This window comes from Actinomycetospora termitidis (genome assembly GCF_030286555.1).
GTDB classification, from domain to species: Bacteria; Actinomycetota; Actinomycetes; order Mycobacteriales; family Pseudonocardiaceae; genus Actinomycetospora; species Actinomycetospora termitidis.
In genome coordinates, this window is record NZ_JASVWF010000002.1 from 172,136 (window position 1) to 228,161 (window position 56,026).

Consider the following 56,026-nt stretch of genomic DNA (forward strand, 5'->3'; position numbering starts at 1 on the left):
GCCCGGTGCGGGACCACCCCGGTCTGGTCCCAGGTGACCAGGGACTGCTCGAGGATGCGGGCCAGCGGGTCGAGCAGGTTGACGTCGATGAGCCGACCACCCGCGCCGTGCAGATCGCGGTCGTAGAGGGCGGTCATCACCGCGAACGCCGCGTGCAGCGAGGCGACACTGTCGGCGAGCATGAACGCGGGCAGGGTCGGCGGCCCGTCGGCCTCGCCGGTCATGTGCGCGAACCCGCTCATCGCCTCGCCGAGGGTGCCGAAGCCGGGCCGCTCGCTCTTCGGCCCGGACAGGCCGAACCCGGTCACGTGCAGCATCACGATCTGCGGGTTCACCGCGTGCAGGCGCTCGTGGTCCAGGCCCCACCGTCGCAGGGTCTGCGGTCGGGTGTTCGCGATGACGACGTCGGACCGGGCGGCCAGCCGCCGGGTCAGTTCCTGCCCGTCGGGGGTGCGCAGGTCGACCGTGACCGAGCGCTTGTTGCGGCCGATGCTCTTCCACATCAGCCCGACGCCGTCCTTCTGGGCGCCCCAGCCGCGGATCGCGTCACCGACGCCGGGCGGCTCGATCTTGACGACGTCGGCGCCGAACTCGCCGAGGTAGGTCGCCGCCAGGGGCGCGGCCGCGAGGGAGGCCATGTCGAGGACGCGGATGCCCGCGAGCGGGAGGTCAGGCATCGACGCGCTCCGGCCGGGGCAGGCCGAGGGTCTCGCGCAGCGTCGTGCCGGGGTACTCGCGGCGGAACACGCCGCGCCGTCGCAGGTGTGGCACCGCCATGCGCACGACGTCCTCGAACGACCCGGGGAAGTGGGTCGCGGCCAGCACGAAGCCGTCGCAGGCCTCGTCGTCGAACCAGGTGTGCATCTGCTCGGCGACCTGCTCACCGGTGCCGACGAAGCGCGGGCCCTGCAGCAGCGTCGCGCGGTGCGCGGCCAGGGTGCGCAGAGTCAGGTCGTTCCCGCTCGTGTGCTTGCGGACGCCCTCGACCAGGCCCCGGATCCCGGTGATCGAGCCGACCATCTCGTCGGTGACGACGTCGTCGAGCGAGTGGGTCGAGAAGTCGTGGTTGGTCACCTCGGAGAGCAGCGCGAGCGACGCCATCGGGTGCACGAGCTGCTCGAGGAGGATCTCCTCCTTCTCCTTCGCGATCGCCTCGTTCTCCCCGATCACGGTGTAGGCCATGGGGAGAACGCGGACCGTGTCGGGGTCACGGCCGAAGGCAGCGATCCGCTCCTTCTGGTCGCGGTAGTGCTCGAGGGCGACCTCCTTGCTCGGGTCGCCGGTGAAGATCAGTTCGGCGTTCCGGGCGGCGAAGTCGCGGCCCCGTCCCGAGGAGCCGGCCTGCAGCATCACGGGGCGGCCCTGGGGTGAGCGGGGCACGGTCAGCGGCCCCCGGACGTCGAAGTACTGCCCGTGGTGGTGCAGCTCGTGGACCTTCGTCGGGTCGGCGAAGACGCCGGACTCCTGGTCGCCGACGATCGCGTCGTCCTCCCAGGAGTCCCAGAGCTTCGCCACGACCTCGACGAACTCCTCGGCCCGGTCGTAGCGCTCGTCGTGGCCCAGGTGGATCTCCTGGCCGAAGTTGCGGGCCTCGGCGTCGTTCACGCTGGTCACGACGTTCCACGCGCTGCGCCCGCGGGTGAGCTGGTCGAGCGTGGCGAAGGTCCGCGCGACGTGGAACGGCGGGTAGTACGTCGTGGAGTACGTCGCACCCAGACCGAGCCGCTCCGTCGCCGCCGCGCACACCCCGAGCACCGCGGTGAGGTCGAGCTTGACCGGGCGGGCGCCGTAGCGGACCGCGTCGTCGGTCGAGTCCCCGTAGATCGCCGGCATCGCCAGGCGGTCGTCGAAGAACATCAGGTCGAACGTGCCCTCCTCGAGGACCCGGGCGATCCGCTGGTAGTAGCGCAGGTCCCCGAAGTCCTGCGTCGCCGACGGGTAGCGCCAGGACCCGGAGTACACGGACACGTTGGACGCCTGCAGGAACGCGACGAGCGACATCTGGTCGGGCCGGGCCACGGCGCCTCCCTCGGCTGATCTGATATATCAGGTACTGACCGTACGACACGTCGTCGAGAAGGGTCAACCGGCAGACAGGCCGGGATCGGGGTGGGGGAGTTAGGACATGGTCGCTGATTCTCGATCCTGATATATCACTTAGGCTCGGGCACGTGGACGACGCGGACGAAGGCCCGTGGGCGCTGGCCGGGGCCCCGGTCGGGCGGTTCGGCGACACCGTGCGCGATCGGGTGGCCCGCGAGCTGCGCGACCGCATCCTGACCGGACGCCACCAGCGCGACGAGCGGCTCGACCTCGATGCCGTGGCCGCCGAGCTGGGCGTGAGCCGCACACCGGTCCGCGAGGCGTGCCTGGCGCTGCAGACCGAGGGGTTGCTGCGCATGGCCCCGCGCAGCGGGGTGACGGTGATCGGGCTGGAGCCGGGCGAGGTCGTCGACAACTTCCGTCTCATGGCCCGACTCTCCGGCTTCGCCGCGGAACTCGCGGCGGAGCGGATGACGTCCGAGGAGCTCGCGGACGTCGAGACGTCGCAGGAGGCGATGCGCTCAGGCGACCGGCTCGCCGAGCACAACTGGCGCTTCCACCGCGACATCAACCGGGCGTCCCGCTCGCGCCGCCTGATCAGTCTGATCGCGCAGACCGGCCGGACGATCCCGCGGACCTTCCTCGAGGTCTTCCCGCAGCACGTGCCCTGCGCCCTCGACGAGCACGACGAGCTCGTCGCCGCCCTGCGCCGGGGCGACGGCGTCGCGGCACGGGAGGTCACGGAGCGGCACTACGCCGTGCCGGCGGAGCTGCTCAGCGGTCACCACGGGTCATGACCCTCGACCTTCGCCGTCGTCACCTCGTCGTGCTCGATGGCGTTCCCTTCCGGGTGCCCGTGACTGCTCAGGCGGCGGGCGTCGGGTCGGGGTCGGGGAGCCGAGCCGGGGCGCGTCGAGTCCGGGGGCCGAAGACGGCCAGGACGATGGCTCCGAGGAACCAGGTGCCGGCGATGAAGACGAAGACGCTCTGGTAGCCGGACCCGTTGTAGAGGGCGGCGATGATCAGCGGTCCGGCGGCGTTGGAGAGGCGGCCGACGCCGTAGGAGATGCCGGTGCCCAGCGAGCGGGTGCGGGTGTCGAAGAGCTCGGGGGAGTAGGCGTAGGCGAGGGCGGTGTAGCCGCGCTCGACGAGATTGACCAGGAACCCGAACACGACGATGAGCACCGGGTCGAAGGTCAGGCCGTAGAGCAGCCCGCAGACGCCGATCACCGCGCCGAAGGCGGCGAGGGCCCACTTGCGCTCGACCCGGTCGGTGACGGCGGCGGCGAGCAGGCAGCCGAGAGGGGCGCCGATGGTGGTCAGGGCGACGTAGAAGATGGAGTTCTCGACGCTGAAGCCCTGCTTGGCGAGCAGGGTCGGGGCCCAGCTGGAGTAGCCGAAGAAGCCGATGGTCTGGGTGACCCACAGGACGCAGAGCAGCAGCAGCGGCAGCAGGTAGCGCCGCCGCAGCAGCAGCCGCCACGTCGGGACCCCGTCGGTGGCGGCGGGAGGCCCGGCCACCGCCGGGGCGGGCTCGGGCAGTGGGCCCTTCTCGGCGGCGATCCGGTCCTCGATGTCACGGAGGACGGCGTCGGCGCGGTCGTGCTCGCCGCGGCTCTCCAGCCAGCGCGGGGACTCCTTGAGGTGGGCCAGGAAGAACACGAAGAACAGGCCGAGGGCGCCCCAGAGGTAGACCAGCCGCCACGACCAGTCCGACCACGGCACGACGAGGCTGGCGATCAGGTTGGTGGCCGGCGTGCCGCAGATGCCGATCGCGATCGCGTACGCCTGGTACTTGCCGCGCTTGGCCGCGGGGAACAGCTCGCTGACGTAGATGACGGCGACCACGGTCATCGCCGAGAGCCCGGCAGAGGTGAGGAAGCGGAACACCCCGAGCGAGACGACGTCCCAGGAGAAGACCGAGACGAGCGAGAACAGGCCGAAGAACACCGTCGTGATCGTCAGCGCGCGCTTGCGCCCGAGCCGGTCGGCCAGCGCGCCGGCGACGATCGAGCCGAGGAACATCCCGACGAACGACGTCGAGGTCACGTAGGCGACCTGGTTGACCGTGACCCCCCACAGTCGGATCAGTCGGGGTGCGGTGACGGCGAAGGTGTTGATGTCGGCGAACTCGAAGAAGTACGCGAACGAGACGGCGACCAGGGTGATCTTGTGGAAGCGCCCGATGGGCAGCCGGTCGAGGCGCTGCTGGGCGGTCGGGGGCGTGATCGGCGGGGTGGTCACGAGGAGGCCTCCTCCGGCCAGTACAGCCGCATCGGGTTGTCGACGAGCAGCCGGTGCTGCGCGTCCGCGGTCGGGGCGACGTGGGGGACGTGGTCGACCAGCAACCCGTCGTCGGGCATGTGGTCGGTGAGGTTGGGGTGGGGCCAGTCGGTGCCCCACAGGACGCGGTCGCCGAACTCGGAGACGACGCGCCGCGCGAACGGCACGACGTCGGTGTAGGCGTGGCGCTCCCCGTCGAGCGCGCGCGGCCCGGTGACGCTCAGGCGCTCCGGGCAGCTGACCTTGACCCACACGTCGTGGCGGTCGACGAAGCGCAGGAAGCGGGAGAACTCCGTGCCCTCGACGTCGCGGGTGACGTCGGGCCGCCCCATGTGGTCGACGACCAGCGGGACCGGCAGCCCGCCGAGGACACCCTCGATCTCGTCGAGGGTGTCGGCCTCGAAGTAGACGACGGCGTGCCATCCCAGTCCGGCGATGCGCCGGGCGATCTCGCGGGTGTCGTCGAGGGGAGCGGCGTCGACGAGCCGCTTGAGGAAGTTGAACCGCACGCCGCGGACGCCGGCGTCGTGGAGGGCGGCGAGCTCGGCGTCGGTGACGTCGCGGCGCACCGTTGCGATCCCGCGGGCCCGGTGACCGGCGGCGCGCACCGCGTCGACCATGGCGCGGTTGTCCGCCCCGTGGCAGGTGGCCTGCACGACGACCTGCCGGCTGACGCCCAGGTGGTCGCGCAGCGCGAACAGCTCGTCCCGGCCGGCGTCGGTCGGCGTGTACTTGCGCTCGGGGGCGTACGGGAAGACGTCGCCCGGGCCGAAGACGTGGCTGTGCGCGTCGACGGTGCCCGGTGGCAGCGCGAAGGCCGGTCGGGACGGTGCCCGGTGGTGGTCGAGCCACCCCGGTGTCGGCGTGAACAGCACGGCGGACCCCTTCGACGATGACGGGTGCGGGCCGGGTCGGTGCGCTCACACTTCTCCGCCGTCGCACAGATTGTCAACAATTTCGTCACCGCTTTCGTGGGCGAGAACGTGGCCGAGGCCCTCGGTCGCTCGCTAGGCTGCTCCGTGTCAGCAGCCACGGGAGGTGGGAGCGCGATGAGCGTGGTGACCGACGCCGACGGCGGGTCCCCGGAGGTCGCCGACCACATCCGCGAGGCGATCCACCAGGGTGAGTTCGTCCCGAACCAGCGGCTGGTCGAGGCGGACCTGTCGGTGCAGTTCGGGGCCTCTCGCGCGGCGGTGCGGACGGCGCTGGTGCAGTTGGCCGTCGAGGGTCTGGTCGAGCGGGTCGCGAACCGCGGCGCACGCGTCCGGGCGATCTCGCTCGAGGAGGCCGTCGAGATCTCCGAGGTCCGCATGGTGGTCGAGGGCCTCTGCGCGGCCAAGGCGGCCCGTCGGGCCACCGACGAGGACCTGGCCGGCCTTCGCCGGATCGGCGACGAGATGCGGGCGGCCGTCGCGGGTGGGGACGTGTTCGGCTACTCCGAGCTCAATCGCCGGCTGCACGCGACGCTCCGGGCCGTCGGTGGGCAGAAGGTCGCCGACGGCGTGCTGGAGCGGCTGCGCGGCCAGAACGTGCGGCACCAGTTCCGGCTCGCACTCCTCCCGGGGCGGGCCTCGGTCTCCCTGCCGCAACACCTCGAGATCATCGACGCCGTCTGTGCACGGGACCCGGAACGCGCCGAGACGGCGATGCGCACCCACCTCGCGAGCGTCATCGAGACGTTGCCGCAGGTCGGCTCCGGCCCGTCCGGCTCCTGATCCGGGGTCGGTCATCGACGAGCGTCGTCTGTACCACGATTGTTGACAATTTCGTTCTCAAGTTCGACGCTCGGGCCCGATCGCATCGACGAGGAGGCGCCATGAGGACCGTGGTCGTGACGGACCCGCCGCGGGCCGACGCAGGTCGGGCCGCGACGCTCGGGGAGTACGGGGTCGCGACGGTGCACGAGGCGCTCGGGCGGACCGGGTACCTGGGTCCGGAGTTCCGGCCGGCGTGGCCGGGCGCCCGGATCGGCGGGACCGCGGTGACGGCCCTGTGCTGGCCCGGCGACAACCTGATGATCCACGTCGCGGTGGAGCAGTGCGGGCCCGGCGACGTCCTCGTCGTCGCCACCACCTCGCCGTCGACCGACGGCCTGTTCGGCGAGCTGTTCGCCACCGGACTCGCCCGTCGCGGGGTCAAGGGGGTCGTGCTCGCGAGCGGGGTCCGCGACGTCGCGGAGCTCCGGGCGATGGGGTTCCCGGCCTGGTCGCGGGCGGTGTCGGCGCAGGGGTCGGTCAAGGCGACGGCGGGCGCGGTGAACGTCCCGGTGACGCTCGGCGGCCAGGTCGTGAACCCCGGCGACGTGGTCCTCGCCGACGACGACGGCGTCATGGTCGTCCCGCGGGAGGACGTCGACCGGGCCGTGGACGCCGCGCAGGCCCGCGTCGACAAGGAGGCCGCCACCCGCGCGGCCTTCGAGGCCGGCGAGCTGGGCCTCGACCGCTACGGCCTGCGCGACCGGCTGGCCGGACTCGGTCTGGAGTACGTGGCGTGGGAGGACCGGTGACCAGCGACGAGGCGGTCGAGGCGGGCGTCCGCACGACGATCATGCGGGGCGGGACGTCGCGCGGGCTCTACCTCGAGGCCGCCGACCTCCCGCCCGACCCCGCCGCCCGCGACGACCTGCTGCTGCGGCTGATGGGCACCCCGGACCCCCGCCAGATCGACGGGCTCGGCGGCGCGACCTCGCTGACCAGCAAAGTCGCCGTGGTCTCGCCCTCGACACACCCGGACGCCGACGTCGACTACCTGTTCCTGCAGCTCGGAGTGGGTGAGGCGACCGTCTCCGACGCCCAGAACTGCGGCAACATCCTCGCCGGCGTCGGTCCGTTCGCGCTCGAACGCGGCCTCGTCCCGCCGCGGGACGGCACCACCGACGTCCGGATCCGGATGGTCAACTCCGACAGCGTCGCGGTCGCGACCGTGCCCACGCCCGGTGGGCGGGTGACCTATTGCGGCGACACCGCGATCGCCGGGGTGCCGGGCACCGCCGCCGGCATCACGATCGCCTTCGCCGACACCGAGGGCTCCGCGACCGGCGCGCTGCTGCCGACCGGCCGGGAGCGCGACGTCGTCGACGGCGTCGAGGTGACCTGCGTGGACAACGGCATGCCCGTCGTGCTCGCGCTCGCGTCGGCGTTCGGGCTCTCCGGCCACGAGCCGCACGAGGAGCTCGCCGCCGAGACGACGCTCGCGGAACGGGTCGACGCGTTCCGCACGAAGGCGGGCGCGCTGATGGGCCTCGGCGACGTGACGTCGTCGTCGGTGCCCAAGACGGTGCTGCTCGCGCCGCCGCGTGACGGCGGCCAGGTGTGCACCAGGTCGTTCATCCCCGTCGTCCCGCACACCGCGATCGGCGTGCTCGCCGCCGTCAGCGTCGTCACCGGGATGCGCCTGCCGGGTGCGGTCGGCCACGACCTCACGGCCAGCTGGCCCGACTCTGGTCGCGTCGACGTCGAGCACCCCACCGGCCACTTCCTCGTCGACGTCGAGGTCGACACGACCGTCTCGCCGCCGCGGGCCGTGCGCTCGGGTGTGGTGCGCACCGCGCGCAAGCTCGCCGACGGTCTCGCGTTCCCACGGGCCGCGTCGTGAGCGGGCTGCGGATCGCCGTGCTCGGGCTCGGGGAGGCGGGCGGCGAGATCGCCCGGGACCTCGTCGCGGCCGGGGCGGACGTCCGCGGGTTCGACCCCCGGGTCCCGGCCGGTCCGGGGATCGAGGGCCGCACGGACGAGGCCGATGCGGTGCGCGACGCCGAGGTCGTCCTGTCCGTCAACAGCTCCCACGACGCGATCCCGGCGCTGACGAACGCGCTCCCGGCACTGGGCGCGGGCACGATCTGGGCGGACCTGAACACCGCGTCGCCGGGGACCAAGGCGGCGCTGGCCGTCGCGACCGACGCGCCGGTGGTCGACGTGGCGCTGATGTCGCCGGTCCCCGGTAAGGGCCTGCGCACCCCGATGCTGGTGTCCGGGGAGGGGGCCGAGCGCTACGCGGACCTGCTGCGCCCGCTCGGGGCCGACGTCGTCGTGCAGCCGGGATCGGCCGGCACCGCCATCTCGCGGAAGCTGCTGCGCAGCGTCTTCTACAAGGGCCTCGCGGCCGCCGTCGTCGAGGCGCTCGCGGGCGCGGAGGCGGCCGGGTGCGCCGACTGGCTCGCCGCGAACGTCTCCGCCGAGCTCGCCGGGTTCGACGAGCACGCCCTCACCCGGCTCGTCGAGGGCACCCACCGCCACGCCCGTCGTCGGGCCGACGAGATGGCCGCGGCCGCCGAGCAGCTGCGCGAGCTCGGGGTCGAACCCCGCGCGGCCACCGCCGCCCACGACCTGCTCGCCGCGCTGCGCGACGCCCCCGGAGGCACCGCATGATCATCGACTGCCACGGCCACTACACGACCGCCCCGGCTGCGCACACCGCGTGGCGCGAGGAGCAGACCGCGGCGTTCGACGCGGGCGGGCCCGCCCCGCTGTACCCCGGGATCGGCGACGACGAGATCCGGGAGAGCGTCGAGGGCAGCCAGCTCGCACTCATGGCCGAGCGCGGCATCGACCTGACGATCTTCTCCCCGCGCGCCTCGGCGATGGGTCACCACCGCGGCGACGAGACCGTCAGCCTGGCGTGGACCCGGGCCTGCAACGACCTCGTCGCCCGGGTCACCGACCTCTTCCCGGAGCACTTCGCCGGGGTCTGCCAACTCCCGCAGTCGCCCAACGTCCCGATCGAGAGGTCGGTGGCCGAGCTCCGACGCTGCGTCGAGGAGCTGGGCTTCGTGGGGTGCAACCTGAACCCCGACCCCTCGGGCGGGCACTGGACCGCGCCCCCGCTCACCGACCGCGCCTGGTACCCGTTCTACGAGGCGATGATCGAGCTCGACGTGCCGGCGATGGTGCACGTCTCCGCGGTCACCAACGCGAACTTCCACGCTACCGGCTCGCACTACCTCAACGCCGACACCACCGCGTTCATGCAGTTCCTCCAGGCGGACCTCTTCCGCGACCTGCCCGACCTGCGCCTGGTCATCCCGCACGGGGGCGGAGCGGTGCCGTATCACTGGGGCCGCTTCCGCGGATTGGCCGACATGCTCGGCCGGCCGCCGGTGGAGGAGGCCGTGATGGGCAACGTCTTCTTCGACACCTGCGTCTACCACCAGCCGGGCATCGACCTGCTCTTCGAGGTGATCGACGTCGACAACATCCTGTTCGGCTCGGAGATGGTCGGCGCCGTGCGCGGCATCGACCCGCGCACGGGCCACCACTTCGACGACACCCGCCGCTACGTCGACGCCCTGAAGCTTCCCGACGACGAGACAGAGCGCGTCTTCGAGCGCAACGCCCGGCGCGTCTACCCACGCCTCGACGTTCTCCTCCGGCGGCAGGGGCGGTAGCCCGTCGACAACAGTGGACAACCGCCGTATCTGCCCGTGTGATGCGGCGCGCCTCGCCGGGAGCGGTTGTGTCGTCCTTCTCGACGACGGCTCGGTGCGGGTTGGAGAGCCGCGTGACGAGCTGATCGCGCGGGCGGAGTCTCACGCCCGCGGGGCCCGAGCGGCGAACACCTGGTCGGCCTACGAGCGGCAGTGGCGCCGCTTCGAATCGTGGTGTCAGGCGGCGGGGGAGCGGGCGCTGCCGGCGGAGCCGCTGACCGTCGCCCGGTTCCTGGCCGACCTCGCCTCTGTCTGGCGGCCAGCGACTCCTGCTGATCCGTCGAGCTCGGTGGTGGCCGGGCAGGTCTGCGAGCGTGAGGGCCTCCGACCCGGCACTCTGTCTGGCTACCTGGCGGCGATCTCGGTGGTGCACCAGACCGCGCAGCTCGACAACCCCGTCTAGGCCGAAGCGGTCCGGTGCACCATCACCGGCATCCGCCGCCGAGCTGCCGCCCGTCGGGAACCCCTCGTCGAGGTCCTCCGACTCCTGCGGCCCGACGAGATCCTCGCCGACGCCCGCGACCACGGGCTGTTGCTGGTCGAGTGGAAGGCGGCGCTGCGCACCGACGACCTCGCCCGCCCGCGGATGTCCGACCGCCACCCCTCCGAGCAGAGCCTTTCGGTCCACCTGTCCCACTCAAAGGCCGACCAGCACGGCATCGGCAGCACCATCGGCATCGCCGCCTTCTCTCCCGAGGCGGCGGTGGGGGAGGGGAGTGCTGAGTCGACGCTGCTCGACGCCGGTGCCGCCTGGACCCGCTGGCGCGACCTGCTCGGCTCCCACGGCATCCTCGAGGGCCCCGCCTGGCGCGGCATCGACCGCTACGGCCGCCGCCCCCGCACCAGCGGGCTGCACCGCAACTCGATCGCGGAGATCATCAAACGCCGCGCGGCCACCGCCGGGCTCGAGGACGCCGAGTTGTGGGGCGGGCACAGCCTGCGCCGCGGGTTCGCCACCGAAGCCATCGCCGCCGGCGTCCCCGAACGCGACGTCCAACGCCACGGCCGCTGGTGCTCCCGCGCCTCCATGGACCCCTACATCGACGCCGCCCACACCTTCGACCCCACCAACCCCACCCACTGGCTCACCTGAGCACGATCCAGTAGACAAGGATCGGATGCTCGCGCGCTGACCCGCCGACTGCATCAGAGTTGCTCGGCGGCCGACCGAGCCACCCGCGATCGAGCGCAGTCGTCGGTCGCGATACCGCGACTTCGACGACACGTACTCTGCCGAGGTGGCACCCGAGCGCCTGCTAAGCGATGAACCTCTCGATGGCGTCCGGACCGTGAGACGGATGCTTTTTCCTCCCCCTGTCGGCCTCCTGCTCGAGCCCGACGATCTCACCCGCGCCAGGACGACGCTTCTTCAATCGTGTGACCGCTGGGGCGGGGCGCTCAGTCCGCTTGCGCCGTCGCCAGCCGGTCGCGTGCCATCCGAGCCATGGGCCTCGATATTTAAGCAGACATTCTTAGAGCGCGTCGCGCCTAGAAGTTACGACGCTGAAGAATTCCTTGAGCAGCTAGGCGTGAGAGGTAGCGAGGGCACTCACCGCGACACGGTACTTAACACCCTCGTGCGTTCTTCCCAAGGTTCAAGCGGTAGCCAAGTCTGGGCGCCCGTCTCAACCGCAAGGTCGATCCCATTCGATGATCCTTGGGCATTTAGCTACTACTCGACATTAGGTGCTTTACCTGAGGAGCCGGGCCAGGAGAGCCTGCGGCATGGTCACCTGAAAGACGGGATCAAATATTCTGACGTCCTTGAATTTCAGGACGTCAATTCGGAGAACTTGACCGCCACGGACCTGCTCGAGCGACTAACTGATCCACAGCGCACAACCTGTCTGGACGTTAGTAGCTACCTATTGACCCGCACGCCCGCCGCGCGAGGCAGCGGCAAGTCCCGCCTTCCAGCGTTATTTGATCCAATAAAGCTACGCTATGGTCCGAACATCATAGTTGTCTACACGCCAGGACGTATTGAGGACCTCTGCTTAATATGGAACCTGCGCGCTGCACACGGCCTCCCGCAAGGTCTGCCGCTGGCGGTCCCCTACGAGTCAGACACCGATGAGGCAATCTCGCAACTGCTAGATCCCTACTTCCATGCCTTTTCGGTGTGGGGCTTCCAGGACCTCCGAATTGCGGTGACGAGCGCGACGCTCACCGTAGACGAGCTCGACGCCTTTACTGGCGATCAGGGCATACCCATCGACAGAGTTCCTTTCGAAAGGCTGCTGCAGCCGATCAACAAACCGGGCATCGTGTCTAGCGCCGTCGAGAATCTACTCGATGGTACCTGTTCTCTCCCGATTCGCAGCCCCGTAGAAGCTCGACTCCTCGAGGCTGACTTCTTCGACACGACCTTCGATTTGCGACTAGAAGCTGCTCCGAATGGAGCGAAGCTCCCTCGGAGTCCTACTATGCAGTCGACAGCGGGGCTCGGCGCTTCCTTCGACAGAGGATGCGTGGTCTCGGTCGGTCGTCGGACCGAGTTCGCCGACTTCATCTTCCCAACAGGCTTCGACGTCATGAATGCCCTTGCGAAAGATCGCGGGATACGCTGGAGACCCAGCAGGCCTGGACGAGTTGCCGCCTCGCTGGCGAACCGGGTAGGAAGTCAACGCGATCTTGCGATGCTGCAATCAGGCGCAGCCCTAGACCTCATAGCCCGACTCTGTGCTCGTCGAGGCCAGACGTACATCAAGCGAAGGCTCAATGACTATCTCCGCCCCTTCGGGTCCGAAGCCTCGTTATCGGGCGTCAAGGAAGAGTTGATCGCTGCGATCGATGCGAGTCTAGGGCTACCTGTTGAGGAGGAGCGGCATGAGATGACACTTGGCCAAGTGAACAACGAGTTCCGAGACAAGAGGATGGCTACGGCTTGGATAGAGTGGCTGGAGCAGAAGCAGCTGGTAATTCGAGGCTTTCGCCTGCACTGCGACCGCTGTGGTTACAGTGATTGGAGATCACTCGGCGAGTTGTCGCCGAACTTCTTGTGTCGGGGGTGCAACCAAAGGATTGCTAAGCCTTTCGACGCGACTTCGCTGAGCTTCCAGTATCGGGCCAGCGAACTATTGGGCCAGGCAAGTAGTCTCGACGTCCTCGGTCATCTACTGACATGGAAGTACGTGGACGACGTCTTTGCGCCGAGGTTCACGGAGAAGGATGGGCCCATCTTCGGTAGTTTTCCCGGGGTCGAGTTTCTGGACAACTTCGGTCAGGTGATCGGTGAAGCAGACGTGGTCTTCGTGTTAGAAGCTGGATCGTTTGGCATCGCGGAGTGCAAGAACAGTGCAAGCGGTATGACTGAGGGAGAGTTGGAGAAGCTTTGGCGTCTCGGAGAACTTCTTGACTGCTCGTTCACCGTGGCCTCGACGCTCTCGCCTTCGCGCGACTGCGACCTGGAGCAATGGCAACGAGAGAACCCAAGTGGTCGCACCCATTTCGCGCTTACGCGCGAGCATCTCCTCGATCCGCATCCGATCGATACAGATTCTCGTAGTGCTTTCGACTGGAGAGCGACCTTTGTGGGCGGTCTAAACGAGGAAGTGGATCAGTCCGAGCACGAGAGGAACTTCAAGACTTTGGTAAGAAGTATGACGTCCTGGGAGCGGAGTCCACGGAAGTTCAAGTGGGACGACTGGCCTGTTGACTAGGCTCGCGGCGTAACGTCGCGAGCGACGATCGCTCGCCGCAACGGCTTGAAGGTCCTGCACGCAGCGTCCTCCGCCCAGAAAGAGCCAGCTTGGCATGACATAACGTGCGTACTTGGACGGGGACGGAGAGCGGCGCTTTGCCGACGTCCAAATTTCGAAGGTTTGAATGACACCGGCATTGCCGCGCGCTTATTCAGGATCTGTGACGGCTAGCCGCGACCGGGAGAACGGGCGCCGGTGCCCACCGCCGTGCACCTGCGGGGTCGGCCTGAGGTGGTCGACACCGATCACTACGTGGCGGCGTTCCGACAGCCGGGCGGGTTGCGAGCGGGCTTCGACCTCTACCGCGCCTTCGAGCAGGACGCGCGGTCGATGTCCGGTCCGCGCTCGCGGGCGGAAAACTCGCCATGCCGATGCTCGGCACCTCCGGGGCGATCGGCCCGTTTGTCGAGCGTATCGAGCGGATGACCGACGAGATCGCGGAACACCCGCAGGCGGCGATCATCGCCGAGCCCGCCCATTGGATCGCCGAGGAGAACCCGCAGGGCCTCGTCGAAGCCGTCGTGCGCTTCGAGACCTGAGCGGTGCGCCGATCGCATGGAGCGATCGCGCCCTGGTGCCCTCCTCGGTGTTCACGAACCCCCAGATCGGCGCCGTCGGGCGCACCGAGCAGCAGTGTCGTGGCGAGTGTCGGGACAGCGCCAGCGGTCAGGTCGACGGCCGACGTCGACCGTGATCAGCGGTCGAGGGTCGGTGGTCTACCGGGTGTGCTCCTTGGTGAGGCGGCGTCTGAAGGCCCGGTCGATTGCTTGGGGGAGCGATGACGACGGAAGCGATGACGATGGCAGTGCGGGTGCCGAGGCTGGGTCAGGGCCTCCATCGAGGTCTTTGTCGAGGTTCGCGTGAAGGTCCTCGGGGGCGGGCTCGGCGCTGACTTCGAACCAAGCCGGCACGGTCGTCACCTGTGGTGGTTCTCCGATCGTCGCGTACTGCAGCGCTCGCACGGGGGACCTCCGAGGGCGTGGTTGCGGTCAGCCGGCCAGCGCGCCGGGCGCGGCGTCGACGACCTCGACGCCTGCCGCGTGCAGCGATGCCGCGAGGGTGGCCGCCCCGTGCAGGAGCCGGACGCGTGCCACGTCGAGGTCCTTCAGGACGGCGGCCGTGATCGCGGCCAGGTCGCTATCGTCGGGATCGTCGAGGAGTCCGCAGCCGCGCACCGTACCGGACGGCCGGAGGTAGACCACGAGCCCGCGTCCCTCTTCCTTGACCGTGGTCATCGCGTCAGTGAGGGCGGTGCCGCAGGCGCAGGCGGTGGAGCCCAGCATGTCGCCGGTGAGGCACTCGTGGTGGACGTGCACCGGGACCGGGAACAGGCCCGCGAGATCGCCGCTGCGCATGACGACGTGTGTCGCACTGTCGTCGACGGCCCTGTAGGCGACGACCTCGAAGGGGCCCAGTGCAGTAGGCAGGCCGACCGTGGCTTCGCGCACTACCAGGGGACGTCCGGCGAGTCGGTGGGCGTGGAGTTCGCCGATGCTGACCACGGCCAGGTCGTGCTCGGCGGCGAAGGTCCGTGCGGCGCCGTGGTCGGCCATCTCCCAGGGCTGCTCCGGTGAGACGAGCGCCGCGAGGCCTGCTCCGCTCGGAAGTCCTGCCATGTCCACGAGGTCTGCGGCGGCCTCGGCACGTCCGCGGCTTAGGAGCAGGCCGCCGGGCTCGGCCCGAAGGGGCACGACGTGGCCTGGTCGGGTGAAGTCGCCGTGGGTCCGTTCCGGGTCGGCGAGCGCGGCCATGGTCGCGGCCCGGTCGGCGGCGGAGATACCGGTGCCCGGACGGCGCAGGTCGACCGAGACGCGCTGGGCGCTGCCGCCGCCGGCCGCTGCGGTGAGCCGGAGGCGTCGGCAGTCGGCGTCGTCGAGTGCGACCTCGAGGAAGCCGCCGGAGTGCCGCACGGTGAAGGCGGTGACTGCGGTGCCGGCCGTCGCGGCGGCGAAGACCAGGTCGGCCGAGTCGTGCTGTTCGTCGACGAGTACGACGGCTCGTCCGGCTGCGATCGCGTCGATGGCACTCAAGACGCTGCTGGGCGTCCGGCGACGGGTGGTGATGTCGATGCTCATGGGGGATCCTCCTCGGTCCGGCGGTCAGGAGACGACGTGAAGTCGCCGGAAGGTGCTGGCGTGGAAGATCAGCGGGGCGGCGGCGGGATCCGCGCTCATGCGGTGGATCTCCAGAAGGGCGATGAGGTGATCACCCGCGGGTACCTCGGCGTGCAGGGAGCAGTCGAGCCACGCGGTGGAGCCGTGCACGTGCACAGCGCCCTGGGAGGTCGCTTCCCACGCCACACCGGCGAAGCGGTCGCCGTGCTTGCTCGCGAGCTGCCGGCCCAGGCTCTCGTGGTCCTGGGCGAGCACGCTGATGCCGATGCGGGGATGGCCCCTGAGGACTGGCCACGTCGTCGAGGTGTTCTGGATGCACACCGACACGAGCGGCGGATCTATCGATACCGTCGTGAACGAGCTCGCGGCCAGACCGGCCGGCCCGTCGTCGGTCAGGGTGCAGACGGCCGCGATCCCGCTGGGAAAGCAGCTGAAGACCCGCCGCAGTTCGGCGACGTCGCCAGTCACGGGTTTGAGTTCCGACATGTCCCCTCGTCTCTCCCTGCCTCGCCCTATGAGCGGTGCCGATGGTCAGTGGGTGGAAGCGTCACACCGCCGGAGGGGGTCGCCGGCAGTGATCTCGACCGAGCAGTCGAACCAGGCGCAGGCGCTGTCGTTCAGGACGGCCCCGGAGGCCGCCCGGGGTAATCGTGGTCCCGATGAACCGGTCCTGGCCGGGACCGGCGAGGCGGCGTGCGAGCTGTGCGTGGTCCTCGGCGAGCACGCTGACCGCGAGACCCGCCGCGGTGCGCAGTCGCGGCCAGGTCGTCGAGGTGTGTGCCACGCAGACCGAGACCAGGGCGGGGTTCCAGGCTCACCGGGTGAACGTGCTGACCGCGAGCCCTCGAGGGCACCGTCCACCACGGCGGCGAGGGCGACGACCCCTTCGGGGTGACCACCGAGCACCAGGAGCAGTCCCTACGCGTCCAGCGGTACCGAGCAGGCGCCCGCGGGCGGGGCGCCGTCCGTTCCCGGGGGTGAGCCGCCACGGTGGGTGGGCTCAGGAGACCGCGGACAGCGCCGTGACCGGCTCGCGCACGCCGGCGTTCTCGAGCAGCGGGATCACCTCGGCGACGAAACGCTCGAGGCCGGAGACGAAGTCGACGAAGGAGAGCGACACGCCGGTGACTCCCGCCTGGCTGAGCCCGATCAGGCTCTCGGCGATCTGCTCGGCGGTGCCCACCAGGGGGTACCCGCCGTAGCCGGCGCGCAGGTGCAGCTTGAACTCCTCCCACTGGTCGGGCGCCATGGCTGAGGAGTTCAGACCGAGATAGTGCGCGGCGGCCTGGCCGGCGCTCTCGTCGACCTCGTCGACGAAGACCCGCTGCCGGTAGGCCTCGGCCTCTTCGGGGGTGTCGCGCTGGATCACGTAGGCGGTCGTCCAGGTGTCCACGTCTCGCCCGTAGGCGGCGGCCTCGGCCCGGCGCTCCTCGACCAGTGCCCGGGTCGAGGCGAGGTCGTAGCCGGCGAGCAGGGCGTAGCCGGAGTCGGCGTAGCGGGCGACGAAGTCGCGGCCGGTCTTCGAGCCTCCGGCGTTCATGATCGCCGGCCGGGGGAGCTGGATCGGCTTGGGCTGGGAGTATCCGCCCTCGACGGTGAAGAACTCGCCGCGGAAGTCGAATTCGTCCTGCTCGAGCCAGAACCGCTCGAGTAGTTCGAACCACTCGCTGGTGTACCGGTAGCGCTGGTCGTGGGGCAGGAACGATGCGCCGAGCATCTTGAACTCCGGTTCGAACCAGCCGTTGACGATGTTCAGGCAGGTCCGGCCGCCGCTGATGTGGTCGATCGTGGCGACCTGCTTGGCGGCGACCGCCGGGTGGGACGCCTGGACGTGGGCGGTGGTGACCAGCGTGATCCGTTCGGTCACCGCGGCCAGACCTGCGGCCCAGGTGTAGGTGTCGAAGTTGCGGCCGTTGAAGCCGTTGTCCCCGATCTGCTTCCAGCGCGCGACCGGGACCAGGGCCTCGAACCCGGCCTCGTCGGCGAGCTGGGCGATCTTCTTGGTGTACTCCCAGGTCAGCAGCGGTACGTCGTCGGAGAGAGTCATCGCGCAGCCGCGGTCGCAGTTGGGCCCGAAGAGCCCGAGCTTGAGGGGGTTCGCGGAGAACAGGGCGTTGGTGTCGCGCCGGTCCCGGCGCTCGTCGGCAGGGGCGAGGTTGGACATGGGTGTTCCCTCTCGAAGGTCGTCTGGTGCCGGCCACGGGTCGGCGTGGTGGCGGTGCAGTGGTTCTCGCCGCGGTGGGCGAGGCGCAGGGGCCCGGGGATGGGCCTCGGCCGGAGAAGGGGGGGCGGGAGCCGTTACGGGGTCGCCGTGGCGCGGTCGTCGACCAGGCGGCGGACGAACGCCTCGGCGTAGCGCGGCGCGTCGAGGGGGTAGCGGGCGCTGAGGAAGTGGCCGTCCTCGACCACCATCGGCTCGTCGTGGGTCAGGGAGTACCCGAACCGGCCGAAGCGGGTCTCGCCGCGCTCGATCGTGCCGGAGGGTCCCACGGCCTGTCCGACCTCGGTCTCGGTGTACTTCCAGTAGGTCCGGTAGCGGCGGCCCACCCGGAACCAGGTGCTGCGGAACGCGAACTTCTCGATCGGGCGGGTCAGGGTGGTGAAACGGTGGCCCTCGATGATGCTGGCCCCGGCGCGGGGATCGATGGTCCTGGCCGGGATCAGCGAGCCGTGGCAGATCGCGCCGATCGTCTTGTTCTGGCGATGGAACCCGAGGACGCGCTCGCGGAGGACCGCGCTGTCGAGGTACTGGCGCATGCCCTGGGCGTGCCCGCCGCCGAGATGGACCGCGTCGAAGTCGGCGGGGTCGATGTCGCGGTAGGTGATGGGGGACCGGAAGGCCGGGGAGCTCGACATCGCCCGGTAGGCATCCAGGGCGTCCGGCCCGGCCGGGAACCAGTTGAAGAACCCCGGTCGCAGCAGCCGCTGGTCGCAGGCGGCGACCCGGCCCGTCTCGGTGGCGAAGGTGACCTCGATGCCGGCGTCGACGAAGGCGCGCCACGCGATCGAGGACTCGGTGGTGTCGAAGTCGCGGTCGGGCAGCGGTATGAGCACGGACGGTGGACGCGGTGACACAAGCTCCTCCTCGGTCTGGGTGGATGCAGGTGTAGTCCGAAGCCGTGATCCAGTCAACACTTGCTTGTGCAATAGCCGGGTTAATCGCGCCTGTGTGGATGCAGTGGCGCTTGACCGGAGGTGTTTGTGGATGCAGTCTCCTAGCCATGCGATGGACAGGGTTGGACGGGGCGCGTCGGCTGCCGCGAGCGGCGGAGCTCGCTGATCTGCTGCGCCCGCGCCCGGTGGTGCTCGACGGTGACCGGCGCCGGGCTGCGCGGGCGGCCAGCGTCGAGGATCTCCGCTCGATGGCCCGCCGCCGTGTCCCTCGGGCGGTCTTCGACTACGTCGAGGGCGGCGCGGAGGCCGAGCGGTCGTTGGCCCGAGCCCGCGAGGATCTCGACTCGGTTCAGTTCGTGGCGCGGGTGCTGCGCGGTGTGTCCGCCGTCGACACCCGCGCGACGATCCTCGGCGCCCCGAGCGCGCTGCCGATCGTGTTCGCCCCGACCGGCTTCACGCGCGTCCTGCACCACGAGGGCGAGCTCGCGACCGCCCGCGCGGCCGGAGCGGCGGGGGTGCCCTTCGCGCTCTCGACCATGGGCACCTGCTCGGTGGAAGACGTCGCGGAGATCATCCCGGGGTGTCGGCGGTGGTTCCAGCTCTACCTCTGGAGCGACCGGGGCCGCAGCCGCGAGCTCGTCGACCGCGCCGCCGCCGCCGGCTACGAGGCCCTCGTGCTCACCGTCGACACCCCGGTCGCGGGCCGGCGGCTGCGCGATGTCCGCAACGGCATGACCCTCCCCCCCTCTCTGGGGCCGCGGACCTTCATCGACGGTGCGCGCCACCCGCACTGGTGGATCGATCTGCTCACCACCCGCGCGCTGAACTTCGCGTCGCTGAACTCGTGGCAGGGCACCGTCGCCGAGCTGGCCGCGACGCTCTTCGACCCCGCCGTGGACTTCGAGGACCTGGCCTGGCTCCGCGAGCAGTGGCCGGGCAAGCTCGTGGTCAAGGGAGTCCAGTCCGCGGAGGACGCGGTCCGGATCGCGTCCGCGGGTGCCGACGCGATCGTGCTGAGCAACCACGGCGGCCGCCAGCTCGACCGCTCCGTCACCCCGATCCGCCAGCTGCCCGAGGTGCTCGATCGCCTCGAAGGTCGCTGCGAAGTCTTCGTCGACGGCGCCTTCACCTCCGGTGCCGACGTCGTGGCGGCCCTCGCGCTCGGCGCCGACGCCGTGCTCGTGGGGCGGGCCTACCTCTACGGCCTCATGGCGGCCGGCGAGCTGGGCGTGCGCCGAGTCGCGGCCCTGTTCGAGGAAGAGATCACCACCACCATGACCTTGCTCGGGGCACGCTCGCTCGCCGAGCTGACCCCCGACCTCGTTCGGCCGGGCCCCGCGCCCGAGGCCCGGGCTCCTCGACGGTGGGCCGAACTCGCCGAGGCCGGTCTGGCGATCCCGCCTGGTTAGGCTTCTCCGCCCAGCACCCAGAGAACGCAGCGAGCGAGAGGGCCACTCGTGACCTCGGCAGACCTCAACTCCGACCCCCGCACCGACTCCCTTGCCGACTCCGCCTACGGTCTGATCCGCAACCGGATCCTCGATGGCGACCTCGGGGTCGGTGCCGCAGTCAGCGTGCTCGGGCTCGCCACCGACCTCGAGATGAGCCGCAGCCCGGTGCGCAACGCGGTCGAGCGGCTGCTCTCCGAGCGACTGCTGCGGCGGGTGGCGGGCACGATCGCCGTGGCCGCCCCCGACCGCTACGAGCTTCTGGACTCCCTGGCCGTCCGCACCCAGCTCGAAGCACTCGCCGCGCGCCTCGCCGCCCCACGCATCGACGAACAGACCCTCGGGGAACTGGCCATCATCCACGACCGGTTCCGCAGAGCCGTGGATAGCGGCGACCAGGACGGGGCACGTCGCGCCGATTCCGACTTCCACCACGCGATCCAGGATCTCGCGGGCAACGAGTGCCTCGCCGAGTCCCTGGAACGGGTGCGCACGCAGGTGATCCTCGGCGCGTACGCCACTGCGTGGGTCACCAGCCGCGGACCGGCGGTCCTGGAGCACGAACGGGTCCTACGCGCGCTGCAGGACCAGGACGGGCAGGCCGCGGAAGCCGCGATGATCCGCCACCTCGACAACCTCACCACGCGCATCACCAGCGAATGGCGAGCCCAGGACACCGCCGAGGACGCGACGACCAAGCGTCGGAGCACGCCTCGAGCTTCAGGAGCAGGAAGGTAGCCGGTTGGACATCTTGCGACTCGGCCAGCAAGGCCGGGAACGTCCCGTCGCGCGTCCCGCCGGCTGCGACACCCTCGACCGGGAGACCGAGCTGGCCGTCGTCATCGCCCGACGAACTCGACGACTCGCCCACCGCACCGAGGCCGTCGACGCGATCGCGGGCTACACGATCGCCAACGACCTCAGCGACCGACACCGGCAGATGGAGATCTCCGGAGGGCAGTGGTCCAAAGGCAAGATCGCCCGCGACTCATCCACGTCCGTCGGTGTCGCGGCCGCCCGCCTGCGGGCCGCCGCGGGCATACACAAGAGGAGTGCGCATCATGCCTGAGACCAGTAAGCCGTTGATCGCCGTCGCGGGTGCCACCAGCAAGCAGGGCAGGAGCGTCGTTACCTCGCTGCTCGAGAGCGGCAGGTTCCGGGTGCGAGCCCTGACCCGGAACGCCGATTCTGCCCAGGCCCGAGGCCTGGCTGGGATGGGCGCGGAACTCGCCGAGGTTCCCCTCGCGCTCGGTCACCAGCACGAACTCGTCAACGCGTTCGCGGCGGCCGACGGGGCTTTCCTGATGACGCCGCCCCTCCTGCCGCCCGACTCCGAGGAATACCCCCTCGGGCGCGAGCTCGCTGATGCCGCAGTCGAAGCCGGAGTGGGTCACGTCGTCTTCAGTACCCTGGAGAACGTCGAGGAGAGGACGTCGGGCGCGAAGTGGGCGCCCCACTTCACCGACAAGGCGCTCGTCGCCGAGCACATTCGAACTCTGTCGATCGCGCACACCTTCGTCTCGCTCTCGTTCTACTACACCAACATGTTGGAGTACTACGCCCCGCACGTCGAGGGTGACACGGTGATCATGCCCTTCTACCTCCCTGAGGACTTCCGCGCTCCGTTCGTCGACCCGCTCACCGCGACCGGCCCCGCCGTTCTCGAGGTGTTCTCCAACCCCGACACCTACCTCGGCGCATGGCTACCGGTCGTCGGTGATGTTGTCTCCCCGGCCGAGATGATCGAGGCGTTCTCCCAGGTCACCGGACTCAAGGCCGAGTACCGCAACGCCTACACGCGCGAAGGCCTTCTCAACTACTTCCCTGTGTTTGCCGAGAACCCCTTCTTTGCCGACGAGACCATCGGCATGGTCGAGTACGCGGTGGAGTTCGGATACTTCCGCGACGACCGCGACACCCAGTGGAGCCGACGCATCGATCCCAACACGCTGACCTGGGAACAATTCGTCCGCAACACCGACTGGCGCGGGGAACCGGTCGCCTTCGGAAACTAGGAGCAATCACCGACGAGATCGGTGGCCGCCGCCTTCGTAGCTCTCAGCGCGGCGGGCTTCGGTTGCACCAAGAAGGCGCTGGTGGACAAGGATTGCCACGCCGACCTTCATCAAGGCTACTTCGGCACGGTCTACCTCAACTGGTAGGCGAAGAAGATCTCCTGCTCCACCGAAGGCGGCGCCCACACCTTCGCGTGGACTGGCAACGAATTCTCGCAGACGCGCCAGGACGGAGCCTTCTCGAACAACCTCGAAAGTCGCCTCGAGAACGCCTGGCGAATAGGCTCGCGGCGACGGTGCCGGTGCCGGTGCCAGACCCTCGTGCGTGCTGACATGACGTAAGAAATCTGGCTTCTCACCCGTTATCGGACGAGGCGGAAGAAGCCGCGGATCTGCTCGACCAGCGATGCGGGCTGCTCGAGGGCGGCGAAGTGCCCGCCGCGGGGCATCTCGGCGTACCAGCGCAGGTCGGTGAAGCGTTGTTCGGCGTCGCGCCGCGACGGACGGACGATGTCGCACGGGTAGACCGACAGCCCGGACGGCGCAGTGATCGGCACGCGGGGGTCGGCGAAGCTCTCCCAGTACAAGCGCGCCGAGGAGGTGGCCGAGGCGGTGAACCAGTACACCGAGATCTCGTCGAGGATCGTCTGCCGGGACACGGCGGTCTCGTGGTCGCCGTGGTGGTCGGTCCAGGCCCGGTACTTCTCGGCGATCCACGCGGCTTGGCCGGCGGGGGAGTCGGTGAGGCCGTAGCCGAGGGTCTGCGGTCGGGTCATCTGGATGTCGGCGTAGCCGCGCCCGGTGCGGGTCAACTCGCGGGCGGCGTCGTGGGCGGCTCGTTCGGCGGGGGTGGGGTCGGTGAAGGTGCCGAGGGGGACCCTCCCCATGTTCAGGTGCACCCCGGCGACCCGCTCGGGCGCGACCTCGCCCAAGTTGGCGGTCACCTCCGAGCCCCAGTCGCCGCCCTGCGCGCCGTACCGGTCGTAGCCCAGCGACACCATCAGCGTGTCCCAGGCCCGCGCGATCCGAGGCACGCCCCAGCCCGTCGTCGTGGGCTTGTCGGACCAGCCGTAGCCGGGCAGGGAGGGCGCGACGACGTGGAAGGCGTCGGCGGGGTCGCCGCCGTGGGCGCGGGGGTCGGTGAGTGGGCCGAGGACGTGGAGGAACTCGAGCACCGAGCCGGGCCAGCCGTGGGTGAGGACCAGCGGGAACGCGTCGGGCTCCGGGGACCGGACGTGCAGGTAGTGGATCCCGAGCCCGTCGACGGTGTCGCGGTACTGGGGGAAGGCGTTGACGCGGTCGGCGAACCCGAAGTCGTAGTCCTCGGCCCAGGCGCGGCACAGCTCGCGGGCGTAGGCCAAAGGCACCCCTTGCGACCAGTCGTCGACGGTCTCCGGCTCGGGCCACCGGGTCCGCCGGAGCCTCTCGCGCAGGTCGGTGATCTCGGCGTCGGTGATCCTGACGACGAACGGCTCGGCCATCGATGGACGTCCTTCCGAAAGTGCACGGCGGTCGATCGGGCCGACTGCGAGGACTGCTTTCAGGACCACAGGGTTCTTGTCGGCGAACAGGGCTCGATCGCCCCAGGCGTCAGCTGTCGCGGCCGTCGAGGATGGCCCGCAGCTGCTTGGCCGCGGTGACCGCGCACGGCCATCCGGTGTAGAAGGCGAGGTGGGTGATGGTCTCGATGAGTTCCTCCGCGGTGACGCCGTTGTCGAGAGCCAAGCCCAGATGCAGGTCGAGCTCATCGGCGCGGTAGAGCGCGACCAGCGCGGCCACGGTCGCCAGGCTCCGGTCGCGCTTGCTCAGTTGCGGACGTTCCCAGACGTCGGCGTAGAGCACGTCGTCGGTGAGCTCCGCGAGTTTCGGGGTGATGTCGCCGATACTGTTCCTGCCCGGGGTTGCGGTCATGACTCGTCCATCCAGGGTCCGACGCCGCCGATGCGACGAATCGTCGTGCGAATGACGTAGCCGGGAGGTGGTCCCGGTGGCAGTTCATAGTCGAAATCCGGGGAGACGTAGACCTTGCCGAGCCGGCTCACCAGTTCGGGCGCGCCGCCCTCGGTGACCTCGGCGGTGCCGTGAACGACGAGATTGGGATGCATCCCGTTCGGGAGTGGGGTCTCGCCGGCGAAGGACAGGGCGATGCGTGGGTCCCGGAGCAGATTGGTGATCTTGCGATAGCGACCGAAGTGGCCGGTGATGATGGTGTCGCCATCGAGTCCGGCCCAGACGGTGCTCACCTGGGGTGACCCATCGGGATTCAGGGTGATCATGTGCGCGAGAGCTGTCCCGCTGAGGATCAGCTCTCGGGCCGAGGTGGGGAGCACGACGTTCAGCCTCGACCGTCCGGGAGATCGGCACGAGCCGCCTCGGGGACAGATCGTGGAAGGATCAGGCCATGGAGCGGCATCGGATCGCGATCCTCGTACGCGACGGGGTCCTGGCGATGGAGCTCGGGATCGTGCATCGCGTGTTCGGCGAGGCGCGCGACGAGCAGGGGCGAGCGTTGTACGACGTGCTGACCTGCGCGCCCAGGGCGGGCACGGTCCGCACCGACGGCGACTTCACCGTCGAGGTCGACCACGGACCCGAGTTGCTCGCCGAGGCATCGACGGTGATCGTCGCGGCGACGGACCACGATGTTGCCGACACTGCAGCCTTCGAGGACAGCGGGCTGGCAGACGCGCTGCGCCGCATCCGCCCGGGGACACGACTGGCGTCCATCTGTACTGCCGCCTTCGTCCTGGCCTCGGCGGGTCTGCTCGACGGTCGACGCGTCACCACCCACTGGGCACAGGTGGAGGCGTTCCGCGAGCGCTACCCCGCCGTGTCGGTCCGGTCGGACGTGCTCTACACCGATGACGGTGAGGTCCTGACCTCGGCCGGAGTCGCCTCCGTCACGGACATGTGCCTGCACATGGTCCAGGCCGACCACGGCATCGCAGTCGGAACCGCCGTCGCTCGCCGCGTGGTGACACCCCCTCACCGCGGCGCCGATGAAGCGCAGTTCATCCAGCGACCGGTAGCCGAGCCCGGCATCGCCGGAACGGCCCGTGCGCGGCGCTGGGCACTCGAGCACCTCGACACGGTGATCACGCTGCGCGACCTGGCGGAGCGCGAAGAGGTCAGCACCCGCACCTTGACGCGCCGTTTCCGCGAGGAGACCGGAACGTCCCCGACGCAGTGGCTGCTGGCGCGTCGACTCGATCGAGCCCGCGAGCTGCTGGAGACGACCGATCTCGGCGTCGACGCCATCGCCGCCCGATGCGGATTCGGGAGTGCCGCCGCCATGCGCCTGCACATGCGCACCATCCTGCGCGTCTCCCCGTCGACCTACCGGCAGGCTTTCCAGCTCCTCCAGTCCGACGGGCCGCACAACTGATGTGACGATGACCGCCATCCCGTCGCTGACGATTACCGGACCAGTCGGGTCTGGTGTGGAAGCAGTGAGGCGGGGTGAGGTGGAAGATCGCTCGGCTGTTGTTCCCGGTGGGCGTGAGGCCGTCGGCGCACGCCGGCTCCGGACCCTGTCCTCGGGATGGCGACTCGCCGTCATGATCTGCTCCGCGCGGCATCGGGGTGTGCGGAGGGCCGCCGCGCGCCGACCGCGGCGGTGTGTCCCGGGTCGCCGCGCCCTCGGTGCGCGCGGAGACCCGGGACGTGGTCAGGCCGAGGTGGCGCTGGAGTTCGTCGCGCCCGTGGCCGTGGTGGCCGGCACGGTGGGCCCTCCCGCCGTGGCGTCGATCTCGCCCTGCTCGTGGGCGACGAGTGATGCATCGGTCGTGCCCGGGTCCGTGCTGCGGGTGGAGTTGCGACACAGGGCCTCGCGGACGAGGAAGATCGCGAGGAAGACGACCCAGGCGATGATGCTCTGGTAAAGGCTGGTGCGGGTGTCGGAGTCGTCGCTGAAGGCCATGGAGGCCAGGACGGCGATGATCGCGAGGGTCACCAGCGCGGGCAGCCAGGGGTAGCCCCACATCTTGATCTGGAAGATGCCGGGTTCGTCGCGCTCCCAGCGGCGGCGCAGCACGATCTGGGACAGGCAGATCATGAGGTAGACGAACAGGAAGACCGCGCCGGAGGAGTTGATGAGGAACAGGAACACGGTGTCGGGGGAGACCGCGGAGATGACGACGCAGGCGTAGCCGATGACGGTGCAGGCGAGCACGCCGGCGGCGGGAACGCCGTTGCGGTTGACGCGGTGCATCCACTTGGGGGCGTCTCCGCGCTGGCCGAGGACGAACAGCAGCCGCGAGGAGGTGTAGAGCCCGGAGTTGAGCACCGAGAGCACGGCCACGAGGATCACGGCCTGCAGGGCGACCGAGGCGCCGGGGATGCCGATGGTCTCCAGGGCGGACACGAACGGCGACTTGCCCTTGGTCAGGGTGTTCCAGGGCCGGATGATGACGATCAGCAGTGTGGAGCTGACGAAGAAGAACAGGATGCGGAACACGACGCTGTTGACCGCGCGCCGGATGTTCTTGCCGGGCTCTTCGGACTCGGCGGCGGCGATGGTGACGACCTCGACGCCGGTCATCGCGAAGATGACGACGACGACGCCGGTGAACAGGGTGCCGGCGCCGTTGGGCAGGAACCCGCCGGCGGCGGTGAGGTTGCTGAAGGTCGCGGTGGAGCCGGGCCAGAGGTGCAGGACGTAGAGGGTGCCGACGATCAGGAAGACCAGGATGGCGGCGACCTTGATGCCGGCGAACCAGTACTCGGCCTCGCCGAAGCTCTTGACCGAGAGCAGGTTGACCGCGGTCATGACGACCAGCAGTCCCAGCGCGATGACCCATACCGGCAAGGCGGGGATCCAGCCGTTGATGATCTGTCCGCCGACGACGGCTTCGAAGCCGACGACGATGACCCAGAAGTACCAGTAGAGCCAGCCCGTGGTGAACCCGGCCCAGCGCCCGAGGGCCAGGCCCGCGTAGTCGGTGAACGAGCCGGTGCTGGGTTTGGCGGAGGCCATCTCGCCGAGCATCCGCATCACGAAGAACACCAGGACGCCGGTGATGCCGTAGGTGATGAACGCCCCGGGGCCGGCCTCGGTGATGATCGCGCTGGAGCCGACGAACAGGCCGGCGCCGATGACACCGCCGAGCGCGAGCATGCGCAGGTGGCGGGTCTTGAGTGTCTTCTTCAGGCGTGGATCGTGTTCGGTCTGTACCGGCATGGTGGTGCTCCTCGCTGCGGGTCGTGAGTGCGGCCAGCATGAGGAGCCCGTGAGCACGATCACTATCGTGCGTTCGTCAGATCTTATGGCTCGGCGTTGTCAGAACGTCTAGGTCCGTGTCGTGCGGGAACGATCCCGAGGACCAGAGCGGCGCGCAGCGCGGTCCAGAGCTCGGCGGTTCCGGCGGTCGACATGACTTTCCGGCCGGTGAGCTTGTCGATCTGGTTGACGCGGTAGACCAGGGTCTGGCGGTGCACGCCGAGTTCCTCGGCGGTGCGGGTCCAGGAGCGGTCGTGGTGCAGGAAGCTGCTCAGCGTGCCGGTCAGGTCGGTGCCGTTGGAGCGGTCCTGCTCGAGCAGCGGCCCGAGGAGGCGCTCGACGAGCCGGCGCATCTCGGTCAGCGACCGGGGGCCGGTGGCCCCGAGCTGGTGGAGCTCGCCGTAGTCGCTCTGGGCCCGCCGGGTCTCGATGGCGTGGCTCGCGGCGGCTCGCGCCTGCAGCCGGGCGTCGCGGATGTCGCTGCCCGGGGCCAGCGGCAGGCTCACCCCGAGGTGCGCGCCGGGACCGACCTCGGCGCGGAAGGCCTCGACGCACGACCAGCCCCAGGGGATGACCATCAGCAGGTCCGCTCCGTCGTGGTTCGTGGGGGGAACCGCGTCGGTCCAGGTCGGGGGCAGGGTGAGGTCGAAGCGGGCGAGGTCGTCCTCGGGCGGGAAACGCAGGACGGCCACGGCGACCAGGTCGTCGTGGATGCCCCGACGGGCGAGCTCCTCGCGCAGCAGCCCGGCGCTCGCGGCGCCCTCGAGGACGTCGCGCAGCACCAGCTCGCCGTGGTGGCGGCGCTCGTCGCGGTCACGTGCTTGGTGCTCGAGCTCGATGCCGACCAGGCCGGCCAGGTAGTGCACGAGCGAACCGTCGAGGGTGCGCTGCCGGGCCGGACGGGCCGTGACCTCCACGGTGGGATGCCCGGGCACCGGCACGGTGATCGGGGCCGCGGAGGTGGTCCCCCCGCCACCCCCGGCGGCCAGCACGGCGCCGTTCTCGCGGGCGGTGACCGCGACGGCCCAGCCGATGCTGCGGGCGACGATCTCCAAGCGGCTCGAGAGGTCCGCCCGGGCCCGCAGCGCCTCGTGGTAGACGTCGAAGAGCCGTCGGGCGGCGTGGATGTGGTCGCGCTCGGAGGCGACCGCGTTCTCGATGACCATCCGCGAGACGCTGGAGAACTGCAGCGCGAAGTCGGCGGTGAGCACGGCGATGCTGCGTTCCTCGGCGACCCCCAGCAGGTCCGCGCTCGCCGTCGGCGCACCGGGGCGCGGCGCGAGCACGAAGCCGGCGATGCCGACGTCGGCCAGCGTGGCGAACCACTGCCGTTGCGCGGCGGGCTCGGCGGGCAGCCCGTCGCCGGTGGTCAGGACCAGGTCGCCGGGACCGACCCAGCTCCACGGGTCGGGCAGGTCGCAGACGTGCGCCCAGCTGATCAGCCGGTCGCTGCCGGCCTGTCCGGCCGCGAGGTGCAGCTCACCCGGGAGTGCCGCCAACAGCCTCTTCACCGTGATCACGGCGACCGTCCTTTTTGTATGAGGGCGAGCTTCAGCACTAGACGAACAACGTATCGCTGTGGTGCTGCTCTCGCTCCCACACTCGGAGCACCCGATTCGAGGAGGGCGGCGGGATGTCGCACGTAGGAGAAGCACCGATGACGGCGCACACGGCGATCCCGGTCTGGGGTGCACCGAAGCGGACGCGCCCCCAGCTGCCCGGCGACCGTGACGCGGACGTCGTCATCGTCGGCGCCGGCTACACCGGCCTGTGGGCTGCCTACTACCTGCTCGAGGCCGACCCCTCGCTGCGGGTGGTCGTACTGGAGAAGCACACCGTCGGGTTCGGCGCCTCCGGGCGCAACGGCGGCTGGTGCTCGGCGATCTTCCCCATCTCACTGGCCCACGTCGCCAAGAACAGCTCGCGGCGCAGCGCGATCCTGCTCCAGGAGGCGATGAACGACACCGTCGAGGAGTTCGTGCGGGTCGTCCGCGCCGAGCACATCGACGCCGACGTCGCCCACGAGGGCTTCCTCGCGCTCGCCCGCACCCCCGCGCAGCTCACCCGCGCGCAGGGACAGCTCGACGCCGCGGCCCGACTCGATCTGCCCGACCAGTGGCGGGTCCTCGGGCAGGACGAGGCCGCCAAGCTGGTCAACGCCGACCGGGTGCTCGGCGGGGCCTTCACCCCGCACTGCGCCACCGTGCATCCCGGCAAGCTGGTCCGCGGCCTCGCCGACGTCGTCGAACGCATGGGCGCGGTCATCCACGAGGGCACCGAGGTCCAGCACATCGGCCCCGGCTACGTCGACTCCCCGCACGGCCGGGTCCGCGCCCCCAGGTCGATCCGGGCCACCGAGGGCTACACCCCCACGCTGCCCGGTCACCGCCGTTCGCTGGCCCCGCTCTACTCGCTCGTCCTCGCCACCGAACCACTACCGGAGAGCCGCCTGGGCGAGCTCGGGCTGCGCCACCGCCTCGGCTTCAACGACATGCGCAACCTCCGGATCTACGCCCAGACCACCGAGGAGGGCCGGATCGTCTTCGGCGGCCGCGGCGCGCCCTACCACTTCGGGTCGAAGGTCTCCCCGGCCTACGACACCAACCCGAGGATCCACGACAAGATCCACACCACGCTCCTCGACTTCTTCCCCTCCCTGGCCGACGTCGCGATCACCCACCGCTGGGGCGGACCGCTGGGCGTCCCTCGCGACTGGCACCCCTCGGTCGGGCTCGACCGCGCCACCGGCCACGCCTGGGCCGGGCCCTACGTCGGTGACGGGGTCGCCACCAGCAACCTCGCCGGCCGGATCCTGCGCAACCTCGTCCTCGAGCGCGACGAGCCGATCAACGACCTCCCCATCGTCAACCACGCCTCGCCGCGCTGGGAGCCCGAACCGTTCCGCTGGCTCGGGGTCAACGCCGGCCTGCTCGCCGCGTCCGCCGCCGACCGCGAGGAGCGCCTCACCCAGCGGCCCTCACGGATCTCCGCCGTCCTCGAGCGCCTCACCGGTGCCCACTGACCCAGGCAGGCCATCCCGCCCTACGACACCCGCGAACGGAACCCTCATGCCTTCGTTGACCCTGACCCCCGGCAGCACCGTCCACGGTGCGCTGACCGCCGCCGGTATCCGCGCCGGCGCCGACAGCGGCAGCCCCCGACTGCACACCCACGTCGTCGAGAGCGCGGCCCGCGCCAACATCGGCATCTGGGAATGCGAGCCCGGTGGCTGGCCGGTTGTCGACCGTCCCGACACCGAAGTCTGCTTCGTGCTCAGCGGCGCCGCCACCATCACCGACGACGCCAGCGGAGAGAACCACGCCCTGCAGACCGGCGACCTGCTGGTCCTGCCCCCGGGCTGGAGCGGCCGCTGGGACGTCACCGAGACCCTGCGCAAGGTCTACGTCATCTACTGACCCGCCATCGCGACGCCCGCACCGCCGACCGCCGACGCCCCCACCACCCGACAACGACGACCAGGAGCACCACCATGACCGAGACCCTGCACCACTGGGCCGCCGGCGCCGTCCTGAAGACCGACGGCGACCGCTTCGCCGACGTCACCGACCCCGCCACCGGCGCCGTCACCCGCCAGGTCGCCCTGGCCACCGAGGAGGACGTCGACCAGGTCGTCGCCGCGGCCAAGGCGGCGTTCCCGGGGTGGCGGGACACCTCGCTGTCGAAGCGCACGACGATCCTGTTCCGGTTCCGGGAGCTGCTCAACGCCCGCGCCGGCGAGCTGGCGGCGCTGATCACCGCCGAGCACGGCAAGGTGCTCTCCGACGCCGCCGGTGAGGTCGCCCGCGGCCAGGAGGTCGTGGAGTTCGCCTGCGGGATGCCGCACCTGCTCAAGGGCGGGGCCACGGAGAACGCCTCGACCGGGGTCGACGTGCACTCGGTGCGTCAGCCGCTCGGCGTGGTCGGGATCATCTCGCCGTTCAACTTCCCGGCGATGGTGCCGATGTGGTTCTTCCCGATCGCGATCGCCGCCGGCAACACCGTCGTGCTCAAGCCGAGCGAGAAGGTCCCGTCGGCGGCGCTGTGGATCGCGGAGCTGTGGCGCGAGGCGGGGCTGCCTGACGGCGTGTTCAACGTCGTCAACGGCGACAAGGTCGCGGTCGACGGGCTGCTCACCAGCCCGGACGTGAAGTCGATCAGCTTCGTCGGGTCCACCCCGATCGCGCGCTACATCTACGAGACCGGCACCGCGCACGGCAAGCGGGTGCAGGCCCTGGGCGGGGCGAAGAACCACGCGGTGGTGCTCCCGGACGCCGACCTGGATCTGGCGGCCGACCAGGCGATCAACGCCGGGTTCGGCTCGGCCGGTGAGCGTTGCATGGCGATCTCGGCGCTGGTCGCGGTCGGCGACATCGCCGACACCCTGGTCGACAAGATCGCCGAGCGGGCCCGCGGGCTGCGCACCGGCGACGGGCGGCGGGGGTGCGACATGGGCCCGCTGGTCACCCGGGCTGCGCAGGAGCGGGTGTCGGGCTACGTCGACGCCGGTGAGCGCGAGGGCGCCCGCGTCGTGGTCGACGGCCGCGGGGTCGCCCCGGACGCCGACGGGCAGGGGTTCTTCGTCGGCCCGACGCTGCTCGACCACGTCGGTACCGGCATGAGCGTCTACACCGACGAGATCTTCGGCCCGGTCCTGAGCGTGGTCCGCGTCGACACCTACGAGCAGGCCGTCGACCTGATCAACGCCAACCCCTACGGCAACGGCACCGCGATCTTCACCCGCGACGGCGGGGCCGCGCGGCGGTTCCAGAACGAGGTCGAGGTCGGGATGATCGGCGTGAACGTGCCGGTCCCGGTGCCGATGGCCTACTACTCCTTCGGCGGCTGGAAGAACTCGCTGTTCGGCGACACCCACGCCCACGGCACCGAGGGCGTGCACTTCTTCACCCGCGGCAAGGTCGTCACCACCCGCTGGCTCGACCCCTCCCACGCCGGGCTGAACCTCGGCTTCCCCACCAACGCCTGACCCTCCCTGCCCGACGGCGGGTGCCACGGCACCCGCCGTGGTCGATGACGCGGCGGCCGTCCGACGCCCGGCTTCAGACTCGGCAGAGCGCGATCACGCTGCCCTCCTGGTCCGCGGCGACGTAGATCGTGCCGTGGTCGTCCACCTCGACGCCGGCGAACGGCGCGATCGGTCCCGGGATCATCATGGGCAGGCCGTTCACGGTGGGGCGAAGCATGCCGTTCTCGCCGACGGGGAGGTCGTCGGCGATGACCCGGCGCTCGCTGCCGTCGAACGGCAGCCAGACCAGGCGACGACGGCCGACCTCGCAGACGACCAGCCCGTCGCGGTCGACCGCGATGCCCTGCGGGACGAGGAGGTCGTTTGCGAAGACCGTCCGGGTGGCGTCGGGTCCCACCACCTCGACGGTGCCCCGCGCCTCGTCGGAGACGTAGACGCTGCCGTCCGCGGCCACCGCGACGTCGCTCGGGCGCTCCAGTCCGGACGCGAGCTCCACCGTCTCGCCTGCACGGGGGAGCCCGAGCACCCGACCGCTCCCGGAGCCGGCCACGACGACGCCGTCGCCCCGGGCGGCGACGCCGGTGCACTCGCCGAGACCCTCGGCCCACGTCTCCGGCGAGGTCCACGACCCCGCCATGTGTCGCGTCACCATCCCCAGGTTGTTCGTCACGAACATCGCCGCCCGGTCCGCGGACGCGCACAAGCCCCGCACGTAGCCGGGGAAGCCCGGGTCGGTGATCTTCTCCGTCCGCACGAGAGCGAGGTCCTCGGTGACCGTGGCGGCCCCGAGCCCGTCCGCCACGCACAGGCCGTCGGTCGTGGCCGCCAGGCCGTAGGGCCCCATCAGGCCGGGAGCCACGATCTCCCGCGACCGGCCGTCGGGGTAGAGCTCGTACACCGCCCCGTCGATGTAGTACGACACGAAGAGGCGACCGTCCGCCGTGATGTCGAGGTTGTCCATCCCGGGGCGTCCGCGCCCGACGGTCTGCGTCGCGGAGGTCTCCGGGTCGAAGGCCAGGACCTCGCCCGAACCGCCGAGGCCGACGTAGATCCGGCCGTCCGGGCCCGTGCGGCAGGAACACGGGGCGGCCAGTCCGTCCAGGACGACCTCGACCTCACCGCCGTCGATGGACACGCGGGCGACCTGCCCCGCGAACGGGAGCGCGGTGTAGAGGAGCCGGTCGGCGCCGATCGTCAACCCGTTCGGGCCCTCGACGTCCCGCGCCACGAGCCGAGCGGGGCGATCGTCGCGGTACACCTCGTAGATCGATCCGCCCGGGATGAACTGACCCACGAAGATGCGGTCCTCGAACACGGTGATGCCGTTGGCGCCGAGGACGTCGTCGGCCACGACGCGGTAGGTCCCGTCGTGCAGGGCGGTGACGCGCGCGTCCATGCACTCGGCCACGTACATGACCCCGTCGCTGTCGAACGCGAGATCGTCCGGAGAGACGATGGCGCTCCCGCGGGGGAGACGACGGTGACCTCGCCGGTGTCCGGGTCGATCCGCGAGATCTGGTTCCCGAACGCCGAGGCGTTGTAGAGCGCTCCGTCGGGCCCGATCCGCAGACCGTTCGCACCGCCGATGGGGCGTGCCGGGGTTCGGCCGAGCACCTGCCACTGCGGGACGGTGCCGGCGTGCGTGTCGTCAACGGTCATGGCACGACTCCTGTGTCGAGTGGCCGGCCGATGCGCGATCGACCGAGATGTGGTGAAGTGAACTCGTTTCAGGTTGGGCCAGTCAAGACGGGAGCCGAAGGTGACGACGTCGAGCGGCAGCACGGGACAGCCCGGTCCTCCCGGACGACGGGTCGTCGTCACCGGAGGGGCGAGCGGGATCGGGCGCGCCGTCGTCGAGCGTCTGCGTGTGCACGGCGCGCGGGTGACGGCTCTGGACCTGCGTGTCCCGGAGTCCGCGCCCGACGACGCCGTGCGAGCCCTGCCGTGCGACGTCGCGGACGAGGACTCGGTCGCCTCGGCGGTCGAGGAGGCGGCGTCCTGGATGGGAGGAGTGGACCGCCTCGTCACCTGTGCCGGCGTGACCGACGGCTCCCCGACCGAGGAGATGAGCCTCCGGACCTGGCGTCGTCTGGTCGACGTCAACCTCACCGGGACCTTCCTGGCCGTGCGCTCCTGCCTGCCCCACCTCCTGTCGGTGGAGGGAGCGGCGGTGGTCACGATCGGCTCGGTCGGCGGGCTCGTGGCGGCCGGCCGTTCGGCCGCCTACGACGCCACCAAGGGCGGGGTCCTCGCTCTGAGTCGCAGCCTGGCCGCCGAGTACGCCGACCGGGGGCTGCGCGTCAATTGTGTGTGCCCCGGGCTCGTCGCCACCGGCCTGGCGGCGAACAGCGGCAACGATCCGGAAGGGCTCTCGTCCGTCCCGCGGACGGCGATCGCGGGACGGGTGACGCCCCTGATGCAGCGGTCGGGCACGCCCGAGGAGATCGCCGCCACGGTCGCCTTCCTGCTGTCCGACGACGCGGCGTTCATGACCGGTGCCGCCGTCGCCGTCGACGGCGGTTACACCGCGGTCTGACCGCACGATCCGGAATGGAGAACACATGAACGACGTCGTCGACCTGCTCGTCATCGGGGGCGGCATGGCGGGGATGAGCGCCGCCGCCCGCGCCGCCCGTCGCGGTCTCGAGGTCGTGGTGGTCGAGAGCGGCCCGGAACTCGGTGGATCGGCGCTCTACGCGGGCTACCTGTGGACGGCCCCGACGATCGAGGCGATGTGCGAGGCGAACCCGGACGGCGATCCCGCGCTCGCCGAGGCGGTCGTCGACGGTTTCGGTCAGGCCGTCGCGTTCCTCGACGAGCTCGGCGTCCCGTACGGTCCGGCGGTCCCGATCCTGCGCTTCGGACGGGGCCATCAGTTCGACACCGCCTTGTTCATCGACACGTGCCGACGAGCGGTGCTGGCGAGTGGGGGCAGCGTGCTGCTCTCGACCACGACGGAGACGCTGCTCACCGACGCGACCGGCGCAGTCGTGGGGGCGGAGGTCACGGTGGCCGGTGGTGCGCCCCGCCGGATCCACGCCGGAGCGACCCTCCTGGCCACGGGAGGCTTCCAGGCCGACCCGGACCGGCGTGCGGAGCTCGTCGGTCCCCAGGCGCGGGACATGCCGTTGCGCTCGAACCCTCGCAGCGAGGGTGAGGGACTGCGCCTGGCCCGGGTGGCCGGAGGTGCATTGGGCAATGCCGGCGGTGGCTTCTACGGGCACCTGGTCCCCGCGCACGTGACGCTCGAACCGGAACACTTCGTCGACCTCGCGCTCTACTACAGCGAGCACGCGCTGCTGTTCAACCTGCGCGGCGAGCGCTTCATCGACGAGACGCTCGGGGATCACCTCACCGCGAACGCCCTGCTCGAGCAGCCCGGGTCACGTGGCCTGCTGGTCACCGACGCGCGCGGGTACCGCGAGTTCGTCTGCGGGGCGTACGTGGAGGGAGCGGCGTCCACCGACAAGTTCGCGCTCGCCGACCGGCGAGGCGGCCGGTGCGTGATGGCCGACGACGCCGACGACTTCGCGGCGATGCCGCCGGAGTGGGGCTACGACGGGGAACGCATCGCCGAGGAGGTCGCACGGTGCGCCCACGGTGAGGCACTGACTCCGGGGCGCACGCACGACCCTCGTCCGCTCGACGAGCCGCCCTACTACGTGGTGGAGACGGTCCCGGCGATCACCTTCCCGTTCGCGGGCATCAGGATCGATGCGCGGGCCCGCGTGCAGGCCGCGGACGGTGGCACGGTGCCGGGCCTGTACGCCGCCGGTTCCGACATCGGTGGGCTCTACGTCGGGGCGTACGCGGGCGGGCTCGCCCCGGCCGTGGTCTTCGGGCTCGCCGCGGCCGACGACACCGCCTCGGTCGCGCGCTGACCATCGCAGTCCCGTTCCCCTGGAGGAGACGTTGTGTTCGCGTACCGGATGACGGCACCGGGGTCGGCGGAGTTGGTCGAGGTGCGAGCCCCGGACCCCGGCCCCGGACAGGTGCGGCTCGATGTCCTCGCTGCGGGCGTCTGCCATTCCGACCTCGCCGTGCTGGACGGCGGGGCGGCGGCCACGTGGACGCTCCCGTTCACGCTCGGGCACGAGACGTGCGGCCGGGTCGCGGAGCTGGGAGAGGGTGTCGAGGGCCTGGCCGTGGGGGAGCAGGTCGTGGTGCACGCCCCGTACGGCTGCGGCGACTGCCCGCGGTGCGCCACGGGGCGGACCAACTACTGCGATCGTCGGGCGAGCCTCCCGGCGGCCGGGCTGGGGCTGGGTCTCGACGGCGGGATGGCCGAGGCCATGGTGGTCGACGCGACCCGGGTGGTCTCCGCGGAGGGTCTGGACCCGGTGGCCGCGGCGACGCTGACCGACGCCGGCCTGACGTCGTTCCACGCCGTCCAGGGCAGCCGGGAGGCGCTCGCCGAGCCGGACGCGCTCGCCGTCGTGATCGGTGTCGGCGGGCTCGGACACCTCGCCATCGGTCTGCTCCGCGGACTCGGGACGACCGTCGTCGCGGTCGACACCCGGGAGGAGGCCTTGGTCCTGGCGCGTGAGTGCGGGGCCGACGTCGCCGTGCTGCCCGCCGGCGCGCGCGGGGTGGTCCCCGCCCGGGGTGCGGACGTGGTGTTCGACTTCGCGGGCGCTCAGAGCAGCCTCGACCTGGCCGTCGCCCTGCTCCGGACGGCGGGTGACCTCGTCGTCGTCGGAAGCGGCGGCGGGTCGCTCACGGTGTCCAAGCCGGGCGTGCTGCCCTCGGGTGCCGCGGTGCGCGTGCCGTTCTGGGGCTCGCGGCCCGAGCTCGAGGCCGTCGTCGGGGTGGCCCGGGGCGGCAGCCTCACGCCCCGGACCACGACCTACCCCCTCGCCGACGCCGACCGCGCGTTCGCGCAGCTCCGGGCCGGGCGGCTGCTCGGACGCGCGGTCCTCGTCCCGGAGCAGCGTCAGCGGGCGGCCCAGCCGCCGTCGACGTAGAGCTCCGAGCCGGTGGTGTAGGCCGAGTCCTCGCTCGCGAGGAAGGCGACGGCGGCGGCGACCTCCTCCGGTCGGCCGAGCCGCCCCATCGGCGTGTTGTCGAGCATCGCGCGGTGCCGGTCAGTGCCCCCGAACCGCTCGATCAGCGGCGCGGTGCCGATGAACGCGGGCACCACCGCGTTCACCCGGACGCCGCGCTGCGCCCAGTGCAGCGCGGCGTTCATCGTCATGGCGCGGACCGCGCCCTTGGCGGCGGCGTAGGAGAAGCTGTTCGCGAGCCCACCGGTCGCGCCGAGGATCGAGGCGACGTTGACGATCGCCCCGCCGCCGCTGTGCTCGATCATCGGGCCGACGTGCTGCATGCCGAGCCACGTGCCGAGCTGGTCGACCGCGACGACCTGGTCCCAGCGTTCGCGGGTCTCGGTCTCGACGGTGCCGAGGCTGCCGATGCCCGCGTTGTTGACCAGAGCGTGGGCCGCGCCCCACCGGCCCCGGACGGCGTCGACCGTCCGGGACCAGCCGTCGGGGTCAGCGACGTCGAGGACGGACACCAGCGTGTCCCCGTCGAGGGTGTCCGCGAGGTCGTTCAGTGCCCCCTCGTCGACGTCGGTGAGGGCCACCGAGGCGCCCTCGTCGACGAGCCGCCGCGCGATCGCGGCCCCGAGGCCTCCGGTGGCGCCGGTGAGGACGACCCGTCGGCCCTCGAGCCCACGCACGGTCAGCGGTCCGCGGTGGTGGGGGTGGGCGCCGGCGAGGCCGTGCCGGCGCCGCGCTCGCCCGCGGGGACGCCGCTCGCGAGCTCCTCGCCGGAGCTCTCGCGGACGGAGAGCAGGACCAGCAGCCCGACGACCGCGGCGACGACGGCGTAGAAGGCCGGCGCGATCGTGATGCCGGTGGCCGCGACGAGCGAGGTGGCGACCAGGGAGACCGTTCCGGTGCCGACGACGCCGGCCACGTTGAAGCCCAGCGACACCCCGGAGTAGCGGACGCGGGTCGGGAAGAGCTCGGAGTACATCGTGTAGATGACGCCCTGCTGCACGGCGAACGGGACGTTGAGGACCAGGGCCGCGACGACGGCGAGCGCGAGTGACCCCTGCTGCATGGCCCAGAAGCAGGGTACCGACAGGACGAGGAAGCCGATCATGCCCGCGCCGACCACACGACGGCGTCCGAAGCGGTCGCTCAGTGCCCCGGCCCACGGGATGAGCGCGAGCGGCACCAGCACGATCAGGACGGTCAGCCACAGACTGCTCGACAGCGGGTACTTCAGCACCGCCGAGAGGTGCACCACCAGGTACACCGACGCGATGCCGCCCGTGGTCAGGGTCGAGTACCCGAGACCGATGACCCGCAGCAGGCTCGCCGTGTGGTCACGCACCACCTCGGTCACCGGCGCCTTCGGGGGAGCCGCTTCCTCGATCATCTGCACGAACAGCGGGGAGTCCTCCACCTTGAGCCGGTAGATCACGGCGGCCACCAGCAACGGTGCGGCGATGAGGAACGGGACGCGCCAGCCCCAGCTGGCCATCTGCTCGGCGGTCGTCAGGGCGCTCACGGTCCCCACGACGGCGGCCGCGCCGGCGAGGCCGAGCGAGACGCCGATGGAGGTCGCGGACCCGAACAGGCCCCGCCGTCTGCTCGGGGACGATTCGGTGGACAGCGACACGGCGCCGCCGACCTCCCCGCCGGCGGACAGGCCCTGCAGCAGGCGCAGGAGGGTCAACAGGATCGGAGCGGCGATGCCGATCGAGGCGTAGGTCGGGAGCAGGCCGGTCAGGGTGGTGGCGACCCCCATGAGAGCGACCGTTGCCAGGAGCACCGTGCGCCGGCCTCTCCGGTCCCCGATCCGGCCGAAGATCAGGCCTCCGACCGGGCGAATGAAGTAGGCCCCCGCGATCACTCCGAGCGTGGACAGCAGCCCGACGAAGCCCTGCGTGGCGGGGAAGAAGAGCTTCGCGAGGATGACGGCGAGGTAGCCGTAGATCGCGAAGTCGTAGTACTCGATCGCCGTGCCCACGGCGGCGGCCGTGCTGGCCCTGCGGGCGACCCGTTCCCGGTCGCCCTGTGTCTCGGTCGTCATGCGGCGCTCCTTCGCGCTCCGGCGCGGAGGACCCCTCGTCCTCGCGGCCGAGGTGACGGTAGACACTGAACTGACATCAGTTCAAGAGGTTTCGCGCTTGACATCGAACTCGGTTCAGCTCAAGCTTCGACTTGAACTCAGTTCAACTTGGGAGGCTCCGATGGCAGTCGAGGACGACATCCAGTTCGAGCGCGAGGGGCACATCGCCCGGGTCTGGTTCAACCGGCCGCACAAGCGCAACTGCATCACGGTGCCGATGCTGCACCGGCTCGACGAGATCATCACCGAGATCGAGGGCGACGACGAGATCCGGGCGGTGGTGGTCCGCGGTCGCGGCAACACCTTCTCCTCGGGCTTCGACCTGGACAGTCTGCAGTCGGACTTCATCGGATCGAGCACGGCGATGGACGTCGCCGTCGTCTCGGCCAAGGTGTGCGACCGCTTCTACAACATGTCCAAGCCCTCCGTCGCGGTCCTCGAGGGCTACGTGACCGCGGGTGGCTTCGAGGTCATGATCTCGTGCGACTTCGCGATCGCGGACGAGGCCGCCCTGATCGGCGACTTCCACATCCGCCGCGCCCTGTTCGGCGGCGCCGGCCCGATCTACCGGCTGCCCCGGATGATCGGCATCCGCAAGACCAAGGAGCTGATGCTCACCGGCAAGCTCCTCACGGGCCAGGAGGCCGCGGACTTCGACCTCGTCAACACCAGCGCGCCGGCCGACCAGCTCGACGCCACGGTCGAGGAGTTCGTCTCCCACCTGACCGACAAGAGCCCGTTCCAGATGAAGCTCACGAAGATGGCGGTCGACCGCGGCCTGGACGCCGACATCGCCTCGCTCATGGTCCTCGAGCACCTCGCGGTCGGCGTCACGCTGAACTCCGACGACGCCGCCGAGGGCGTGTCCGCCTTCCTGGAGAAGCGGGACCCGAAGTGGACCGGCCGCTGAGTCGGCCGTGAACGACGCCGACGACCCGGTCCGGGTCGTCGGCGGGGCCGCCCGGGCCGACGACGATCCGGTGGGAAGGAACGCGATGACGCAGGAGACGGTGGCGGCGCAGGCCGGGCACACCGACGACGCGGACCCCGTGCTCGCCGACCGCGTCCGCGCGGCGCTCGGCACGCCCGACGCGGGGCCGCTGCGGGTGCTCGAGGGTGGCCGCTCCGGGCTGACCTACGTCCTGCACGACGGCGGGTCGGGCCACGTGGTGAAGGCCGTCCCCCCGGGCCGGCCGGCGCGGGGCCGCCACGACGTGCTCCGCCAGTCGCACGTGCTCTCTGCGCTCGCCGGGTACGGCCTGCCCGTTCCGGCGGTGACGGCCCGCGAGGAGGAGGTCCCGGCCTGGTTCGCCATGGAGCTGGCGGCGGGGGAGGCCGTCGAGCCCGTGCTCGACGTCGGCACCGAGCTCCACACGGACCTGGCCCGCGAACGCATGGTGCGGGCCGCCCGGGTCCTGGGCGCGCTGCACGCGGTGCCGCTGGACCACCTCGCCGACGGCGTCCGCGCCGCGGGCGGCGTGCTGCCCGAGCCGGCGACACCGCACGACGAGCTCCTGCGGTGGGAGGAGACGATGCACGCGGTGCCGGCCGAGCTGCGGCCCGGCTCCGCGGAGCTGCTCCAGGCCCTGCACTCGGACGTCCCCGCAGCCGTCGCCCCCGTGCTCGTCCACGGCGACTTCCGGCTCGGCAACCTCCTGTGCTCGGGCGTCGAGCCCACCGCGCTCGTGGACTGGGAGATCTGGGGGGTCGGCGACCCGCGGATCGACCTCGGCTGGTTCGGGGTCTTCACCGACGGCACGCTCTTCCCCGGCGTCGGCCGGGTGGTTGCCGGCCTGCCGTCCGAGGACGAGCTCGGCGAGCTCTACCGCGGCGCGGGCGGCACGCAGCCGCACACGGCGTGGTTCCGCGCGCTGGCCCGCATGAAGATGGCCGCGATCATGGGGCACAACCTGCGGCGCCACCGCGAGGGCCGTCACCACGACCCGGTCCAGGAACAACTGCCGCCCACCATCGCGGCGCTGATCGACTCCGGGCGGGCCCTGCTGGGCGGGGGCGCGTCGTGAGTGTCGCTGCTCCCGCCGAGCTGTTCGACCTGACCGGTCGTACCGCCGTCGTCACCGGGGCCTCCTCCGGGCTCGGTGCCCGGTTCGCCGCCGTGCTCGCCGCGGCCGGGGCCACGGTGTGGACCGCAGCCCGCCGCGAGGACCGGCTGCGCGAGCTCGCCGCCGGCCAGCCCCTGCTGCGCCCCGTGGCCGCCGACCTGTCGACCGACGACGGGCGACGCGCCCTGGTCGAGGCCGTGCGAGCCGGCTCGGGCACGATCGACCTGCTGATCAACAACGCCGGGGTGGACAGCGGCGCGAAGCCCGCCGACGAGACCTCGGAGCGCTTCGCGGAGGTCCTCGGCACCAACCTCGTGGGTCCGTTCCACCTCGCCCGGCTCGCCGCCGAGTCCACCGGGCCGCAGGGACTGGCGGTGGTCAACGTCAGCTCGATCCTCGGGCTGGTGTCGGCCGCGCCGATGGGCGGGGCGAGCTACGCCGCGTCCAAGGCCGGGCTGCTCGGGCTGACCCGCGAGCTGGCCGGCCACTGGGGCCGCCGGGGGGTCCGGGTCAACGCCCTGGCCCCCGGCTGGTTCCGGACCGAGATGAATGACGAGCTCTTCGCCGACGAGCGCTCGGTGCGCTGGATCGGCCGCAACACGATGCTCGGCCGCGCCGGGGAGCCCGCGGAGCTCGACACCGCGCTGCTCTTCCTGTGCTCGCCGGCCAGCAGCTACCTCACCGGACAGATTCTCACCGTCGACGGAGGGTGGACGGCACGATGACCACCGTCAGCGAGACCGAGCTCGACGAGTTCACCGAGCGCGCGCGGGAGTGGCTCGCGGAGACCGTGCCGCGGCGCGGCGATGACGACCGCCGCTCGGTCGCGGTCTTCCACGACCTGCCCTTCGACGAGGAGCGGGCGCTCATCGATCGCATCCGCGGCTGGCTGCGGACGCGGTTCGACGCCGGGTACGGCGCGCTCTCGTGGCCCACCGAACACCACGGCGCCGGGCTGTCCGCGCTACACGAGGAGGCGTTCGCCGAGGTCGAACGTGAGTTCACGACGCCGGGTCAGCACGAGCTGACCTCGGTGTCGACGGCCCTCGTCGCACCGACCGTGCAGATGTTCGGCACCCCGCACCAGGTCGAGCAGCTCGTCCGGCCACTCCTGCGCGGCGACGTCACCGCCTGTCAGCTGTTCTCCGAGCCCGGCGCGGGCTCCGACCTCGCCGGGCTCGCGACGAAGGCCGTCCGCGACGGCGACGCGTGGGTGGTCACCGGGCAGAAGGTGTGGAGCTCGGGAGCCCAGTTCGCCGACTGGGGCGAGCTGATCTGCCGCACCGACCCGGACGTCGCGAAGCACAAGGGGCTCACCGCCTTCCTGCTCCGCATGGACACCCCGGGCGTCGACGTCCGGCCGTTGCGCCAGATGTCGGGCGGCTCCTCGTTCTGCGAGGTGTTCCTCGACGAGGTCCGCATCCCGGACGCCTGGCGGCTCGGCGAGGTCGGCGGCGGGTGGGGCGTCACCCTCGCGACCCTCGGCTTCGAGCGCGGGCACTCCGGGGCCAACGCCGACCTCGGCGGCGGCTACGACCAACTCCTCGAGGACGCCCGACGGCTCGACCGCCTCGCCGATCCCGAGGTCCGCCGGCTGCTCGCCGCGGTGTACGCGGCGGAGAAGGTCGCCGCGGTCTCCGCGCAGCGCGACCGGGAGGCCCGGCTGGCCGGGGTGGAGGACGGCGCGATCGGGTCGCTGCGCAAGCTGGCGTGGACCGAGCGGCTGACCCTCGTCTCGCAGGCCGCCACCGCGATCCTCGGCACCCGGCTGATCGCCGACGCGGGGGACGGCAGCTACCGCTGGACCGAGCACGTCCTGGGCGCCCCGGGCTACCGGATCGCCGGCGGCTCGGACGAGGTCCAGCGCACGATCATCGCGGAGCGCCTGCTGGGCCTGCCGCCGGAACCCCGCGCCGACCGCGGAGTCGCCTGGAAGGACATCCCCCGATGACCGCATCGGTCGAGGCCGCCGTCGCCGCGGCCCGCCCGGACCCGCAGCCGTTCGCCGGGCGTACTGCCCTGGTCACCGGTGGCTCCCGGGGCCTCGGGCGTGAGATCGCGATCGCCCTGGCCGCGGCGGGCGCCGACGTCGCGATCGCCTCCCGCAAGAAGGAGGCGTGCGTCGAGCTCGCGACGGAGCTGGCCGCGGCCACGGGCCGCCGGGTCTCCGCCCACGCCGCCCACGTCGGGCACTGGGACGAGGTCGACCGCCTGCTCGACGAGGTCGAGGCGGAGCTGGGGCCGGTCGACGTCCTGGTCAACAACGCGGGCATCGCCCCGACCTACCCCTCGCTGGAGAAGGTCTCCGAGGAGCTGTTCGACAAGGTCTTCGCGGTCAACGTCAAGGGCCCCTTCCGGCTCACGGCCCTGGCCGGGGCGCGGATGGTGCAGCGCGGCGGCGGCGTCGTCCTCAACATCTCCTCGATGGGGTCGGGCCGCCCGACGGCGGGCGACCTGCCCTACACCGCGGCGAAGTCGGCGCTCAACACGCTGACCGCCGGGTTCGCGCAGGAGTACGGGCCGTCGGTGCGGGTCAACACGATCCTCGCCGGCCCCTTCGCCACCGACATCAGCCGGTCGTGGGACCCGGACGCGGTGGCCCGGATGGCGCAGGACTGGCCGCTGCAGCGGGTGGGGGAGCCGGCCGAGATCGTCGGCGCGGCCCTGCACCTGTGCGGGCCGGGCGCGAGCTACACCACCGGCGCCCTGCTGGCCGTCGACGGCGGACGGCTGGCCGCGCCGTGAGCGCCGTCCGGTTCGTCGACCCGTCCCTGCTCGCCGACACCGCGGAGGGTCCCGCGCTGTGGGGGAGCCGCTGCCGCGACTGCGGCGCGCACACCTTCCCGCGCCAGGGCGGGTGCCCGCGGTGCACCGGCTCCGGCATGGAGGACGTCGTGCTCTCGCGGACCGGCACGCTCTGGTCCTTCACCACGCAGGGCTTCCGGGCCAAACCGCCCTACACCGGCAGCCCGGCCTACGAGCCCTACGCCGTCGGCTACGTCGAGCTGCCGGGGCAGCTGATCGTCGAGACCCGGCTGGTCGAGACCGACCCGGACCGCCTGGAGATCGGCATGCCGGTCGAGCTGGCGCTCGTGCCCTTCCGGGATGACGAGCAGGGGCCGGTCCACACCTTCGCGTTCGTGAGGAGGACGCCGTGAGTGGGGTCGCGATCGTCGGGATCGGCATGCACCGGTTCGGCCGCACCGAAGGGGTGTCGGGGCGGTCGCAGGCCGTGCACGCCGCGCGCCAGGCCCTCGACGACGCCGGGCTGCGCTTCTCGGACATGCAATTCGGCTTCGGGGGCTCCTACTCCGCGGGGGACGCGGACACGCTCGTCTCCGAGCTCGGGCTGACCGGGCTGCCTTTCGTCAACGTCGCGAACGGCTGCGCCACCGGAGGCTCGGCGCTGATCGCCGCAGACGCCGCGATCCGCTCGGGCACGCACGACCTCGGCATCGTCATCGGGTTCGACAAGCACCCGCGGGGGGCGTTCGACGCGGATCCCGCCGAGCACGGGATCGGGTCCTGGTACGGCGAGACCGGGATGATGGTCACGACGCAGTTCTTCGGCATGAAGATCCAGCGCTACCTGCACGACCACGACCTGAAGCCCGGCGTGCTGGCCGAGATCGCGGCGAAGGCCTTCCGCAACGGTGCGCGCAACCCGATGGCGTGGCGACGGAAGGAGATGACCGCCGACGAGGTCGCCGCGGCGCCGATGATCTCCCACCCGCTCACCCAGTACATGTACTGCTCGCCGGGCGAGGGCGCCGTGGCGCTGGTGCTCTGCCGGGCCGAGGACGCCCACCGCTACACCGACCGGCCGGTGTACCTGGCCGCCGCGACCTTCCGCAGCCGGCGGTACGGGTCGTTCGAGGTCTACTCGCCGTGGCTCGCGCTCGACCGTGCCCCGTCGCCGAGCGTCGACGCGGCCGCGGCGGCCTTCGCGGCCGCCGGGATCGCCCCGTCCGACGTCGACGTGGCCCAGATCCAGGACACCGAGTCCGGCGCCGAGCTGATGCACATGGCCGAGACCGGTCTCTGCGAGCACGGCGAGCAGGAGGACCTGATCCTCTCCGGGGGGACGGCGATCGAGGGTCGGCTGCCGGTCAACACCGACGGCGGCTGCCTGGCCAACGGCGAACCGATCGGCGCCTCGGGCCTGCGCCAGGTCCACGAGAACGTGCTGCAGCTGCGCGGCGACGCCGGCGAGCACCAGGTCCCGGGTGACCCGCGGGTCGGGTTCACCCACGTCTACGGCGCGCCGGGCATCTCCGCCTGCACCGTGCTCACCCGCGAGGAGCCGTCATGAGTTGGGGATTCGAGTCCGAGCCCGAGGTGGCCGCGGAGCTCGCGTGGGTCGAGGACTTCGTACGCGAGGAGATCGAGCCCGTCGACCTCGTCGTCGAGCACGCGTGGAACCCGCGGGACCCGGCGCGCAACGCGCTCATCCGCCCGCTCCAGGAGAAGGTCAAGCAGCGCCGGCTCTGGGCCTGCCACCTCGGCCCCGAGCTGGGCGGCGAGGGCTACGGCCAGCTCCGTCTCGCGCTGCTCAACGAGAAGCTCGGCCGTACGCACTCCGGCCCCGTCGTCTTCGGGTGCCAGGCACCCGACTCGGGCAACGCCGAGATCCTCGCCCACTACGGCACCGACGAGCAGAAGAAGACCTACCTCGAACCGCTGATCGCGGGCGACATCGTCTCCAGCTTCTCGATGACCGAGCCGCACGGCGGGTCCGACCCGACCGGCTTCCGCACCACCGCCGTGCTCGACGGCGACGAGTGGGTCATCAACGGGGAGAAGTGGTTCTCCAGCCACGCCCTGTTCGCCGAGTTCCTCATCGTCATGGCGGTGACCGAGCCCGACGCGGAGCCGCACCGCTCGATGTCGATGTTCGTCGTGCCCGCGGACGCCCCTGGGATCGAGCGGGTCCGGGACGTGTCGGTCTGGGGTCACGACGAGGCCGTCGGCACCCACCAGTACCTGCGCTACACCGACGTCCGGGTCCCGACCGAGAACATCCTCGGCGGGCGCGGCGAGGCGTTCGCGGTCGCGCAGACCCGGCTCGGCGGCGGCCGCATCCACCATGCCATGCGCACGGTCGGCCTGGTCGGCTCGGCGTTCGAGATGATGAAGCGCCGGGCCGTGTCACGGACCACGAAGGGTCGCCGCCTGGCCGACCAGCAGCTCGTCCAGGAGATGATCGCCGACACCTGGATCCAGCTCGAGCAGTTCCGACTGCTCGTCCTGCAGACCGCGTGGAAGATCGACCGCTACCAGGACTACCGCAAGGTCCGCGCCGACATCGCCGCGGTGAAGGCGGCCATGCCGAAGGTGCTGGCCGACGCCGCCGGACGCGCGATCCAGGTCCACGGTTCGCTGGGCATCTCCAAGGAACTGCCCTTCGGCAAGTGGGTCCTCGAGTCCTTCCACATGGGGCTCGCCGACGGCGCCACCGAGGTCCACAAGGTCAACCTCGCCCAGGCGCTGCTGCGCGGCACCGAGCCCGACGACGGGCTGTTCCCGCCCTACATCCTTCCCACCCGCCGTGCCGAGTCCCGGGAGCGCTACGCCGAGGTCCTGGCTGCCGCGGCCGACGACGGGGAGACACCGTGAGCCTGCGCATCACCCCCGACGCCGAGGAGCTGCGCGCGGTCGTCCGGGAGGTCCTGGAACGGCACGCCGAACCCGCGCGCGACCCCGAGGCCACCTGGGACCGCGACCTCTGGCGCCGGTTCGCCGGCGAGCTCGGCGTCGCCGCCCTCGACGTCGGAGAGGAGCTCGGCGGCGCCGGAGCGAGCTTCCGCGAGGTCGCGGTGGTCGCCGAGGAGCTCGGTCGCCGGCCCGTCCGGCTGCCCTGGTTCTCCACGGCGGTGCTGGCCGTCGGTGCCCTCACCGCGCTGTCGGGGACCGACGACCTGCGTCGCGAGCTCCTCGCCGACCTCGCGAGCGGCGAGCGGACCGCGACCTTCGCCTGGCGCGAGGACCACGACGGCTGGGACCCGGACCGCGTGACGACGCGCGCCGAGGGCGACGACGGCGGGTGGCGCCTGCACGGCACGAAGCTCCAGGTCGTGGAGGGCGCCACCGCGGACGTGCTCCTCGTCGTCGCCGCCGTCGAGGGCGAACCCGCGGTGTTCGCCGTGGACGGCGGCGCCGAGGGGCTCGTCCGCTCGTCGGTGCGGTCGCTGGACCCGAACCGGCAGCTCGCCGACGTGCTGCTCGACGGAGTCCCGGCCCGTCGGGTCGGTCGTCCGGGCGATGCCCGCGAGGTGATCGCCCGGGTCCTCGAGCGGGGCCGCGCCGCCCTGGCGTGCGAGCAGACCGGCGGCGCGGCCGCAGCGCTGGACCTCTCCGTCGCGTACGCCGCCGACCGGGTCCAGTTTGGCCGCCCGATCGCCACGTTCCAGGCGATCAAGCACCGGTGCGCGGACATGGCGGTCCGGGTCGAGGCGGCGCGATCGGCCTCGTGGTGGGCGGCCGCCGCGCTCGCCGAGGAGTCGCCGGAGGCGCCCGCCGCCGTGGCGACGGCCGCCCTCGTGTGCAGCGATGCCTACGCGTGGGTGGCGGGCGAGACCGTGCAGGTCCACGGCGGCATCGGGTTCACCTGGGAGCACGTGGCGCACCTCCACGTCCGCCGGGCGGCCACCGACGCGGTCCTGCTGGGCGCGGCGCACTCCGAGGCGCTGCTGACGGCGATCGGGCTGCCGAGCACATGAACCCGGTTCAGGCGCTGACTAGGGTGGGGACGACCCCTCTGCCGGAAGGCCTGCCCATGAGCATCGAAGCACTCACCGAGGCCGACGACGGCCCGCGATCGAAGCGGCCCGCGATCCTCGCCGCTGCCGTCGAGTGCTTCGGGGAGTCGGGCTACGAGGGGACGAAGTGGTCGGCGGTGGCCGACCGCGTCGGGATCGGCCAGACCGCGCTCTACCACTACTTCGAGTCCAAGGCGCACTGCCTGCTCACGGTGATGCGGCTCGGCCTGCGCAACTCGGACGCCGCGTTCCAGGCCGCGACCATCGACGCGCCGACCGCACTCGCCGGCCTGCGGGCCGCGGTCGGAGCGGCCTACGCGCTCTCGCCGCAGGAGGTCCAGCAGAACCGGATCCTCGTCGCGAACATCGGTCTCCTCGCGACCGAGCGGGCCTCGGAACGCGAGGAGAAGGAGCGGCTCGCCTCACGGGATCTCGTCGCCCGGGTGGAGCGCAACTGGGTCGACCTGCTCGAACGCGGCATCCGGGCCGGGGAGTTCCCCGACCACGATCCCGTGATCATGGCGCGCAGTCTCCTGGGCCTGATCACGGGCGTCTGGCGCTGGTACCGCCCCGACGGCGCCCTCGACCTGGACGCCATCGCGCACTTCATGGAGGGCTGCGCGGCCCGCATGGTCGCCGCCGACGAACCGTGACCGTCGAGGAGGACGGCAGATGATCATCGAGGACTACTACGGGCGCCTCGACGGCTCGGACCCGCTCAGCGGACTCGAGCTCGTCGCGCCCGACGTCGAGTTCCTGATCGCGATCCCGGGCCACGACGTCCGCGGCTTCGGTCGGGACGACCTGGAGGCCTACGTGGCCGGCCGGCCCGCCGTCGGTCGACGGCACGTCGTCCACCGGCGCGCCGTCGACGGCGATCTGGAGATGGTGCACGGCGTCGTCACCGAGGCCGACGGCCGCGGGACGGGGTCGTTCACCGCGACCGCTCTCGTCACCGACGGTCTCGTCACTCGCTACCAGGCGTTCTTCCGTCCCGACTTCGGCATGTTCCCGCTCCCGGCAGGTGCCGCCTGATGGACGCCGACGAGGTCCTCACCACCACCCGGGCGGTCCGTCGCCGCCTCGATCCCACCCGCCCGGTACCGCTCGAGGTGATCCGCGAGTGCATCGACGTGGCGCTCCAGGCCCCGGCCGGCTCGAACCTGCCCCGCACCCGCTTCGTCGTCGTCCGGGACCCTGCGCTCCGGGCCGGGCTCGCTGACCTCTACGCGGACGTCTACGAGGGCACGTACCGCGCGTCGGAGGGCTACATCGGGCGGGTCGAGACCGACGAACCCGGCGCCGCCCGCACGCAGGAACGGTCGGCGCGATCCGCCGACGCGCTCGCGAACGCCCTGCACGAGGTCGACACCATCGTCATCACCTGTCTGGAGGGCGCCCGCCTCGACGGTGCGTCCGCGATGGCGAGCGCCTCGCTGCTGGGCGGGGTGCTGCCGGCGACGTGGAGCTTCATGCTCGCCGCCCGGGCCCGGGGCCTCGGCACCTGCTGGACGACGATGCACCTCGCCCGCGAGCGCGAGGCCGCCGAGCTGCTGGGCATTCCGTTCGACCGGGTCCAGCAGGTGTGCCTGACGCCGGTGGCCTGGACGACGGGGGAACGCTTCGGCCGTGCCCGCCGCCCGGCGGTGGACGACGTCCTGCACCTCGACGGCTGGCAGGACGACCTGCCGGGCGTGCCGGACGTCCGCGGCCTCGCCGCGAGCTGACCCTTGCCGCAGTACTCGGCGATGCTTAGCCTCGAATCTACTAAACTGAACTCATGTCAGGAGAAGTCGTGATCGACGCCGATCCGGTCGCCCCCGAGGCCCCCTTCCTGCGCCGCTGGTTCGCCAGCCTCGACGGGGAGTCCCCCGACGACATCCTGGGCATGATCGCTCCGGAGTTCCGCTTCTCGATCGTGTTCGGCACCGGCGGCGGCGCGGCACAGGACTTCGCGGGCGGGCGCGCGGCCATGGAGGGCTACCTCGCCCAGCGCGAGAAGGGCGTCCTCACCCACCACGTCCTGAGCGCCTCGACCGTCGGGTCCGACGAGCTCGTGCTCGGCCAGGCCCGCCGTGGCGGCGCCTTCGAGTCCACGTTCGTCGCCGCGGCCCGGGTCGACGGCGACGGGCGGGTCACCGACCTGATGATCGGCCGCTCGCCCGAGCTCGACGTCGAAGCCCGCTGACACCCGCCGTCGAGAAGGAGGCACCCGTGTTCAATCTCGTTCTGCTCGCCGCGCGCCCGCCCGAGTGGACCCACGAGCAGTTCATCGCCTGGTGGCGCGGCGAGCACGCGGAGATGACGTATCCGCTGCCCGGCCTGCGGGCCTGGCGCCACACCGCGGTGTCGAGCGCGCTCGAGCCCCGCTCGGAGGGGTGGGACGGTGTCTCGGTGCTCAGCTTCGACGACGAGGCCGCCGCCCGCGCGGCCCTCGCCAGCGAGGAGTGGGCGGCCGCGGTGAAGCACGTCGGATCCATGAAGGGCCGCCGGATCGCGCTGCTCGGCGACGAGCGCGAGATGCTCGGGGCCGACCGGTGAGGGAGCTCCACGCCGACCTGGAGCGCCGGGCCGCCGCCGCGCCCGACGACGTCGTCGCGATCGACGCCGACGGAGAGCACCGGGTCGCGGACCTCCTGGCGCGGGCGGCGGACCTCGCGGCCGCGGTCGAGGCGCGCACCGGTCCGCGGCCCACGCTGATGGTCCAGGCGGACAACTCCTGGCGCACCGTCGTGGCGGCGCTGGCCGTCGGCCGCCTCGACGGCACCCTGGCCCTGCTCAGTCGGCACACCACCGCCCCCGAGTTCGCGGCCGCGCGCGAGGACGTCGACCCGGACGCCGTCGTCCTCTCGCCGGCGCTCACGGAGACGGTCGCCCCTGGCGCGGTGGACACGGAGGTCCTCGACGGCTGGTGCCTCGCGGCCCGTCCGGCCCGGCCTGCGGGGCGCTGGCGGGGTGGCGCCGTGATCGGTCTGACCTCGGGCTCCACGGGCCGGGCCAAGGGCGTCGTCCAGTCGGAGGCCGCGCTGCGGTACGCCGGGCAGGCCACCGTCGACGCCGTCGGGCTTCGCCCCGGCGACACCGTCGCCGCGCTCGTGCCGTTGTCCTCGGCGGCCGCCGTGTGCTTCGGGCTCTACCTCCCGCTCCTGCTCGGCGGCCGTGTGCTGCTGCTCGATCGTTGGGACCCCGCGGTCGCGGTCGACCTGATGGCGGCGCACGACACGCGCTGGACGATGTGCGTGCCGACGATGGCCCTGCAGATGGGTTCCGCAGCACGTCACGGCGGCGAGCTCGCCGCGATGACGGCCATGACCGTCGGTGGAGGGCCGATGGACGCCGGCGCCCTGGGGCGCGCCGAGGAGCGGCTGGGCACCCGGTTCCTGCGGGTCTTCGGGATGTCGGAGTGCCTGGGCCACACGACGTCGCGGCCGGACGACGATCCGGTGACCCGGCTCGGGACCGACGGCACGCCGTTCCCCGGCACCGAGCTGCGCGCCGTCGACGAGGACGGGACGACGTTGCCTGCCGGCACCCCGGGCCGCGCGGAGGTCCGCGGTCCGTCGCTCTTCCTCGGTTACGCGCGCGACGGTGAGGTGGTCCCACCGGCGCTCAGCGCGGACGGTTTCCTGCCGACCGGCGACCTGGTCGAGGTGGCCCCGGACGGGACGGTGTCCATCCGGGGCCGCGAGAAGGACATCATCATCCGCGGCGGCCGCAACATCGACGTCACCGAGGTCGAGTCCGCGGTGGCGAGACACCCGCACGTCGAGCAGGTCTGCGTGGTCCCGGTACCCGACGACGTCCTCGGCGAGCGCGTGGCCGTCCTGGTCGTCACCGCCCGCGACGACCTCGAGCTCCCCGAGATGCAGCGCCACCTCGGCGACGTCGGACTGACGAAGGGCAAGTGGCCGGAGTACGTGTTCCGGGTGGAGAGCCTCCCGCAGAACCGGGTCGGCAAGCTGTCGCGCGCGGACGCCGCGGAACTGGCCGACCGGCTCCGCGCGGTGCGGGCGTGACGGAGACGGCCGGCGGCCGGTTCGGTGGACGAGTGGCGGTCGTGACCGGTGCGGGCTCCGGGCTGGGTCGGGCCGCGGCTCGTCGACTCGTCGACGAAGGAGCCGAGGTCCTCCTGCTGGACCGCGACGTGGCCTCCGTGCAGGAAGCGGCGTCTGAGCTGGCCGGGGCCAGCGCCTACGAACTGGATGTCAGCGACGCCCGTGCGGTCGCCGCCACGTTCGACGCGATCGTCGAGCGATACGGGAGGATCGACGCCCTCGTCAACAACGCGGGTGTGGTGGGCGAGCAGCGTCCGGTCCACCGGACGACCGACGAGATGTGGTCATCGGTCATGCGGGTCAACGCCGACGGCGCGTTCTACGTGCTGCGGGCCGCGCTCGGGGTGATGGTCGCTGCCGGGAGCGGCAGCGTCGTCAATATGTCCTCGTCCTCGGGCCTGTCGGGCAAGCCCCACCTGGCGCCGTACGGGTTCTCCAAGGCCGGAATCGTCGGGCTGACCCGGACGGCGGCCGTGGAGTACGCCGCGGCGAACATCAGGGTCAACGCGGTCGCTCCCAGCGCGGTCCGGACGCCGCTCGTGGAGGCCCACATCCGCGCGGCGCCCGATCCCGACGCCATGGAGCGGCAGATGGAGTCCCAGTCCCCGATGCCCGGCATGGGAACGCCCGAGGACGTCGCCGCCGTGATCGCGTTCCTGCTCTCCGACGACGCGGCCCGGATCACGGGCCTCACGGTGCCGGTCGACGGCGGCTACCACGCGACCTGACCATCGCCGCCGACCCGGTAGCGACGCCGCCTGAGAGCTCCCGCAGCGGCCGGCGCTCAGGATGCGCCGTCGACCAGCAACGACGACCGGGTGGCCTCGGCGGTGTAGAGCGGCGGCGCGAGGAGGTCCCGGTTCCCGACGACGTCGCCACGTCCGGCGCCCCGCCGGGTCCGCCAGGCCGTGACGTGGTCCGCCGCGCTGCCGTGCGGGTCGAGGTGCAGCACCCGGGCGTACTGGTGGATCGCCTCGTACACCGTCTCGGACAGGGCCGTGATCGGCGGGGCCCAGGCGCCGTGGGCCGCGTGGTAGCGGGCCACCAGCTCCGCGTTGCCGCCCACCGGCCCGCCCTGGAAGTAGCCGAGCGCGGTGCGCAGGCCCTCCGCGGCGCGGCCGCCGATGTGGGAGAACGTGGCGTCGTCGAGGACCAGCGACACCGTGCGGGTGGTGTCCCGGAGCCCGGCGCGTTCGGCGGCCCGCTCGAAGGCGACCTCGTCGGCCCCCACCAGCGAGCTCAGCACGAGATCGGCGCCGGACGCCTGGACCGACTCGATGATCGTCCCGAAGTCGGTCGTCCCCAGCGGCGTCAGCCGTTCGCCGGCGACGTCTCCGCCGGCCGCGTCGATCACCCGACGGGCGTCCCGGTGGGCGCCGCGGGACCAGACGTAGTCCTGCCCGACCAGGTACCACCGGCGGGCGCCGCCGCTCGCGCGCATCGTCGGGCCGACGAGGGCCTCCAGCTGCGCCCGGGGGCGTTCGCCGAGACGCAGCGTGGTCGCGGAGTCCCCGCCGCCCTCGTTGATGACCGAGTGGACCAGCAGCACCCCCGACGACTCGACCGCGTCCCGCACCGCCTCGAAGCTCGCCGAGGTGCTGTTCACGAACACCGCCCGGCACCCCAGCGCGACCATCCGCCGGGCCTCGAACGCCGCCTGGGCCGCGTCGGTGGCGTCGTCCGCGGTGAGGAGGGTCAGCCGGGTGCCCGCCACGCCGCCGTCGCTGTTCACCTCGTCGACGGCGAGCTCGGCCATCGCCTGGGCGGAGACCGAGTAGATCGCGCCGGGACCGGACATCGTCGTGATCGCCCCGATGCGGATCGACCCGTCGTCGGGCGGGTCCGGCAGCGGGATGCCGACGCGGTGCAGCAGCCACTGCACGCCGGGGTCGGGGATGGTCGCGCGGACCGTGACCCGGGTGCGCGCGACGCCGTCGGCGCGGAAGCGGATGCAGAGCCTGCCCTGCCACGGCTGGGTGTGCTCGACGACGAGGAGCGTGCCGGGCACCACGCGCGAGAACCGTCCGAGCAGCTCCAGGCTCTCCGCGTCCGGCCCGTCGCCCACCGGCAGGCGCATGCTCACGGTCGCGCCCTCGGCCACCCGGTCGCACCGCGCGCCGAAGAGCCACCCCGCGGACCCGGTGGTGCCGAAGAGGGCGAACACCTCGTGCCGCGGGAGGTCGACGACACGGTCCGCCGCGACGGTCGTACTGGTCATCGCGGCCTCGCGGTTCTCCTCAGCCGGCCTCGTGCTCGCGTCGGTCGTCCTGCTCGTCCTGCCCCGTGACGTCCGGCGCGGCGATCCCGTCCACTGCCCGGTCCATGATCGACTGCAGGTAGACGAACGCGTCGCGAACGGTACCGTCCCGATCCAGGGAGTAGTAGCGGTTGCGCCCGTCCCGCCGCTCGATCACGACGCCCGAGGTCCGCAGCACGCGCAGGTGGCTGGACACCGTCGTCCGACCGACGGAGTCGATGCGGTTCGCGATCTCGGTGACGGTGAGCTCGCCCTCGCGGCCGAGCTCGGCGAGGATGCGACGCCGCACGCGGTCCGACAGGGCGTCGAACGCGAGGTTCTCGTTCGCCTCCATGGCGCGGACGTTACCACCCGTCGACAGATGTGCACTCATCGTGCCGATTCACGACGCGACCAGTGGCGGGACCGCCCGGTGGAACCCGGTGTGCGCCTGCAGTGCAGCGGCGGCCCGGAGCAGGGTGGCCTCGTTGAACGGCCGCCCGATCAACTGCATCCCGACCGGCAGCCCCTCGGCGTCGAAGCCGCACGGCACGCTGATCGCCGGCAGACCGGTCAGCGACGGCAGCCCGGTGAACTGCATGATCGCCGAGAGCATGTCCTCGGGGGCACCCGGCGTGATCTCCACGCTCGTCTCGCCGAGCGGCGTCGCCGCGAACGGCAGCGTCGGGCACACGAGCACGTCGGCGTGCGCCAGCGCGGCCATCGCCTGCTCGCGCAGCAGGGCCCGGTAGCGCTGGGCCTGGAGGTACTGGGTCGCGAGCAGCAGTTCGCCGGCCTCGAGCAGCAGCCGGACGTCGTCGCCGTAGTCCTGCGGACGCTCCCGCAGCCACCGCTGGTGGTACGTGCTCGGCTCCGCCGCCTCGATCGTCAGCTGGGCGGAGATGTTGCCCTCGATGTCGGGGATCGTGACGTCGACGGTGTGCGCCCCGGCCCCGACGAGGACGTCCAGGGCGCTCCGCACCGACTTCTCCACCGCGGGCTGGACGTGGTGCAGCGAGTAGTCCTCGATCACGCCGATCCGCAGCCCCGCGACGCCGCGGTCGAGATCGCGGGAGTGGTCGACGGTGCCGCGTTCGACCGACCCGGCGTCGTCGGGATCGAACCCGGCCAGCACCGTGAACATCGCCGCGACGTCGGCGGCCGTGCGCCCCATCGGCCCGACGGTGTCCATGCTCCACGCCAGCGGGACCACCCCGGCGTTGCTGACCCGCCCGATCGTCGGTCGGAGCCCCGTGACGCCGTTGAGCGCGGACGGGAGCCGCACCGAGCCGCCCGTGTCGGTGCCGAGGGCGCCCGCGCAGGCCCGCGTCGCGACCGCGACCCCGGACCCGCCGCTGGACCCGCCCGGCATGCGGGAGGTGTCCCAGGGGTTGGTCACGAAGCCGTGGTGCGGGTTGGCGGAGGTCCCGCCCCAGGCGAACTCGTGCATGTTCGTCTTGCCGACGATGATCGCGCCCGCGCCGCG

At 71.6% G+C, this 56,026-nt stretch carries 58 protein-coding genes (2 of these 58 cut by a window edge); 38 read left to right on the forward strand and 20 right to left on the reverse strand.

The features are described 5' to 3' along the window. Both QRT03_RS08690 and QRT03_RS08695 read right to left on the reverse strand, forming a co-directional pair. A protein-coding gene (locus QRT03_RS08690; RefSeq protein ID WP_286052264.1) for a CaiB/BaiF CoA transferase family protein crosses the window boundary here: on the reverse strand, positions 1-677 show its 5' portion. 517 nt of this gene lie to the left of the window's left edge; only the first 677 of its 1,194 coding nucleotides appear in the window; its start codon is at positions 675-677; its stop codon lies off the left edge, out of view. Continuing rightward, positions 670-2,019, reverse strand: a complete 1,350-nt coding sequence (locus QRT03_RS08695; protein WP_286052265.1) for an LLM class flavin-dependent oxidoreductase — start codon at positions 2,017-2,019, stop codon at positions 670-672. The genes QRT03_RS08690 and QRT03_RS08695 overlap by 8 nt, the downstream gene beginning before the upstream one ends. Positions 2,020-2,171: 152 nt before the next feature. On the opposite strand from QRT03_RS08695, the gene QRT03_RS08700 reads away from it, so the two are divergent. After that, positions 2,172-2,840 carry a GntR family transcriptional regulator gene (locus tag QRT03_RS08700; RefSeq protein WP_286052266.1) on the forward strand — a complete coding sequence of 223 codons (669 nt, stop codon included), beginning with the start codon at positions 2,172-2,174 and terminating at the stop codon, positions 2,838-2,840. A 67-nt stretch (positions 2,841-2,907) separates the two neighbouring features. On the opposite strand, the gene QRT03_RS08705 is transcribed toward QRT03_RS08700, so the two are convergent. Continuing rightward, positions 2,908-4,287, reverse strand: coding sequence for an MFS transporter (locus QRT03_RS08705; RefSeq protein WP_286052267.1), 1,380 nt, complete (start codon positions 4,285-4,287; stop codon positions 2,908-2,910). Then, the gene (locus QRT03_RS08710) at positions 4,284-5,201 is read right to left on the reverse strand and encodes an amidohydrolase family protein (protein WP_286052268.1); all 918 of its coding nucleotides are present in this window, start codon (positions 5,199-5,201) and stop codon (positions 4,284-4,286) included. The genes QRT03_RS08705 and QRT03_RS08710 overlap by 4 nt, the downstream gene beginning before the upstream one ends. A gap of 174 nt (positions 5,202-5,375) precedes the next feature. Between QRT03_RS08710 and QRT03_RS08715 the strand changes: the two genes are divergently transcribed. From QRT03_RS08715 to QRT03_RS08755, 9 genes are all read left to right on the forward strand, one after another. Beyond that, complete coding sequence (locus QRT03_RS08715) at positions 5,376-6,041, forward strand: GntR family transcriptional regulator (RefSeq protein WP_286052269.1); 666 nt, start codon at positions 5,376-5,378, stop codon at positions 6,039-6,041. A 101-nt stretch (positions 6,042-6,142) separates the two neighbouring features. Beyond that, entirely contained in the window at positions 6,143-6,832 is a 690-nt protein-coding gene (locus QRT03_RS08720) for a 4-carboxy-4-hydroxy-2-oxoadipate aldolase/oxaloacetate decarboxylase (RefSeq protein ID WP_286052270.1), read from the forward strand. Then, positions 6,829-7,920, forward strand: a complete 1,092-nt coding sequence (locus QRT03_RS08725; RefSeq protein ID WP_286052271.1) for a 4-oxalomesaconate tautomerase — start codon at positions 6,829-6,831, stop codon at positions 7,918-7,920. Before QRT03_RS08720 ends, QRT03_RS08725 begins: the two co-directional genes overlap by 4 nt. Further along, a complete protein-coding gene (locus tag QRT03_RS08730; protein ID WP_286052272.1) occupies positions 7,917-8,693 on the forward strand; it encodes an NAD(P)-dependent oxidoreductase in 777 nt (258 codons plus the stop codon). Before QRT03_RS08725 ends, QRT03_RS08730 begins: the two co-directional genes overlap by 4 nt. Beyond that, positions 8,690-9,709, forward strand: a complete 1,020-nt coding sequence (locus tag QRT03_RS08735; RefSeq protein WP_286052273.1) for an amidohydrolase family protein — start codon at positions 8,690-8,692, stop codon at positions 9,707-9,709. The genes QRT03_RS08730 and QRT03_RS08735 overlap by 4 nt, the downstream gene beginning before the upstream one ends. A 94-nt stretch (positions 9,710-9,803) precedes the next feature. After that, positions 9,804-10,151: a hypothetical protein gene (locus tag QRT03_RS08740; protein ID WP_286052274.1), complete on the forward strand. Its 348-nt coding sequence runs from the start codon at positions 9,804-9,806 to the stop codon at positions 10,149-10,151. 129 nt (positions 10,152-10,280) lie between these two features. Then, on the forward strand, positions 10,281-10,841 hold the full coding sequence (locus tag QRT03_RS08745) for a site-specific integrase (protein WP_345783240.1): 561 nt from the start codon (positions 10,281-10,283) through the stop codon (positions 10,839-10,841). A 145-nt stretch (positions 10,842-10,986) separates the two neighbouring features. Then, a complete protein-coding gene (locus QRT03_RS08750) occupies positions 10,987-13,410 on the forward strand; it encodes a hypothetical protein (protein ID WP_286052275.1) in 2,424 nt (807 codons plus the stop codon). Between the two features lie 407 nt (positions 13,411-13,817). After that, positions 13,818-13,991, forward strand: a complete 174-nt coding sequence (locus tag QRT03_RS08755; protein ID WP_286052276.1) for a hypothetical protein — start codon at positions 13,818-13,820, stop codon at positions 13,989-13,991. A 450-nt stretch (positions 13,992-14,441) separates the two neighbouring features. On the opposite strand, the gene QRT03_RS08760 is transcribed toward QRT03_RS08755, so the two are convergent. The 5 genes from QRT03_RS08760 to QRT03_RS08775 all read right to left on the reverse strand — a co-directional run bounded on the left by QRT03_RS08760 (position 14,442) and on the right by QRT03_RS08775 (position 18,641). Then, positions 14,442-15,527 (reverse strand): 3,4-dihydroxy-2-butanone-4-phosphate synthase, encoded by a 1,086-nt coding sequence (locus QRT03_RS08760; RefSeq protein ID WP_286052277.1) that lies wholly within the window; start codon positions 15,525-15,527, stop codon positions 14,442-14,444. Between the two features lie 24 nt (positions 15,528-15,551). Further along, a complete protein-coding gene (locus QRT03_RS08765) occupies positions 15,552-16,034 on the reverse strand; it encodes a flavin reductase family protein (protein WP_345783241.1) in 483 nt (160 codons plus the stop codon). Between the two features lie 79 nt (positions 16,035-16,113). After that, positions 16,114-16,350: a flavin reductase family protein gene (locus tag QRT03_RS32160; RefSeq protein ID WP_425604808.1), complete on the reverse strand. Its 237-nt coding sequence runs from the start codon at positions 16,348-16,350 to the stop codon at positions 16,114-16,116. Positions 16,351-16,566: 216 nt separating this feature from the next. Further along, complete coding sequence (locus tag QRT03_RS08770; protein ID WP_286052279.1) at positions 16,567-17,730, reverse strand: LLM class flavin-dependent oxidoreductase; 1,164 nt, start codon at positions 17,728-17,730, stop codon at positions 16,567-16,569. A 134-nt stretch (positions 17,731-17,864) separates the two neighbouring features. After that, the gene (locus QRT03_RS08775) at positions 17,865-18,641 is read right to left on the reverse strand and encodes a type 1 glutamine amidotransferase domain-containing protein (protein WP_286052281.1); all 777 of its coding nucleotides are present in this window, start codon (positions 18,639-18,641) and stop codon (positions 17,865-17,867) included. Between the two features lie 146 nt (positions 18,642-18,787). Here QRT03_RS08775 and QRT03_RS08780 point away from each other — a divergent pair, with 146 nt between their 5' ends. The 5 genes from QRT03_RS08780 to QRT03_RS08800 are packed head-to-tail and all read left to right on the forward strand — an operon-like array spanning position 18,788 to position 22,290. Continuing rightward, on the forward strand, positions 18,788-20,089 hold the full coding sequence (locus QRT03_RS08780; protein ID WP_286052282.1) for an alpha-hydroxy acid oxidase: 1,302 nt from the start codon (positions 18,788-18,790) through the stop codon (positions 20,087-20,089). 48 nt (positions 20,090-20,137) lie between these two features. After that, complete coding sequence (locus QRT03_RS08785; RefSeq protein WP_286052283.1) at positions 20,138-20,866, forward strand: GntR family transcriptional regulator; 729 nt, start codon at positions 20,138-20,140, stop codon at positions 20,864-20,866. Positions 20,867-20,870: 4 nt separating this feature from the next. Then, positions 20,871-21,197 carry a fumarylacetoacetate hydrolase family protein gene (locus tag QRT03_RS08790; protein ID WP_286052284.1) on the forward strand — a complete coding sequence of 109 codons (327 nt, stop codon included), beginning with the start codon at positions 20,871-20,873 and terminating at the stop codon, positions 21,195-21,197. Then, the gene (locus QRT03_RS08795; RefSeq protein WP_286052286.1) at positions 21,190-22,143 is read left to right on the forward strand and encodes an NmrA/HSCARG family protein; all 954 of its coding nucleotides are present in this window, start codon (positions 21,190-21,192) and stop codon (positions 22,141-22,143) included. The genes QRT03_RS08790 and QRT03_RS08795 overlap by 8 nt, the downstream gene beginning before the upstream one ends. A gap of 21 nt (positions 22,144-22,164) precedes the next feature. Beyond that, complete coding sequence (locus tag QRT03_RS08800; protein ID WP_286052287.1) at positions 22,165-22,290, forward strand: hypothetical protein; 126 nt, start codon at positions 22,165-22,167, stop codon at positions 22,288-22,290. 215 nt (positions 22,291-22,505) lie between these two features. Here QRT03_RS08800 and QRT03_RS08805 read toward each other — a convergent pair whose 3' ends face one another. The 3 genes from QRT03_RS08805 to QRT03_RS08815 form a co-directional block, all read right to left on the reverse strand. After that, positions 22,506-23,624, reverse strand: a complete 1,119-nt coding sequence (locus QRT03_RS08805; RefSeq protein ID WP_286052288.1) for an epoxide hydrolase family protein — start codon at positions 23,622-23,624, stop codon at positions 22,506-22,508. 109 nt (positions 23,625-23,733) lie between these two features. Beyond that, a complete protein-coding gene (locus QRT03_RS08810) occupies positions 23,734-24,054 on the reverse strand; it encodes a carboxymuconolactone decarboxylase family protein (protein WP_286052289.1) in 321 nt (106 codons plus the stop codon). After that, positions 24,051-24,473 carry a PPOX class F420-dependent oxidoreductase gene (locus tag QRT03_RS08815; protein ID WP_286052291.1) on the reverse strand — a complete coding sequence of 141 codons (423 nt, stop codon included), beginning with the start codon at positions 24,471-24,473 and terminating at the stop codon, positions 24,051-24,053. The genes QRT03_RS08810 and QRT03_RS08815 overlap by 4 nt, the downstream gene beginning before the upstream one ends. Before the next feature lie 71 nt (positions 24,474-24,544). Here QRT03_RS08815 and QRT03_RS08820 point away from each other — a divergent pair, with 71 nt between their 5' ends. Next, positions 24,545-25,528 carry a GlxA family transcriptional regulator gene (locus QRT03_RS08820; protein WP_286052292.1) on the forward strand — a complete coding sequence of 328 codons (984 nt, stop codon included), beginning with the start codon at positions 24,545-24,547 and terminating at the stop codon, positions 25,526-25,528. A 282-nt stretch (positions 25,529-25,810) separates the two neighbouring features. Here the strand turns inward: QRT03_RS08820 and QRT03_RS08825 are convergent, their stop codons facing one another. Next, on the reverse strand, positions 25,811-27,322 hold the full coding sequence (locus QRT03_RS08825; protein ID WP_286052293.1) for an amino acid permease: 1,512 nt from the start codon (positions 27,320-27,322) through the stop codon (positions 25,811-25,813). 83 nt (positions 27,323-27,405) lie between these two features. Then, positions 27,406-28,881: a PucR family transcriptional regulator gene (locus tag QRT03_RS08830; protein ID WP_286052294.1), complete on the reverse strand. Its 1,476-nt coding sequence runs from the start codon at positions 28,879-28,881 to the stop codon at positions 27,406-27,408. 137 nt (positions 28,882-29,018) lie between these two features. On the opposite strand from QRT03_RS08830, the gene QRT03_RS08835 reads away from it, so the two are divergent. From QRT03_RS08835 to QRT03_RS08845, 3 genes are all read left to right on the forward strand, one after another. Then, positions 29,019-30,383, forward strand: coding sequence for an NAD(P)/FAD-dependent oxidoreductase (locus QRT03_RS08835; protein WP_286052295.1), 1,365 nt, complete (start codon positions 29,019-29,021; stop codon positions 30,381-30,383). A gap of 46 nt (positions 30,384-30,429) precedes the next feature. Further along, on the forward strand, positions 30,430-30,777 hold the full coding sequence (locus QRT03_RS08840) for a cupin domain-containing protein (protein WP_286052296.1): 348 nt from the start codon (positions 30,430-30,432) through the stop codon (positions 30,775-30,777). 74 nt (positions 30,778-30,851) lie between these two features. Then, entirely contained in the window at positions 30,852-32,345 is a 1,494-nt protein-coding gene (locus tag QRT03_RS08845; protein WP_286052298.1) for a CoA-acylating methylmalonate-semialdehyde dehydrogenase, read from the forward strand. 73 nt (positions 32,346-32,418) lie between these two features. Here the strand turns inward: QRT03_RS08845 and QRT03_RS08850 are convergent, their stop codons facing one another. Continuing rightward, positions 32,419-33,759 (reverse strand): hypothetical protein, encoded by a 1,341-nt coding sequence (locus QRT03_RS08850; protein WP_286052299.1) that lies wholly within the window; start codon positions 33,757-33,759, stop codon positions 32,419-32,421. Between the two features lie 345 nt (positions 33,760-34,104). Here QRT03_RS08850 and QRT03_RS08855 point away from each other — a divergent pair, with 345 nt between their 5' ends. The 3 genes from QRT03_RS08855 to QRT03_RS08865 are packed head-to-tail and all read left to right on the forward strand — an operon-like array spanning position 34,105 to position 37,309. Next, complete coding sequence (locus QRT03_RS08855) at positions 34,105-34,881, forward strand: SDR family NAD(P)-dependent oxidoreductase (RefSeq protein WP_286052301.1); 777 nt, start codon at positions 34,105-34,107, stop codon at positions 34,879-34,881. A 25-nt stretch (positions 34,882-34,906) separates the two neighbouring features. Next, positions 34,907-36,226, forward strand: coding sequence for an FAD-dependent oxidoreductase (locus tag QRT03_RS08860; RefSeq protein WP_286052302.1), 1,320 nt, complete (start codon positions 34,907-34,909; stop codon positions 36,224-36,226). 33 nt (positions 36,227-36,259) lie between these two features. Beyond that, positions 36,260-37,309, forward strand: coding sequence for an alcohol dehydrogenase catalytic domain-containing protein (locus tag QRT03_RS08865; protein ID WP_345783242.1), 1,050 nt, complete (start codon positions 36,260-36,262; stop codon positions 37,307-37,309). Here QRT03_RS08865 and QRT03_RS08870 read toward each other — a convergent pair. Continuing rightward, positions 37,279-38,025, reverse strand: coding sequence for an SDR family NAD(P)-dependent oxidoreductase (locus QRT03_RS08870; RefSeq protein WP_286052303.1), 747 nt, complete (start codon positions 38,023-38,025; stop codon positions 37,279-37,281). The genes QRT03_RS08865 and QRT03_RS08870 overlap by 31 nt on opposite strands. Before the next feature lie 2 nt (positions 38,026-38,027). Next, positions 38,028-39,389 carry an MFS transporter gene (locus QRT03_RS08875; protein ID WP_286052304.1) on the reverse strand — a complete coding sequence of 454 codons (1,362 nt, stop codon included), beginning with the start codon at positions 39,387-39,389 and terminating at the stop codon, positions 38,028-38,030. Between the two features lie 160 nt (positions 39,390-39,549). Here QRT03_RS08875 and QRT03_RS08880 point away from each other — a divergent pair, with 160 nt between their 5' ends. The 16 genes from QRT03_RS08880 to QRT03_RS08955 are packed head-to-tail and all read left to right on the forward strand — an operon-like array spanning position 39,550 to position 53,032. Then, positions 39,550-40,338, forward strand: a complete 789-nt coding sequence (locus QRT03_RS08880; protein ID WP_286052305.1) for an enoyl-CoA hydratase/isomerase family protein — start codon at positions 39,550-39,552, stop codon at positions 40,336-40,338. 7 nt (positions 40,339-40,345) lie between these two features. Next, positions 40,346-41,452, forward strand: a complete 1,107-nt coding sequence (locus QRT03_RS08885; RefSeq protein WP_286052306.1) for a phosphotransferase family protein — start codon at positions 40,346-40,348, stop codon at positions 41,450-41,452. Further along, positions 41,449-42,216 carry an SDR family NAD(P)-dependent oxidoreductase gene (locus QRT03_RS08890; RefSeq protein ID WP_286052307.1) on the forward strand — a complete coding sequence of 256 codons (768 nt, stop codon included), beginning with the start codon at positions 41,449-41,451 and terminating at the stop codon, positions 42,214-42,216. Before QRT03_RS08885 ends, QRT03_RS08890 begins: the two co-directional genes overlap by 4 nt. Further along, positions 42,213-43,442: an acyl-CoA dehydrogenase family protein gene (locus QRT03_RS08895; RefSeq protein WP_286052308.1), complete on the forward strand. Its 1,230-nt coding sequence runs from the start codon at positions 42,213-42,215 to the stop codon at positions 43,440-43,442. The genes QRT03_RS08890 and QRT03_RS08895 overlap by 4 nt, the downstream gene beginning before the upstream one ends. Continuing rightward, positions 43,439-44,236 carry an SDR family NAD(P)-dependent oxidoreductase gene (locus QRT03_RS08900; protein ID WP_286052309.1) on the forward strand — a complete coding sequence of 266 codons (798 nt, stop codon included), beginning with the start codon at positions 43,439-43,441 and terminating at the stop codon, positions 44,234-44,236. The genes QRT03_RS08895 and QRT03_RS08900 overlap by 4 nt, the downstream gene beginning before the upstream one ends. Then, positions 44,233-44,649: a Zn-ribbon domain-containing OB-fold protein gene (locus QRT03_RS08905; RefSeq protein ID WP_286052310.1), complete on the forward strand. Its 417-nt coding sequence runs from the start codon at positions 44,233-44,235 to the stop codon at positions 44,647-44,649. The genes QRT03_RS08900 and QRT03_RS08905 overlap by 4 nt, the downstream gene beginning before the upstream one ends. After that, complete coding sequence (locus QRT03_RS08910; protein ID WP_286052311.1) at positions 44,646-45,803, forward strand: thiolase family protein; 1,158 nt, start codon at positions 44,646-44,648, stop codon at positions 45,801-45,803. Before QRT03_RS08905 ends, QRT03_RS08910 begins: the two co-directional genes overlap by 4 nt. After that, on the forward strand, positions 45,800-47,107 hold the full coding sequence (locus QRT03_RS08915; RefSeq protein ID WP_286052312.1) for an acyl-CoA dehydrogenase family protein: 1,308 nt from the start codon (positions 45,800-45,802) through the stop codon (positions 47,105-47,107). Before QRT03_RS08910 ends, QRT03_RS08915 begins: the two co-directional genes overlap by 4 nt. Beyond that, positions 47,104-48,210: an acyl-CoA dehydrogenase family protein gene (locus QRT03_RS08920; RefSeq protein ID WP_286052313.1), complete on the forward strand. Its 1,107-nt coding sequence runs from the start codon at positions 47,104-47,106 to the stop codon at positions 48,208-48,210. The genes QRT03_RS08915 and QRT03_RS08920 overlap by 4 nt, the downstream gene beginning before the upstream one ends. Before the next feature lie 56 nt (positions 48,211-48,266). Beyond that, entirely contained in the window at positions 48,267-48,902 is a 636-nt protein-coding gene (locus tag QRT03_RS08925) for a TetR/AcrR family transcriptional regulator (protein WP_286052314.1), read from the forward strand. A gap of 19 nt (positions 48,903-48,921) precedes the next feature. After that, positions 48,922-49,284, forward strand: a complete 363-nt coding sequence (locus QRT03_RS08930) for a nuclear transport factor 2 family protein (RefSeq protein ID WP_286052315.1) — start codon at positions 48,922-48,924, stop codon at positions 49,282-49,284. Then, positions 49,284-49,976 (forward strand): nitroreductase family protein, encoded by a 693-nt coding sequence (locus QRT03_RS08935; protein ID WP_286052316.1) that lies wholly within the window; start codon positions 49,284-49,286, stop codon positions 49,974-49,976. Before QRT03_RS08930 ends, QRT03_RS08935 begins: the two co-directional genes overlap by 1 nt. Positions 49,977-50,029: 53 nt before the next feature. After that, positions 50,030-50,437 carry a hypothetical protein gene (locus QRT03_RS08940; RefSeq protein ID WP_286052317.1) on the forward strand — a complete coding sequence of 136 codons (408 nt, stop codon included), beginning with the start codon at positions 50,030-50,032 and terminating at the stop codon, positions 50,435-50,437. Between the two features lie 26 nt (positions 50,438-50,463). Continuing rightward, a complete protein-coding gene (locus QRT03_RS08945; RefSeq protein WP_286052318.1) occupies positions 50,464-50,790 on the forward strand; it encodes an EthD family reductase in 327 nt (108 codons plus the stop codon). Then, complete coding sequence (locus QRT03_RS08950; RefSeq protein ID WP_286052319.1) at positions 50,787-52,265, forward strand: class I adenylate-forming enzyme family protein; 1,479 nt, start codon at positions 50,787-50,789, stop codon at positions 52,263-52,265. The genes QRT03_RS08945 and QRT03_RS08950 overlap by 4 nt, the downstream gene beginning before the upstream one ends. After that, the gene (locus tag QRT03_RS08955; protein ID WP_286052320.1) at positions 52,262-53,032 is read left to right on the forward strand and encodes an SDR family NAD(P)-dependent oxidoreductase; all 771 of its coding nucleotides are present in this window, start codon (positions 52,262-52,264) and stop codon (positions 53,030-53,032) included. Before QRT03_RS08950 ends, QRT03_RS08955 begins: the two co-directional genes overlap by 4 nt. A 56-nt stretch (positions 53,033-53,088) precedes the next feature. On the opposite strand, the gene QRT03_RS08960 is transcribed toward QRT03_RS08955, so the two are convergent. The 3 genes in view from QRT03_RS08960 to QRT03_RS08970 are tightly spaced (at most 48 nt apart) and all read right to left on the reverse strand, a layout consistent with a single transcriptional unit that may run on beyond the window. Then, positions 53,089-54,522, reverse strand: a complete 1,434-nt coding sequence (locus tag QRT03_RS08960; protein WP_286052321.1) for an ABC transporter substrate-binding protein — start codon at positions 54,520-54,522, stop codon at positions 53,089-53,091. Positions 54,523-54,541: 19 nt separating this feature from the next. Then, positions 54,542-54,895, reverse strand: coding sequence for an ArsR/SmtB family transcription factor (locus QRT03_RS08965; RefSeq protein ID WP_286052322.1), 354 nt, complete (start codon positions 54,893-54,895; stop codon positions 54,542-54,544). A gap of 48 nt (positions 54,896-54,943) precedes the next feature. Further along, positions 54,944-56,026 carry the 3' portion of an amidase gene (locus QRT03_RS08970; protein WP_286052323.1) on the reverse strand. The gene runs 336 nt beyond the window's last position, so only the last 1,083 of its 1,419 coding nucleotides appear in the window; its start codon lies beyond the right edge, outside the window; it ends in the stop codon at positions 54,944-54,946.

Excerpts from the sequence above, each read along its gene's own strand:
- QRT03_RS08715 (WP_286052269.1), top strand. The coding sequence starts at position 5,376 with ATGAGCGTGGTGACCGACGCCGACGGCGGGTCCCCGGAGGTCGCCGAC.
- QRT03_RS08720 (WP_286052270.1), top strand. The coding sequence starts at position 6,143 with ATGAGGACCGTGGTCGTGACGGACCCGCCGCGGGCCGACGCAGGTCGG.
- QRT03_RS08735 (WP_286052273.1), top strand. The coding sequence starts at position 8,690 with ATGATCATCGACTGCCACGGCCACTACACGACCGCCCCGGCTGCGCAC.
- QRT03_RS08755 (WP_286052276.1), top strand. The coding sequence starts at position 13,818 with ATGCCGATGCTCGGCACCTCCGGGGCGATCGGCCCGTTTGTCGAGCGT.
- QRT03_RS08760 (WP_286052277.1), bottom strand. The coding sequence starts at position 15,527 with ATGAGCATCGACATCACCACCCGTCGCCGGACGCCCAGCAGCGTCTTG.
- QRT03_RS08770 (WP_286052279.1), bottom strand. The coding sequence starts at position 17,730 with ATGTCCAACCTCGCCCCTGCCGACGAGCGCCGGGACCGGCGCGACACC.
- QRT03_RS08780 (WP_286052282.1), top strand. The coding sequence starts at position 18,788 with ATGCGATGGACAGGGTTGGACGGGGCGCGTCGGCTGCCGCGAGCGGCG.
- QRT03_RS08795 (WP_286052286.1), top strand. The coding sequence starts at position 21,190 with ATGCCTGAGACCAGTAAGCCGTTGATCGCCGTCGCGGGTGCCACCAGC.
- QRT03_RS08805 (WP_286052288.1), bottom strand. The coding sequence starts at position 23,624 with ATGGCCGAGCCGTTCGTCGTCAGGATCACCGACGCCGAGATCACCGAC.
- QRT03_RS08810 (WP_286052289.1), bottom strand. The coding sequence starts at position 24,054 with ATGACCGCAACCCCGGGCAGGAACAGTATCGGCGACATCACCCCGAAA.
- QRT03_RS08820 (WP_286052292.1), top strand. The coding sequence starts at position 24,545 with ATGGAGCGGCATCGGATCGCGATCCTCGTACGCGACGGGGTCCTGGCG.
- QRT03_RS08825 (WP_286052293.1), bottom strand. The coding sequence starts at position 27,322 with ATGCCGGTACAGACCGAACACGATCCACGCCTGAAGAAGACACTCAAG.
- QRT03_RS08835 (WP_286052295.1), top strand. The coding sequence starts at position 29,019 with ATGACGGCGCACACGGCGATCCCGGTCTGGGGTGCACCGAAGCGGACG.
- QRT03_RS08840 (WP_286052296.1), top strand. The coding sequence starts at position 30,430 with ATGCCTTCGTTGACCCTGACCCCCGGCAGCACCGTCCACGGTGCGCTG.
- QRT03_RS08845 (WP_286052298.1), top strand. The coding sequence starts at position 30,852 with ATGACCGAGACCCTGCACCACTGGGCCGCCGGCGCCGTCCTGAAGACC.
- QRT03_RS08850 (WP_286052299.1), bottom strand. The coding sequence starts at position 33,759 with ATGTACGTGGCCGAGTGCATGGACGCGCGCGTCACCGCCCTGCACGAC.
- QRT03_RS08860 (WP_286052302.1), top strand. The coding sequence starts at position 34,907 with ATGAACGACGTCGTCGACCTGCTCGTCATCGGGGGCGGCATGGCGGGG.
- QRT03_RS08875 (WP_286052304.1), bottom strand. The coding sequence starts at position 39,389 with ATGACGACCGAGACACAGGGCGACCGGGAACGGGTCGCCCGCAGGGCC.
- QRT03_RS08880 (WP_286052305.1), top strand. The coding sequence starts at position 39,550 with ATGGCAGTCGAGGACGACATCCAGTTCGAGCGCGAGGGGCACATCGCC.
- QRT03_RS08895 (WP_286052308.1), top strand. The coding sequence starts at position 42,213 with ATGACCACCGTCAGCGAGACCGAGCTCGACGAGTTCACCGAGCGCGCG.
- QRT03_RS08900 (WP_286052309.1), top strand. The coding sequence starts at position 43,439 with ATGACCGCATCGGTCGAGGCCGCCGTCGCCGCGGCCCGCCCGGACCCG.
- QRT03_RS08915 (WP_286052312.1), top strand. The coding sequence starts at position 45,800 with ATGAGTTGGGGATTCGAGTCCGAGCCCGAGGTGGCCGCGGAGCTCGCG.
- QRT03_RS08925 (WP_286052314.1), top strand. The coding sequence starts at position 48,267 with ATGAGCATCGAAGCACTCACCGAGGCCGACGACGGCCCGCGATCGAAG.
- QRT03_RS08930 (WP_286052315.1), top strand. The coding sequence starts at position 48,922 with ATGATCATCGAGGACTACTACGGGCGCCTCGACGGCTCGGACCCGCTC.
- QRT03_RS08935 (WP_286052316.1), top strand. The coding sequence starts at position 49,284 with ATGGACGCCGACGAGGTCCTCACCACCACCCGGGCGGTCCGTCGCCGC.
- QRT03_RS08940 (WP_286052317.1), top strand. The coding sequence starts at position 50,030 with ATGTCAGGAGAAGTCGTGATCGACGCCGATCCGGTCGCCCCCGAGGCC.
- QRT03_RS08960 (WP_286052321.1), bottom strand. The coding sequence starts at position 54,522 with ATGACCAGTACGACCGTCGCGGCGGACCGTGTCGTCGACCTCCCGCGG.
- QRT03_RS08965 (WP_286052322.1), bottom strand. The coding sequence starts at position 54,895 with ATGGAGGCGAACGAGAACCTCGCGTTCGACGCCCTGTCGGACCGCGTG.